Below are 57671 nucleotides of genomic sequence, written 5' to 3' on the forward strand. Positions count from 1 at the left end.
TGGGTGTTCTTTAGGTCATTTTTAGTCAACGTAATTTGAGCTCGGTAACAACCGGTTGGGTTTTCTGCCGGTACAAACGGTGGGTTCACTTCAAATGGGTATTTTACGTTGGCGTAGATAGGTTTATCGTAGCCTTGCATTTGCCAGTTGGATGGTACGGTAATCTCGTCCCATTGTGAGTCATTGAAACTTGTTTCGATAAATTCACCGTCAACTTGTTCAGGTGCATCAAAGTATTTGAACTTCCATTGCCCATTAAGAGATTTGCGTTGTGACTCAATGCCGTCTCGAGCGTGCTCAAGGCTGCGGTAGCTTGATAATGGGCTGTGCGCATTAAGGCAGTGGATATTCACAGACTGTGGGTTTTCCCAATCGCGTCTTTGGATGATGTTTGAAAATGCCTTCATGGTATTCCTACTCTTAAAGTGTTCAATATTGGTAATAATTCTATTGGGTCATCGGTTTTTTTTTGCAGTGACATCTAATATTGTTGCTAGTGTCTGGCTTTATGAAGTGTCTCTATTTTTTACCGGTGGATACTTTTCTGTTTGAGTCCTAACTCGAGTGAGAGTGTAAATAAACAATGGAAACGTTTTCATGATGGGGTTGGCATTTTTGCGCTATTGATGGGTTTGTGATTATTTTGTGTGATTTTGATCTGGTTATTGAGCTTGTAGTGGCGGTTTTATAGAGATTTCTGTGGGTTTTTAATGGGAGCGTTTTCTATTTTGGGGGGGAGGAAGGCGATCGTGCGCTAGAATTGAAGTTGCTCGTTGTGTTCGAACATAGGTAATAGTGATGCGAGGCTAGAACTCGCAAGGGCTTGGAGCTTTTGTTGAGGGGAAAAGTAGCCCAGTCAATGAGAACTGGGCATGTGAGACAAGGAAGCAAGCATTAAATTCAATGCCGAAGCTAGGCTACAGGCATTGCGTTCTGTACCGTCAAGCTGGAATGTAAAAGTTAGGACCCAGAGAGACACTTCATAGTTGTACTCTAAAGGTTAAGAATACGAGTGTGGTGTGGTGAGTTCAAGAGGAAATGCGTTTGAGCAAATTTTCAAATTACAGATCCACCATAACGTAATGAGTTCTATGGCTTTAATTGTTGTTAAGTTATTGTTTTTTATTAAAATTTTATAGCTCTTTGTTTAATGTGGAATATCCGTATTTTTGGGGATTAGGAGCATATGCATTGAGGTGGTGGTTGGTATAAATATTTGAGTTAGGAGGTATTGTTTGAATCTATTAATCTCAAAATATTTAATGGAAACGCTTTCATGATTTTGGGTTTGATCACAGAAACTCTCAACTCAATAATTATGATGCGGGGTAATTAAACGCGTTAAGGTTAAATAAAATGACGAATAAATCCCTAGTAGAAATTACGGGTAAAGACTCGCAACTGATCGTTGAACTTGGTGATTTCGCCGAAATACTGCATTGGGGAGTTCCAGTTCGTGGCGATCTAGCGAACTTTCGTGTTTCTCTTCAAAGGCCTGTTCCTTACGGTCGCCTTGATAATGATGTTGCTATGTCGTTGAGTCCAGAGCTCGGGCGCGGTGTTTTCAGCAGTCCGGCATTGGAAGGACACCGAGATGGGTTGGACTGGGCGCCTGTTTTCTCTATTACGGATATTCAACAAACATCATCTAGCCTACTCATTGAGAGTGAAGATGTACGTGCAGGCTTACGTTTAACAACCGAGTTATGCCTTGATAAACATGATGTTGTGAAATCTCGTCACACCTTAACCAACGTTAAAACCGGCCTTTATCAGGTGAGCCGTCTAGCCAATACTTTGCCATTACCAGCAAGAGCTAATGAGTTGATGACGTACTACGGCCGCTGGGTACACGAGTTCCAAACGGTGCGTCAACCCTTACAGCAAGGGGGCTATCAACAAGAAAATCGTCGCGGACGAACGTCTCATGAACATTATCCAGCGATGGTTGTTGGTACCGCTAACTTCAATGAAATGGCAGGTGATGTGTGGGGTATTCACTTCGCTTGGAGTGGTAACCACAGACTGCGCGCTGATGTAAAAGCAGACGGTCGTCGCTACGTGCAAGCGGAAGTTATTTATCTACCGGGCGAGATTGCATTGGATGAAGGTGAAAGCTTAACCACACCTTGGTTGTATGCAAGTTTCAGTTCTGAAGGCCTAAATGGAATGAGTCACCAGTTCCACTCTCATGTGCGCGGTTCCATCTTGCCAGAGTCTTTCGCACAAAAGCCTCGACCGATCCACCTTAATACATGGGAAGGCATCTATTTTGACCATGATCCTGATTATATTATGTCGATGGCTAGCCAAGCCGCGGATATGGGAGTAGAGCGCTTTATCATTGACGATGGTTGGTTCAAAGGGCGCTGTGGAGACAAGACTGCGCTGGGGGATTGGTTCTTAGATGAAGAAAAGTACCCAAATGGTTTAAAGCCGATCGTTGAACACGTGAATCAACTAGGTATGGAGTTTGGCCTGTGGTTTGAGCCAGAGATGATCAACAAAGATTCAGACTTGTATCGAGCTCATCCTGATTGGTTGCTGGCGGTGGGCGGCTATGATCAGCCGACAGGGCGAAATCAATATGTTATCGATCTACAGAATCAACAGGTATTCGACTTCTTATTTGAGCGTCTTGACCATTTTTTGAGCCAATACAATATCGCTTACATCAAATGGGATATGAACCGAGAAGTTGTACAACCTGCACACTTAGGCAGAGCGGCAGCTCACCAACAAACGGCTCGCTATTATGAGTTAGTCGACAAGGTGCGAGCGAAGCATCCAGCGGTCGATATCGAATCTTGTGCAGCGGGTGGTGGACGCATTGATTTTGAAGTCCTTAAGCGTACGCAACGTTTTTGGGCATCTGATAACAATGACGCTCTGGAAAGACAAAAAATTCAGCGTGGAATGAGTTACTTTTTTCCGCCAGAGGTGATGGGAAGCCATATCGGAGCAAGCCACTGCCACAGTACTCGTCGTCGCCATAGCATTGAATTTCGTGGGCTCACGGCGCTTTTTGGTCACATGGGTATTGAATTAGATCCTGTTAAAGAAGTCGAAGAAGAGAAACAGGGTTTTGAACGCTATATTCGCTTACATAAGATGTTGCGTCCATTGCTGCATAGCGGGAGAACTTGGCGAGTTCCAACGGACGATAGTGCCCATCAAATCCATGCGGTCGTCTCCGAAGATGTGTCAGAAGCTGTTGTGATGATTGCACAGTTGGCGATGCCAACCAATTCGTTGAGTGGTCATTTACGCATACCTGGGCTCGATCCACAAAGCTTATACAAGGTCTCTGTGATTGATAAACCGTCAAACTACGATGATATTGTGAATTATCAACCGCCATGGACAGAGTTTGGCTGTGAATTATCAGGAGCTTGGTGTGCCGAGGTAGGGCTAACGATGCCGATACTCGATGCAGAAACAGCGATGCTGATTAAGTTTGAGCGTATAGAGTAGGTTTTAGCATAGGCTTTATATTTAACGAACCGCGTAGGAGAAATTACGCGGTTTTTTATTGACTTTAATAAGCCTTCATGAACTATCCAATAGGTTTGATGTGCCTTTATAGATTGGAGAGCTGTAGGTATTCCCACCGTGATACTGAACTATGTAATCGTTCTCATGCGCCACTTCACATCACGAACTGTTTTGAGCACTCTAATTAGCGATATTCTCTATCAATCCGAGTGTTTTATTGTTCGATCTCTCATTTTAGATATTTCACTGAAAACGTTTCCATTGGGTGGTTGTTGATCACAGTATCTGTTCGTTGGAATAGTTACATTAGCGTCGGACTTGATACTTGAGTGTTTTAAGAAGCGACCACAGAGTGGCTCTAAAACAGAACTGAGTGGATAAATTATTATAAATAAAAGGTAAGCGTTTCAACGTCTGTTAGGAGATGAAGTTACGCGCCTGAAGGAAATACTATGTCTGATCAAATTACTCTACAAACCAAATTATCGTATGGACTTGGGGCTTTAGGTAAAGACTTTGCCTGTGCTCCGATCTACATCTTCTTGATGTTCTATTTTACGGACGTTGCTGGGCTTTCAGCTGCGTTCGTGGGTACCATCTTTTTAGCCGCTCGTATTGTTGATGCGGTAACCGATCCAATGATGGGGGTGATTGTTGATAATACCCGCTCTAAGTTTGGTAAATTCCGACCTTGGATTGTGATTGGTACTCTATTAAATGCGGTAGTGCTCGTTGGTCTTTTCAGTACGCACATGTTCGAAGGCACTACGTTATACATTTATGCAGCTGCTGCCTATATCCTATGGGGTCTTACGTACACTATTATGGATATTCCATACTGGTCTATGATTCCTGCACTATCGAGCTCTCGTCAAGAACGTGAAAAGCTTGTTGTCTGGCCACGATTGTTTGCTAGCTTGGCTTGGTTTATTACGGGTACTTACGGGTTACACATTGTCGGTAAACTAGGTGATGGTGACCAAGGACAAGGTTTCTTCAACGTTGCTATATTGATTGCTGTTCTATTCGTGATGAGTGCATTCTTGATTGCTCGCAACGTAAAAGAAAAATCTGCACCAGCAAATGCGAAACCAGCTGAGCGTTTCAGCTTTAAAGATGTGCTGGTTATCATTGGTAAGAATGACCAACTAAAAGCACTTATTGGTACCGTATTGTCGTTCCAAATAGCAAACTTGCTGGTTGGTGGCTTTGCGATTTACTACTTCTCGTACGCTTTAGGCAATGCTGATTTGTTCCCCGTTTATATGATGGTGGCAGGTATCGCTGAAGTTGCAGGCGTATTCTTGTTCCCTCGTATTGCATCAGTGTTACCACGTAAGCATTTATGGGTTATGGCTTGTGGCTTCCCAGTGCTGTCTTGCATCACTCTACTTATCATGGGCTTTATCGCTCCAGGTAACGCGATTCTAATCGGTATCGCAGGTGCTGCAATCAAGTTTGGTGTGGGTGTCGCTAACGCACTGCAAACCGTAATGCTTGCTGATGTTGTTGATTACGGTGAACACAAAACAGGTCGTCGCAGTGAGAGTGTTATCTTCTCTGTTCAAACGATGCTTGTGAAGTTTGCAGGCGCGGCTGGTGGTTTTATTGTTGGTATGGGCTTGTCTGTGGTCGGTTATGTACCAAACGTGGAACAGTCTGACAGCACTATCATGGGGCTGCAGTTTATGATGGTAGGTTTACCAGCGATTCTAATGGCGGTAAGTGCTCTGGTTTATAAGCGCTACTACCACCTGCATGAAGGGTTTGATAAAGACCAAGCGGGTAAAGAGACTCAGACGAATGTTGTTACAGCAGAAGCATAACCGCTAAAACGATGTCTAATCTAGAATAACGCTCAGTTTAGTCACTAAGCCCAAACGCCTCCTTGTGAGGCGTTTTTTATGGATGTTAGCTAATCAAAGCTGTGTGTGTAGAGTTTTTGTTTCGACTAAAACGCAAAAAGCCGCATCGAGTGATGCGGCTTCTTTAAATTTTGCCCACTTGTCGAGACTTGAACGCGGGCGGGTAGGGCGGTCCGACGATTCAGGTGTGACAATAACTTGGAACAAGTTAGTCGCAGTTATATACGAAAAAAGCCCAATCTTTCGATTGAGCTTTTTCCTAGAATTTGGCTCCCCCTGCGGGACTCGAACCTGCGACATACGGATTAACAGTCCGCCGTTCTACCAACTGAACTAAGGGGGAGTTGCTTGTTAGCCATGCGAATTTTAATAATTGTCAGAATTTCTGTCAATGAAAAATAGCAGAAAAAAATAAGATAAAAAACTTTACTTTCTTGAACACCTTATTGGATTTAGCTTTGCTTTACTTATCCACCAAAATTGTGGATAAGTGTGTGTGCGAAACTTTAACAACAATAATTAGGGTAGACCTGAAAATGTAAAAATTATAGCTAAGATGATGTATTTAAAGGAATGGTGCCAAAAAATCAAGATTGTATAACTTTTGTAGATTATAAAGCGAACAGTAAAATAAGCGATATTTTTAGATTTTTTGGGGAAAAGTAGTGGATTAAAAATCGAGTAATTTAGCTAAAGATATCTTGCAGGGGCACGCATGATAGCAAGTTCTAAGAATAAAAGCTAGAGCTGAAATCTAATCTTAAGATTCATTATTTCTAGATAATAGTTGCAACGACACTCCACCTAGAGTGACAATGACCTGATTAAAAAACCAGTATGGAAATGGCGACCTATGAGCAAACTCTTTGACTTGGTATCGGACTATAGCCCGTCCGGTGACCAGCCGACGGCGATAACCAAATTACTAGATGGGCTAGATTCTGGTTTGGCACATCAAACTCTATTAGGGGTAACGGGCTCTGGTAAAACCTTTACCCTTGCCAACGTCATTTCCCAATCTCAAAGACCTGCAATTTTATTAGCGCCGAATAAGACGTTGGCTGCTCAACTCTATGGTGAAATGAAGTCTTTCTTCCCAAATAACGCTGTCGAGTATTTCGTTTCTTACTATGACTATTACCAGCCGGAAGCTTATGTTCCAACCACGGATACATTTATTGAGAAAGATGCTTCTGTAAACGCTCATATTGAACAAATGAGGCTCTCTGCGACCAAAGCCCTATTAGAAAGAAAAGACGCCATAATCGTTGCGTCCGTTTCTGCTATCTATGGTCTGGGTGATCCTAAGTCTTATTTGAAAATGATGCTTCACTTGAGCCGTGGAGAGATCATGGATCAGCGCGATATCTTGCGTCGTTTGGCCGAACTTCAATATTCTAGAAACGATGTAGCATTTGAGCGTGGTCAGTTCCGTGTTCGTGGTGAAGTGATTGATATATTCCCTGCTGAATCTGACCAAGACGCAGTACGAATCGAGATGTTTGATGATGAAGTCGACTGTATCAGCATCTTCGACCCGCTAACTGGCGCAATTAAACAAAGAGATTTGCCACGCTTTACGGTATATCCAAAGACTCACTACGTGACACCGAGAGAAAAAATCCTTGAGGCGATTGAGAACATCAAGGATGAACTGCGCGATCGTGCTCAATACTTAAAAGACAACAACAAGCTTTTGGAAGAGCAACGTATTTCTCAGAGAACTCAATTTGATATCGAGATGATGACGGAGCTTGGTTTCTGTTCTGGTATCGAAAACTATTCACGATACTTGAGTGGCCGTGCGGAAGGGGAAGCGCCTCCAACGTTATTTGACTACCTGCCTGACGATGGTCTGCTGATCATCGATGAGTCACACGTGACTGTGCCGCAAATCGGTGCGATGTATAAAGGTGACCGTTCTCGTAAAGAAACATTGGTTGAGTTTGGTTTCAGGCTACCTTCGGCATTGGATAATCGTCCAATGAAGTTTGAAGAATTTGAGTCTATAGCCCCGCAAACGATTTTTGTGTCGGCAACGCCAGGCAATTACGAAATCGAAAAATCAGACGGTGATATTGCTGATCAAGTGGTGCGTCCTACTGGTCTGTTAGATCCAATTATTGAAGTAAGACCCGTCGCGACTCAGGTTGATGACTTGCTGTCTGAGATCAGAATCCGTTCAGTGAAAGAAGAGCGCGTGTTGGTCACAACATTGACTAAGAGAATGGCGGAAGACTTAACCGAATATCTAAGTGAGCACGGCATTAAAGTGCGTTACTTGCACTCGGATATTGATACCGTTGAGCGTGTCGAGATCATACGAGACCTACGTTTGGGCGAGTTCGACGTGTTAGTGGGTATTAACTTACTTCGCGAAGGCTTGGATATGCCGGAAGTGTCGCTGGTGGCGATTCTTGATGCAGACAAAGAGGGCTTCTTGCGTTCTGAGCGCTCTCTGATCCAAACCATTGGTCGTGCCGCGCGTAACCTTGAAGGTAAAGCGATCTTATATGGTGACTCGATTACTAAGTCGATGAGAAAGGCGATTGATGAAACGGATCGTCGTCGTCAGAGACAGCAGGCCTACAACGAAGAGCAATGCATCACGCCGCAAGCTTTGAAACGTAATATCAAAGACATTATGGAACTGGGTGATATCACCAAGTCGAAACAGCAGCGTCAATCTAAGCAAGTCCCATTATCTAAGGTGGCTGAGTCTTCAGAAAGTTATGCCGTGCTTACGCCACAACAGCTTGATAAAGAGATCAGTAAGCTAGAAGCAGCGATGTATCAGCATGCTCAGAACCTGGAATTTGAATTAGCGGCACAGAAACGTAATGAAATTGAGCAGCTAAGAAAGCAATTTATTACTAATAGCTAATCTCACGTTTTACTCAAGAATTTGATTCCCTCAAGACAAAAACTGAGAGTGTTCCAGACAGAAAAACAGCCAGTAGTAAATTTTCTACTGGCTTACGTTTGTGAACACTCTATTCACTAACAACGTCAGTTGGCTAGGTGACCCGAAGGCCGTTTAAACTTCTGCATCGTTCGTGCCATATAGATAAAGCATTGATTGTTTGAAGTAAGTAAAAAAACACACTACAAATATGGTGGCTAATTTGCATAATGCAAAGCGGAATGCGACTATAATAATAAATGCAAATTATAAATGGCTAGGATATGCAATCAAAAACGCTAGATAACAAATCGAAGTATTTGTTGATGGTAGAGGATACCGCTTCGGTAGCAGCTTTATATCGCTCGTATCTTACACCGCTCGAAATTGATATCAACATTGTTGGCACTGGCCGCGATGCAATCGAGAGTTTGAATCATCGAATCCCAGACCTTATTTTATTAGATCTACGTCTGCCTGATATGACGGGTATGGACGTGCTATTTGCTGTAAAACAAAAGTACCCTGAAGTTCCGGTTATCTTCATGACGGCTCACGGCTCTATAGATACCGCCGTAGAGGCGATGCGTCATGGTTCTCAAGATTTCCTTATCAAACCGTGTGAAGCCGACCGACTCCGTATTACGGTGAATAATGCGATCCGCAAAGCCACCAAGCTTAAAAACAGCTCGGAACACCCGGGAAACCAGAATTACCAAGGTTTCATCGGCAGTAGCCAAACTATGCAGCAGGTGTATCGAACTATTGATTCTGCCGCATCAAGTAAAGCGAGTATTTTCATTACGGGTGAAAGTGGCACCGGTAAAGAGGTGTGTGCAGAAGCTATTCACGCCGCGAGTAAGCGTGGTGATAAGCCGTTTATCGCTATTAACTGTGCTGCGATTCCCAAGGACTTGATTGAAAGTGAACTGTTTGGTCACGTGAAAGGGGCATTTACAGGGGCGGCAACAGATCGTCAAGGCGCTGCTGAACTGGCTGATGGAGGCACGTTGTTCCTTGATGAGCTCTGTGAAATGGACCTTGAGTTGCAAACCAAGCTTTTGCGCTTTATCCAGACAGGTACCTTCCAAAAAGTTGGTTCGTCTAAGATGAAGAGCGTAGATGTTCGCTTTGTTTGTGCGACCAACCGTGACCCATGGAAAGAAGTACAAGAAGGGCGCTTTAGAGAAGATTTATACTATCGTTTGTATGTAATTCCTCTGCACTTGCCGCCATTGCGTGAGCGTGGTGAAGATGTTATTGAGATTGCTTACTCGTTACTAGGCTATATGTCGGTTGAGGAGGGGAAGGCGTTTGTTCGTTTTGCTCAGGAAGTACTTGATCGCTTTAATCAATATGAGTGGCCTGGGAATGTGCGTCAACTACAAAACGTATTACGGAACGTGGTGGTATTGAATAATGGCAAAGAGATTACTCTTAACATGCTTCCGCCACCATTGAACCAGCCGATTGAAAACAGTCTGCGCTTGAAAGAGAAGCAGAACGAAGACATCACGGTAAAAGATATTTTCCCATTGTGGATCACTGAGAAGACGGCTATCGAACAGGCCATTAAAGCGTGTGACGGCAACATTCCGCGAGCAGCAGGTTTCTTAGATGTGAGTCCTTCGACTATATACCGCAAGTTACAAACGTGGAATGCGAAGCAGTAATCACTCAACAATAAGAAAATCATAATGACGAAAGTACTAAATCAGAAAAAAGTGGATGAGCTTGCCGGCGAAATTGGGCAAGAGAATGTCCCGGTTTTATTAGAGATTTTTTTAGGTGAGTTGAAAGGCTACTATGAACATCTAGAGACAAATAAAGAATCGGATACATCTAAGTATTTGGCCGATATCAGTCATGCACTCAAGAGCAGCGCAGCGAGCTTTGGTGCAGATTCACTGTGTAGTTTTGCGATTGGCTTAGACGCAAAAGTGAAGCAAGCCTTACCCGTGACAGAGGTTGATTTTCAAGATATGCAAGAATTACTGTTATCAACGTACACTGAATATCAGCGGTTGATGACGGATCTCTAAACGGCGAGCTATTACTGAGATTAAAAAGGAGCGTGGTGCTCCTTTTTTGTTTTCTGTGGTTTTAAGTTATGGCTTAAGCCAACTGAGCTTCAATGGCCTGCTGAAGCTTCACACGGTCGTGTCGCCAATCTCGATTCGCAGACGCAAGAGTCGTGGTGACACAGTTCCATAGTCCTTCAAGCTCGGGATGTGGCTCATTACCAAGAACAATGTCTATCTTGCGTGCTTTGCAGGTACGTTCACACCACTCAAGTTGCTCCTCAAGTGTCATTTTCCCCGCTGGGCCATGTTCTGGTGATAAGTTTTCGACGAAGATCAGCTTAGCATGGGTATTTTCGGAAATCGCTTTACCAATTTCTGGCAGTAGAAGTGGTGGCATCACACTGGTCAAAAAGCTGCCTGGCCCAAGCACGATGCAGTCCGCTTGTTCTACAGCAGCCACCGCTTCTTTTGTTGCAGGTACTTCTGGCGACAGATCCATCATGCGTAGTTTCTCTGTCATGTCATCGACATTGGTTTCGCCGGTTACCCAGTGCCCATCCATCGATAACGCGGTAAGGTCTGACGGGTGCTCAGTCATTGGGACGATATTGACATCGACCTTCAACATATTGCGAATTAGGTTGATTGCTTCTAATGGGCGAACGGAAAGGTTGTCTAACGCGGTTAGCATTAGGTTGCCCAAGTTATGACCATCGAGTTCGCCTTGTCCACGAAAACGATATTCAAACATCATAGAGCTGATTGAGGGCTCTGTGATCAACTGATTGATACAATTTCGGGTATCACCCCATGCAATGCCGCCTTGGCAATCTCGAATGCGTCCGGTGGAACCACCGTTATCTGTTGTAGCAACAATGCCGGTTGCGTTACTGCCAAAATCTTTTAATGCCGCCAGCATACGACCTAAGCCATGGCCACCACCGATTGCGACCACTTTCTTTGACGTGTAAATGTTCATTTTTTATTCTTGTTAGAGGATTACCAACTATAATTTAGGTTAAATGCTTCTCGCCAGATACTCAACAAGAGTTATTTTGAGTGTTTGACACGTTTTTTTTGCCGATGTGACTCGTTTTTTGTCATCAGAGCTAGATTCACGTACAAATATTAAGTATTTTATTACTCAGCTACTGCGCGCTCGAATATAACGTGCAGTTGCCATAACTCCGAGCTCTCGCATGCTAAGTCGCACAGTGGTATTTGCTGTACCGATACGCATTAAGAGCCAGTGACATGTTGTCACAAGGGCTTAATTGGAAATGATTATGCCTCCCGTGTTTGGAAAGGTGTTCCGTGGCGCAACAATTCGAAGATAGATTCCATCGCAAGTTTTATTACTTGCGCTTGTCGGTTACAGACGTCTGTAACTTTAAATGTACTTACTGCTTGCCGGATGGTTATAAACCGTCAGGGCAAAAAAACTCGTCTTTTTTGAGTGTTCCTGAGATCAAACGTGTCGTTAAAGCGTTTGCAGATTGTGGCACCTCAAAGATCCGTATTACAGGCGGAGAGCCGAGCCTGCGTAAAGACTTCCCCGAAATTATTCAAACCGTTGCCAACACTCCCGGTATCAAAAAAGTTGCTACGACAACTAACGGTTACCGCATGGAGAAACAAGTAGGGCAGTGGCGTGATGCTGGTTTAACCCACATTAATGTAAGCGTCGATAGCTTAGATCCGCGCATGTTCCATCAGATCACTGGTGAGAATAAGTTTACTGAGGTAATGCGAGGCATTGATAAAGCGTTTGAGGTTGGCTTTGAACAAGTCAAAGTAAACGTAGTATTGATGAAAGACCTCAATAGCCAAGAGTTACCTGCCTTCCTTACTTGGATCAAAGACAAACCGATTCAACTGCGTTTTATCGAACTGATGAAAACCGGCGAAATGGATGAGTTGTTTGATAAGCATCATGTGTCAGGCGTTGCGATTCGTAACCAGCTTATTGCTAACGGTTGGTTACTAAAAGTGAGAGCTGTCAATGATGGTCCTGCACAAGTGTTTGTTCACCCAGATTATAAGGGTGAAATTGGTTTGATCATGCCTTACGAGAAAGACTTTTGTGAGAGCTGTAACCGACTGCGCGTTTCTGCGACCGGTAAGCTTCACCTATGTCTGTTTGGTGATCACGGTGTTGAACTGAGAGATTTGATTCAAGAAGATCAACAAGAGCAAGAGCTCATCGATCGAATACAGGCTCAGCTACAAACCAAGTCCGTTAGCCACTTCTTACATGATGGCAACAGCGGTATGACTCCAAACTTGGCGTCAATCGGCGGTTAACCCGCACACACTCAAACGTATTTTATCGCTCAGCTTGTTTAAGCTGGGCCAATAAGTCTAATCATTGAAAAATTTATAGGTGAACAAATGGGTCACGCAGAAAGCAAATTTCAAGCAGCAAACATTGCAGTACTAACGGTTTCAGATACACGTACAGAAGAAAACGATACGTCAGGTGGTTACTTAGTTGAACATGCTAAAGAAGCAGGCCACAACGTAATTGATAAACAAATCGTTATCGATGACATGTACAAGATCCGCGCGATCGTATCTAAATGGATTGCTGACGAAAGCGTACAAGCGATCATGATCACTGGCGGTACTGGTTTCACTTCTCGTGACAGTACTCCTGAAGCGCTTAAGCCACTATTCGACAAAGAAGTAGAAGGCTTTGGTGAGCTATTCCGTCAAGTGTCTTACGAAGAGATCGGCACCTCAACAATTCAATCTCGCGCAATTGCGGGCTTTGCGAACCACACGGTTATCTTTGCAATGCCGGGCTCTACAGGCGCTTGTCGCACGGGTTGGACTAAGATCATTAAGCAACAGATGGATGCTAGCCACCGCCCTTGTAATTTCATGCCACACCTTTCTGTATAAGGTGGTTTTAGCATGAGCCAATTTACACACATTAACGCGTCTGGCGAAGCGAACATGGTCGATGTATCGGCTAAGGCTGAAACGGTACGTGAAGCAAGAGCTGAAGCATTTGTTCAAATGTCGGCAGAAACGCTGCAACTGATAGTCTCTGGTAGCCACCACAAGGGCGATGTTTTCGCTACGGCACGTATTGCGGGCATTCAAGCGGCTAAGAAGACGTGGGATCTGATTCCACTTTGTCACCCTCTACTATTAACGAAAGTAGAAGTGCAGCTTGAAGCTATCGAGTCTGAAAGCAAAGTTCGTATTGAATCTGTTTGTAAGCTTGCTGGTAAGACGGGCGTAGAAATGGAAGCGCTAACGGCTGCTGCTGCTGCTGCGTTGACCATTTACGATATGTGTAAAGCTGTACAGAAAGACATTGTTATCGAGAATGTACGCCTGCTAGAGAAGACAGGCGGTAAATCAGGTCACTTTAAGGTGGAATCATGATTACAGTACTTTTCTTTGCGCAAACACGTGAACTTGTTGGCGTGGACAGCGTTGAAGTGGATGCACAGTTTAAGACGATTGATGCGATTCGTAGCCACCTTGTTACACAAGAAGGCAAATGGGATATCGCATTGGAAGAGGGCAAGCTTTTGGCTGCTCTTAACCAGTCAATCGTACCTCTGACGACCGAAGTGAAAGACGGTGACGAAGTTGCGTTCTTCCCACCTGTAACTGGAGGTTAGTCATGGATTCAAGAGTATTAGTGACTTCTGAGGACTTCTCTGTTGCTGATGAGTATGCGTTTCTCTCTGAAGGAACCTCTGCAGGTGCTGTAGTAACCTTTGTTGGTAAAGTTCGCGACATGAACCTTGGCGACAATGTGATTGGTTTGTCTTTGGAGCACTATCCAGGCATGACAGAAAAATCGCTGAGCGAGATCTGTGACCAAGCTGAAGCGCGTTGGCCTATCCAGAAGATGCGAGTTATCCACCGTGTCGGTGACCTAGATATTGGCGACCAGATTGTTTATGTTGGTGTCTCTAGTGCACACCGTGGTGCAGCATTTGAAGCCTGTGAGTTCGTTATGGACTTCCTGAAAACCAAAGCGCCGTTTTGGAAAAAAGAACGTACCACCGAGGCGACTCGTTGGGTCGATTCTCGCGATTCAGATACAAAAGCAGCAGAGCGCTGGGAAAAGTAAGCTATCCCATATAGTGTCTAGTCCTTAACGTGAAAAGGCATTTCAGGCTGGGACATGAATAATAAGAAAGCCGACGTGGACGTCGGCTTTTTTGTGTGTGCTACAAAGTGATTTATAAATAAATACTAAATTTAACAAATGGTTAAGCGTTCAAAGTGCATATAAATTCTAGGTGGATTTTGTCTGGTTTGGTGTAGTGTTGAATGTGTTTTGGCGCAGCGCATTATGCGGTTTTGTATAAAGTGATAATTATCACAAATAGCGCAGTATATTTAGGGGATATGTGATGTTCAATTAGATTTCACGTTGCATTAATGTTAATTTACAGGCAGTGTTCCAGAATAAGATACTAAAAAAGTATTAATACAGATATATCAACACTAAAGGCTGTTTTTTGATAAATCCTTATGAGTAAATCACTACTCATTGGGTTTTTATTAGGGATTTACACTTTGATCTTGAATTATTCGGAGAATTATCCGATTTTTTGCGACTCGTTTGTGGCAAATTACTTCAATGGTTGATAGTGTGTGCCTCAATCTTTGTAAGGTTTTAGGTTTTTGTGCTTAAGTTTTGAGCTAAATAAATCTAAATCACTGCCGTTCAGTGAACCAAGCAAAGAAGTCATGGATGCAATACATAAAACTTGGAGTTTAATGCATGTACAAGAATAAAATCACACAAGCCCTACTTCTAGGTGCTGGTTTGGCAGTGGCTGCCACTTCTACTACTACACTTGCAGCAGATGTTCCTGCTGGCACTCAACTAGCTAAAATTCAAGAACTGGTCCGTGGTAACGGTACGGAAGTTGCGTCTCTTGATCCGCACAAAGTTGAAGGTGTTCCAGAGTCACACGTTCTACGTGACCTGATGGAAGGGCTGGTGATTCAAGACGGTCCAGGTAACACAATCCCTGGTGCTGCTGAGTCTTGGACTACAGAAGACAACCAAACTTTCACTTTCAAGATCCGTAAAGACGCAAAATGGTCTAACGGTGACCCAGTAACTGCTTACGACTTTGAATACAGCTTCAAACGTGCTGCAGATCCAGCAACAGCTTCTCCTTACGCTTGGTACATCGAATACACCAAGATGAAGAACGCTAAAGACATCATTGCTGGCAAAAAAGACGTAAGTGAGCTTGGTGTTAAAGCTGTTGACGATCACACACTCGTTCTAGAAACAGAAGTACCGCTACCTTACTTTGTTAAGATGATGGCACACACTACGATGTACCCAGTTCACAAAGCTACAGTAGAGAAATTCGGTAGCAACTGGACTAAACCAGGTAACTTCGTGGGTAACGGTGCATACGTACTATCTGACTGGGTTGTGAACGAAAAGATTGTTCTTGAGCGCAACACAAATTACTGGGATAACAAAGATACAGTAATTGATAAGGTAACTTTCCTACCTATCGAAAACCAAAATGCGGAAATGAACCGTTTCCTATCTGGTGAAATTCACCTAACATACGAAGTGCCAAACGAGCAGTTCCGTCGTCTGTCTAAAGATTACTCAGAAAACGTAGTGGTTTCTCCAAACCTATGTACTTACTACTACGGCTTCAACACTCAACGTCCTCCATTCGATGATGTTCGTGTACGTAAGGCTCTTTCTTACACAATCGACCGTGACATCATTACTAAAGCAATTCTTGGTCAAGGCCAGATACCTGCTTTCGCTCTAACTCACAGCGGTATTACTGGTTTTGCACCAGAAGCTCCTGAGTATGCAGACCTATCTCAAAAAGACCGTATTGCTAAAGCGAAAGAACTGCTAGAAGAAGCAGGCTTTGGTCAAGGCAAACCTCTAGACTTCACTCTTCTTTACAACACATCTGAGAACCACAAGAAGATCGCTGTAGCGGTACAGTCAATGTGGAAGAAATCTCTGGGTGGTTTTGTAAACGTTAAGCTCGAAAACCAAGAGTGGAAAACGTACCTAGACAGCAGTAAGCAAGGCAACTTTGATGTTCGTCGTGCAGGTTGGTGTGCGGACTACAACGAAGCATCTACATTCCTAGCAATTGCTATGACTGAGAACGGTTCGAACGATCAGAAATACTCAAGCGACGTATTTGATAAAGCAATGAACGATGCTGTTAACGTAGCTAAGACAGAAGGCGAGCGTAACAAGTTCTACGCAATCGCTGAAGCTCAGCTTGCGCAAGACATGCCAATCGCTCCGATTTACCAGTACGTTCAGCCACGCCTAGTGAGCACAGCAGTAGGCGGCTATCCTGATCAAAACCCTCAGGACAATATCTACTCAAAAGATATGTTCATCAAAAGCAAATAGTAAATTGAAGTAGATTTGAGTGCGCCCGTAGCTCGCGCTATGGGCGCACTTTTTTAGATGTGAGATGCATTATGTTGAAGTTAATTTTTACTCGTATTGTGGAAGCAATTCCTACCTTACTTGTCCTAATAACCGTTTCGTTTTTCCTTATGCGTTTTGCTCCAGGTAACCCTTTTTCATCTGAAAAAACTTTGCCACCTGAAGTAATGCAGAACATCAACGAGAAGTATGGCCTGGATAAGCCCCTTTTTGAACAATACACCACCTATTTAGGCAATATTTTACAAGGTGATTTTGGCCCATCATTCAAGTACAAAGACTACACAGTAAATGAGTTAGTCGCTGAAGCATTACCGGTTTCAGCAAAAGTGGGCTTCTATGCGTTTATTTTTACCGTAATCGTCGGTGTAGCGGTTGGTACGCTAGCTGCGCTAAAACAGAATACCTGGCTTGACTATTCGGTCATGTCAACGTCCATGATAGGGGTGGTGTTGCCCTCCTTCGTGTTCTCGCCCGTTCTGATCTATATCTTCTCAATTGGTTTAGGTTGGTTCCCGGCCGGCGGTTGGAACGGCGGTGCAATCGAGTACATGGTTCTGCCTGTTCTGGGTATGTCATTCCTGTACATCGCTACCTTTGCACGTATTACACGTGGTTCAATGATCGAAACGTTGAACAGTAACTTTATCCGTACAGCGCGAGCAAAAGGCTTGAGCTACCGTTACATTATTCTTAAGCATGCTCTTAAGCCAGCAATGCTGCCTGTTGTTTCATACATGGGACCTGCATTCGTAGGCATCATTACTGGCTCTGTTGTAATCGAAACAATTTTTGGCCTGCCAGGCATTGGTAAGCTATTCGTAAACGCAGCATTTAACCGTGACTACTCGCTAGTAATGGGTGTAACCATTTTGATTGGTTTCCTATTTATCTTGTTCAACGCAATTGTTGATATTTTGCTAGCGCTGATTGACCCGAAAATTCGCTACTAACAGGGACTGGTTATGTTGAAGAAAAAAGAAAATTTAGAAGCGATCGAAAAGTTCTCTGAGAGTTTAGAGATCGAAGGTCGTAGTTTATGGCAGGATGCTCGTATTCGTTTCATGCGAAACAAAGCCGCGATGGTCAGCCTGTTCATTCTAACGTTAATGGTACTGGCGGTTATCTTCCTACCGATGCTGGCTCAGTACACTTACGACGATACCGACTGGTATGCAATGCACGTAGGTCCTAATGCTGATCACTGGTTCGGTACTGATAGCTTAGGCCGTGATTTGTACGTTCGTACTCTTATCGGTGGCCGCATCTCATTGATGGTTGGTGTGATGGGTGCCTTCGTAGCAGTATTGATTGGTACACTTTACGGTGCGGCATCTGGCTTCATTGGCGGTAAAGTAGACCGTCTGATGATGCGTATCCTAGAGATCCTATACGCGGTTCCATTTATGTTCCTGGTTATCGTACTGGTAACTTTCTTTGGCCGTAACATCATCCTTATCTTCGTAGCGATTGGTGCGATTGCTTGGCTTGATATGGCGCGTATTGTACGTGGTCAGACTCTAAGCTTACGTAGCAAAGAATTCATCGAAGCGGCTCACGTATGTGGTGTAAGTAAGTGGAAGATCATTACTCGTCACATCGTACCGAACGTTCTGGGTATCGTAGCGGTTTACTCAACGCTGCTAATCCCAAGCATGATTCTGACGGAATCATTCTTATCATTCCTTGGTCTTGGCGTTCAAGAGCCTATGACAAGTTGGGGCGCACTGCTTCAAGAAGGGTCACAAACAATGGAAATTGCTATCTGGCAACTGGCATTCCCCGCTGCATTCATGGTAGTGACTCTGTTCTGCTTCAACTATGTAGGTGATGGCCTGCGCGACGCGCTTGACCCGAAAGACCGCTAATTAAAAATATAAAGATTAAGGAAGCAATGATGAGTCTATTAGATGTCAAAGATCTGCGCGTCGAATTTACCACGCAAGATGGTATCGTAACCGCAGTAAATGACTTGAACTTCTCACTTAACCAAGGCGAAACGCTGGGTATTGTAGGTGAGTCAGGTTCAGGTAAATCACAGACTGTTTTTTCTATCATGGGACTGCTGGCGAAAAACGGCATCATCTCTGGTAGCGCAAAATTCGAAGGTAAAGAGATTCTTAACCTTCCAGAAAAAGAACTGAATAAAGTTCGTGCTGAACAGATCGCGATGATCTTCCAAGATCCAATGACATCACTGAACCCTTACATGAAAGTAAGTGATCAGCTGATGGAAGTACTTATGCTGCACAAAGGCATGGGTAAAGCGGAAGCATTCGAAGAATCGGTACGCATGCTTGAAGCGGTTAAAATCCCTGAAGCACGCAAGCGTATCACCATGTACCCACACGAATTCTCTGGCGGTATGCGTCAGCGTGTAATGATTGCAATGGCACTGCTTTGTCGTCCAAAACTGCTTATTGCAGATGAACCAACTACCGCGCTGGATGTAACTATTCAAGCACAAATCATGGAACTGCTGAACGAACTGAAAGATGAGTTCAACACGGCAATCATCATGATTACTCACGATTTGGGTGTTGTTGCGGGTTCTTGTGACAAAGTACTCGTGATGTACGCAGGTCGTACAATGGAATACGGTACAGTAGATGAAATCTTCTATAACCCAAGCCACCCATATGCAGAAGGTCTGTTGAAAGCAATCCCTCGTCTTGATACTGAAGGTGAGATTCTTCCGACTATTCCAGGCAACCCGCCAAACTTACTTCGTCTACCGCCAGGCTGTCCGTACCAAGACCGCTGTCACCGCGTGATGGACCGTTGTAAGCAAGAAGCACCGATTCTGACGCCATTCGGAAATGACCGTCAGCGTGCATGTTTTTCTGATTGGGAGGCTTGGAAAAAATGAGTGTAGATAAGCAGTTACTATTAGACATTAAAGATCTTAAGGTTCACTTTAGCATCGCGGCTAAGTCAGCATGGCCTTGGGCTAAGCCTTCTAACCTGAAAGCGGTTGACGGCGTTGATGTTCACCTTTACGAAGGTGAAACACTGGGTGTAGTAGGTGAATCTGGTTGTGGTAAGTCAACATTCGCTCGCGCAATCATCGGTTTGGTGGAAGCAACAGACGGTGAAGTGATGTGGTTAGGCCAAGACCTCACGAAAATGGAAGAGATTCAACGTCGTGAAACTCGTAAAGAGATTCAGATGATTTTCCAAGATCCACTAGCATCACTTAACCCACGTATGTCGGTTGGAGACATTATTGCTGAGCCGCTAGAGACTTTCTACCCAGAGCTTTCTAAGCAGGAAGTGAAGGATCGCGTTAAAGAGATGATGGCGAAAGTAGGTCTACTACCAAACGTAATCAACCGTTACCCACATGAATTCTCTGGAGGTCAGTGTCAGCGTATTGGTATTGCACGTGCACTTATCTTGAAGCCTAAGATGATCATCTGTGACGAACCCGTTTCCGCACTGGATGTATCCATCCAAGCTCAAGTAGTTAACCTTCTGAAAGAGCTACAAAAAGAGTTAGGTCTTTCGTTGGTATTTATCGCGCACGACTTGTCAGTGGTAAAACACATCTCTGACCGTGTATTGGTAATGTACCTCGGTAATGCGGTTGAGCTAGGTGAATCGGATGCGCTGTTCTCTGATCCTAAGCACCCGTACACCAAGGCGTTGATGTCTGCGGTTCCTATTCCAGATCCTCGCTTAGAGCGCAGTAAAACAATCCAGATGCTGGAGGGCGATCTACCATCGCCAATCAATCCACCATCAGGTTGTGTTTTCCGTACTCGTTGCCCACAAGCGACAGAAGCGTGTGCGCAAACTAAGCCTACAATTCAAGGCGATAACGTTCATGCAGTATCTTGCTTGCACGTACAAGTCTAGAGCCAATTTAAAACGGTTCAGCCTGTGACAGGCTTAAGCGCGACTAGTTTTTAGAGTCGCGCTTTTTTTGTACTGCAGGTCTAGTTCCAATGTTTTGCTCAACAGCTTCATCAAATAATTCGAACAACTAAGCCAACTTCTTCTAGTTTTGAAAAAGTTGGCTTTTTTTATACTAGAGAAAAGTTTGGATGAAAGAGGTTTGGATATGGGCAAATTAGTTGAAGGTGTTTGGCACGATGTGTGGTACGACACCAAAGAGAACGGTGGTAAGTTTATCCGAGAGGATGCAGGCTTTCGTAGCTGGGTAGAGAACCGCGCAGACGCACCGTTTCAACCCGAAAGTGGACGTTACCATCTGTATGTTTCACTGGCTTGCCCTTGGGCGCATCGCACACTGATCTTTCGTGAACTGAAAGACCTAACCGATCATATTGATGTGACGGTGGTTTGCCCCGACATGATGAGTGAAGGTTGGCAAATGGGCTTGCCTGAGCCTCTGTTCGGTCACACTCGCATGTACCAAATCTACACCCAAGCCAAACCAGACTATTCAGGTCGAGTCACGGTTCCTGTATTGTGGGATAAGAAAACCAGCACCATAGTCAGTAACGAATCTTCTGAAATTATTCGCATGTTTAACTCAGAATTTAATCATATTACGGGTAATACTGATGATTATTACCCGTGGGAACTGGCGAGCAAAATTGATGAGTGGAACGACTATATCTACCCAAACATCAACAATGGCGTTTATCGTACTGGCTTTGCGACGACACAAGAAGCTTATGAAGAGGCGTATGACGCGCTATTCAAGGCATTAGACAAAGTGGATGCACACCTTAGCGAGAACCGTTATTTAGCGGGAGAGCAGATTACTGAAGCGGATTGGCGGTTGTTCACGACCTTAGTTCGATTCGATGTTGTGTATGTTGGTCACTTCAAGTGTAACAAGCAACGAATTACGGATTACAAACATATCCAAGGTTATTTAAAAGAGCTCTATCAAATAGAGGGCATTAAAGAGACGACGGACTTCTACCACATCAAGCGCCACTACTATTACAGCCACACGGGTATCAACCCGACTCAAGTGGTACCCAAAGGGCCTGATTTGGATTTAGAGTCGCCACATGGGCGAGGTTAGAATCTTAAAGTAACCTGCTTTGTTGCAGACATAAAAAAACCCTAGATAACAATCTAGGGTTTTTTGCTTTCAACAAAAGAAAAATTAGTTAATAACTTTTTCTTCAGCTTGAGCTGCTTGGTCTGCTTGGATAGCCGTTAGAGCTACTGTGTAAACGATGTCGTCTACTAGAGCGCCACGAGACAAGTCATTTACTGGCTTGCGCATACCTTGAAGCATTGGACCGATAGATACTAGATCTGCTGAACGTTGTACCGCTTTGTAAGTCGTGTTACCCGTGTTTAGGTCTGGGAATACGAATACAGTCGCTTTACCAGCTACTGGAGAGTTTGGTGCTTTAGAAGCAGCAACGTTTTCCATGATAGCAGCATCGTACTGTAGAGGACCGTCGATCACTAGATCAGGACGTTTCTCTTGAGCAATCTTAGTCGCTTCACGTACTTTATCTACGTCTGCACCCTTACCAGATTCACCAGTAGAGTATGAGATCATAGCAACGCGTGGGTCGATACCGAATGCCGCAGCAGAATCTGCAGATTGGATAGCGATTTCAGCAAGCTGTTCAGCTGTTGGATCTGGGTTGATCGCACAGTCACCGTATACAAGAACTTGATCAGGCAGAAGCATGAAGAAGATTGAAGATACGATAGAAGCATCAGGAGCCGTCTTGATGATCTGGAACGGAGGAACGATAGTGTTCGCCGTTGTGTGAACAGCACCAGAAACTAGACCGTCAACTTCACCAGCTTCAAGCATCATAGTACCTAGGAATACTGAATCTTCTAGCTTCTCACGAGCTACAACTTCAGTCATACCTTTAGCGCCACGAAGTTCTACTAGACGAGCTACGTAGTTTTCGCGAACAGATGCAGAATCGATGATCTCAACGCCAGCACCTAGTTCAACACCTTGCTGTGCAGCAACACGACGGATCTCTTCTGGGTTACCAAGAAGCACACAAGTTGCGATACCGCGTTCAGCACAGATAGAAGCTGCTTTAACAGTACGTGGCTCATCACCTTCAGGAAGAACGATGCGCTTAGCCGCTTTACGAGCAAATTCAGTTAACTGGTAACGGAATGCTGGTGGGCTTAGACGACGAATGCCTTGAGTACCTTCAGATAGAGAATCAATCCAAGGGCCATCGATATGGCTTGCAACGTGATCGTTAACGAATTCGATACGCTCTTTGTCGTCTGCAGGAACTTCTAGGTTGAAGCTCTGTAGGTTTAGAGACGTCTGCCAAGTGTTACCTTGCGCTTTGAAGATCGGTAGACCTGAAGCGAATGCTGGTGCACAAAGGTTAGCAATGCTTTCTGGGATGTCGTAACCGCCAGTAAGCAGGATTGCGCCAATCTCAACGCCGTTTTTCGCAGCAAGAGCCGCAGCAACGATAACGTCAGGACGGTCTGCAGAAGTTACTAGCAGTGAACCTGGCTTAAAGTGTTCAATCATGTGCGGTAGAGAACGTGCACAGAAAGTGATGCTCTTAATACGACGAGTCGCGATTTCACCTTCGTTGATAATTTCAGCGTTAAGGTGCTTAGCCATATCAACCGCACGAGTTGCGATTAGATCGATGCTCCATGGCACACAGCCAAGAACACGGATAGGGCTAGAGTTGAAGATTTGCATTACTTCAAGGTTCGCTTGCTGAGCTGTATCTGCATCGTCAAAGATTTCAGATAGGTCAGGGCGAGTACGGCCAGCTTCATCAACAGGAGCGTTAAGCTTGTTGATGATTACGCCTTTGATGTTCTTGTTCTTAGTACCGCCGAAGTTAGAACATGCTACTTCGATACGCTCTTTAAGTTGCGTAGGGTTATCAGTACCAGGAGTCGCAACGAATACGATCTCCGCGCCAAGTGTTTTTGCGATTTCCGCGTTCACTTGGTTGGCAAATGGGTGCTTACGAGTAGGTACTAGACCTTCGATTAGCGTTACTTCTGCGTCTTTGTTGATCTTGTTGTATTGCTCAACAACAGACTCAAGAAGTACGTCCATTTTTTCGCTACCGATCAAAGCTTCAGCTTTAGTCATTGCGATTGGCTCACCAATCTTAATGTCGCTGTTTGCACTGATGATAGTAGACGTTAGATCAGGTTGATCACCACCGCTACGAGGTTGAGCGATTGGCTTGTAGAAAGAAACACTTACGCCCTTACGCTCCATAGCGCGAAGAACACCCATGCTAACACTAGTAAGACCAACACCAGCGCTTGTAGGGATAAGCATAATAGTACGTGACATTGACGAACACCTTTGACTATTGGAAATAAAAAAAGCTCAACTGCTATTCCCACCGATATTTAAATTGGGGTAGGAATAGAAGTTGAGCCCCATTTTCTTAATATGAAAAACTGACTAGCTTCGAGTGAAGCTAGTCAGGAAAATCAATTAAAGACCTGCTAGTTTCGCAGTGTCTTCAGCAATTACTAGCTCTTCGTTAGTAGAGATAACCATTGCAGGGATACGGCTGTTAGCTGTAGTGATAGTACCTTCGCCGCCGAAACGAGCTTTAAGGTTCGCTTCACCGTCAACTTCGATGCCGAAGATGCCTAGGCGGTTAAGAACCATTTCACGGATTGGGCCAGAGTTCTCGCCGATGCCGCCAGTGAAAGTGATTGCGTCTAGACGACCTTCAAGAGTTGCAGTGTAGCCAGCAACGTACTTAGCTAGACGGTGGCAGAACACGTCCATTGCACGAGTTGCTTCTTCTTTCTCACCGTAGTTGTCTTCAACGAAACGACAGTCAGAAGTTACTTCAGTTAGACCAGCAAGACCAGACTCTTTAGTTAGCATGTTGTTGATTTCTTCAACAGAGTAACCAAGAGCGTCGTGTAGGTGGAAGATGATCGCAGGATCTAGGTCACCACAACGAGTACCCATTACTAGACCTTCAAGAGGAGTAAGACCCATAGAAGTATCTACAGATTGACCGTTCTTGATTGCACATACAGAAGCGCCGTTACCTAGGTGACAGTTGATGATGTTAACTTCTTCAACTGGCTTGTTTAGAAGGCCTGCAACTTCACGAGTGATGAATAGGTGAGAAGTACCGTGCATGCCGTAACGACGGATGCCGTGCTCTTTGTACAGGTTGTACGGTAGAGCATATAGGTAAGACTCAGAAGGCATTGTTTGATGGAATGCAGTGTCAAATACAGCAACGTTTTTAAGCTCAGGGAAGTTGTGCTTAGCAGCTTCGATACCAATGATGTGAGCTGGGTTGTGAAGAGGCGCGAAAGTCGCAGCGTCGTGAATACCCTTAAGAACTTCGTCAGTGATTAGTGCAGATTGAGTGAACAGCTCGCCACCGTGAACGATACGGTGACCGATCGCGCCAAGGTTTTCTTTAAGCTCAGGCTTAGAAGCAAGAATAGTTTCTACCATAAACGCTAGTGCTTCTTCGTGAGCTGCGCCATCGCCTAGTTGAGCTTCGTGTTTACCATCAAGTTTCCACTTGATACGAGCTTCGGGAAGGTGAAGACATTCTGCTAGACCTGTTAGGTGCTCAGCACCTGTTTCTGCGTCAACAACAGCGAATTTAAGAGAAGAACTACCACAGTTTAAAACTAAAACTAGCTTAGACATTAATGACTACCTGTTTATTTTTCTGATCGAAATCAGTTAAGGATGAAAATTAATCTCAAGAATAGTCGAAACACATAGGATTACGTACTAACCTTGGTCAAAAAAACGTTAATTTCCGTATAAAGTGAAAGCGCTCTTTATCAAAAAAGAGGCTTGTGCATTCCTTGCAGAAGTCTTCTCAAAGTTGCTTAAATTGTAAATAAGGGCAACAATGAGATTGAGGTCTGAAGATAATAGCGATATTGTGCAAATATAACAAAAAAATTTGAAAGAATATTATTTTTCGTCAAATTTTTGTGTTTTTAGTTGATGATTTCAACTTTTTTTTAATGGGAGACTCATATGAGCAATAGAGTTGGTTTAGCTAACAGTTTAAAAGATGGCCAAAAGTACATGGATCTCTGGCCTGTTCGAAAAGAGTTAAACGCTATTTTCCCTGAGCAACGAATCATTAAAGCGACGCGCTTTGGTGTGAAGGTGATGCCAGCGATTGCTGCTATCAGCGTTCTTACGCAAATGGTCTTTAATAATTACCAAGCGATGCCACAAGCTGTGGTTATGGCTTTGTTTGCAATCAGCTTGCCGCTTCAAGGCATGTGGTGGTTGGGCAATCGCTCAAATACACAACTTCCGCCAGCACTCGTATCGTGGTATCGCGAGCTGCATGAGAAGATTACTGAAACGGGTTTTGCGTTAGAGCCTATGAAGTCACGCCCTCGCTATAAAGAATTGGCAATCATTTTGAATCGTGCATTTCGCCAGTTAGATAAGTCCTCAATTGAGCGTTGGTTTTAAAGGAATCCTCAGCTTTCTTTTTTGAATGTGAACCGTTTGTACACGACCATTCGGCTGTTCACTGGTTAGTATGTTCGTCTTGCTTTTTAGCATATCCTGAAATTATCCTTAATTTTCCTCTCTTAATTCGATCGATGTTGTATTTTTTGTTCATTAAATATCCAGGCTTTTTGCTAGTGTTAAAGTTGTCATTAGGGGGTTGTTTTGCTCTCTTTGTTGAATAATAACTAGATCTTGATTTAGGGTATGATTATGAATTTTTTAAGAAAGTTATTGGTGGTTAGCCTTGTTTTTTTGTTGTCGGCTGGCCATGCTTTAGCGGCGATTTCCAAGGTGTCAGTTGCACAAATTATAGATAACGATGATTTGAATGCTGTGCGTTCGGGGCTTTTAGATGGTCTAGAGGCAAAAGGGTATGAACCTGGAAAAAACTTGGAATTTACTTATGCTCTAGCTGATGGGAAGCCTGCAAAAGCAGCAAAAATTGCAAGAAAACTTGCGAGTGACAACCCTCATGTTTTGGTCGGCATCGCCACGCCAACAGCTCAAGCTTTGGTCTCTGCAACTCGATCAATCCCAATTGTTTTCACTGCGGTCACTGATCCGATTAGCGCTCGTTTAGTGAAACAATTGGATAAGCCCAGACAAAATGTTACTGGTCTGTCTGATTTATCACCGGTAGCTCAACACGTTTCGTTAATTAGAGAAATACTACCTGACACAAACACTATAGGCGTCGTTTATAACCCTGCCGAGGCCAATGCTGTTGCCATTATCAAATTGTTGCGAACAGTGACCAAGAGTTTTGGAATTACCTTACGCGAAGAAACCGTGCTTAGTGCCTCAGATGTTGAGAGAAAGACAAAAATTTTGGCCAAACAATCAGATGTCATTTATGGATTAACAGACAACACTGTTGGGAGTGGAGTAGATGGTCTAATGCGAGCTGCAAACAAAGCCGGTACGCCTGTTGTAGCGGGTGCCTTGTTTTATGTAGACAAAGGCGCGATCGCGGGTATTGTACTTGATTACTATAATGTGGGTGTTCAAACCGCTGAATATGTAGCTGCAATTTTGGATGGGCAGGAGCCTAGGGAGTTAAGTGTAAAAACTGCGCAAAGTTCTCAGTTGGTGGTGAATCTAGATGCTGCTCGCGAACTTGGCGTGACAGTGCCTCAGTCTGTGATTGATCGTGCAATCGTTAGCCGGTGAATTGAGTTCAGTGTTAGATAAGCTAATAGGCCATAAGTCATATTACTAACAGCATTGGAATGGGCTCAGATAAACAGAACTAACCTGCTCTATATGTTGGCGCCTCTCTATTTTATTCATTTGTAAGCGGTTATTTGACTGTTAGCTGCGTGTGGAATATCAATTTACATTATTTTACGTCGAGCGAATAGGTGATCAATGTCATAATATTAACGGGGTAAATGAAAATAGTTGAGAGCTAAGAGCACATTATATGAAAGTAAACAGGCATTTTAGCCTTACCTTTGTCTTCGGGTTTCCAGCCGTGATCGCGGCAATGTTGCTTGGCTTAATAGGAAAGAACCATTTTGACTCGGTTAAAAAAGACATCGACAGCGAGTTTCATCGCATTGAGGATGTTTTTAAACGAACCACTAAAGTAGTGACTGCGCTAGACTATAGCTTCTCTAACTATTACAAATCAGGAAACCCTCTATTTCTTGATCACAACAAGCAAGTGGTAAACGGGCTCTGCCAAATCTGGCCGATTGATGTGTTACTGCTCGCAGATGGCAAAACCTCAGACATTCCTTCTGTCGACATCGACTACATGATAGTTGGTGAAGAATCCCTTTGCTCCGAAACCAGCAGTAGCTATAAAAGTGCATCAGAAAAGATTGCTCTCGCCCCGATTCTGTCGTTTCTATCTCAGCTTGATGAGTACCATGACAGTGTTCATTTCATTGATACGCGCGGTTATGTGATTTCTTCGCCGGAAGATTTCGCTAAGAGAATAAGTAAAGAGCTGCTTTCAACGATAAAGAGCCGCCCTTATTGGCAGAAAACGGCAAACAATCCTGACCAATTGACGCTCTCAGGCCCGGGCTTTCGTTTTGAATCACTCAATCGAACGATCAGTATGACCATTCCGGTATTCCATAAGGGCGTTCACCAGGGAATGCTGTCAGTTGATATTAATACCAGTAGATTGCTTGCAAACTCCAATGAGCACTTGGCTGGCCGGATTGACATCATAGACACTACACGCACCATGCCGGTTGATAATGCAGCTTTCTATCATGAGGTTAATCTCTACGGTGTTGCGTCCCACCACGCGATGTATTACGAGCTGGATTTAGCAAAAGAGATAGAGCACTTTTTCGTTTATGAGAAAGATAGCCTTATTGTCGCGATTATTGTGTATCTTTTCTCTGTAACCATTTTCTTTTATGTCAATTCCAACATCGAGCGCGGCTACTTTAAAGATCTTGCAGCGAAAGACCCAATGACAGGGTTGCTGAATCGACGCGGGCTAGAGGCGTTTTGGCGACGAGTTGAACATGATCAGCTGTTTGCTTTAACGGTTTTTGATATTGATGATTTCAAGTCCATTAACGATACCTACGGTCATGATAAAGGTGATGATGTGATTCGTTACATGTCACGCCAGATCAACAGCAGTATTCGCAGCAGTGATGTTGCCGCTCGGTTTGGCGGAGAAGAGTTTGTGGTCTACCTGAAAGGGGATGACCGTGAGACTTTGATGCGGACACTCGAGCGTGTAAAAACAGCGATTTGCGTCAATTCAACAGATATAATTCCGAATGGATTCACAGTATCTGGCGGTGTGTGCATTGTAGAGACAGAGCAGAGCAAGCTTCACTTTGAAGAGATATTTAAGTTTGCTGATGAGAAGCTTTACGTGGCTAAAACGACCGGTAAAGCTCGTATCGAATTCTAGCCACGTTGTTCAGTCTACATGCTTTAATAGACAGTTCGATAGCGGAGATCTATGCAGGCTGATTGTACAGCTCTTGGTAGCGTTTGATCTGCTCGACGATAGGCGCGGCTTTTTTGTAGGTTCTGATTTCTCGGAACAGCTCTTCCGCTTCTGGGTACTCTTTGCGCAGATACACAAACCACTGTTTTACACGGTTTGGATAGTAAAGACCTTTATCGCCCTCAATTTCGAACTCTGAATAGCGTAACAGCAGAGCAATCACCTCTATCCATGGCATTGGTTGGTGGTTGTGCTTCACCACGTTACCAAGATTTGGAACGTTGAATGCGCCACGGCATACCATGAGTGAATCGACACCTGTTGTTTTAATGCAATCTTGACCGTCTTGATAATTCCAAATCTCACCATTCGCGATCAAAGGCAACGATGTCTTCTGGCGGATCTGATTAATGTAATCCCACTTTATTTCACTTGCCTTATAGCCACCGGTTTTGGTTCTTGCATGGACTGTTAGTTCGTTAGCTTTGGCTTGTTCAATCGCGTCAACAATCTCAAAGCACTCATCTGGGTGTTCCCAGCCTAAACGAATTTTAGCGGAAACAGGAATGTACTCAGGGACAGCTTCTCGGGTCGCTTTAACAACTTGGTAGATAAGCTCAGGTTCTTTCAGTAAAGATGCGCCACCGTTACTCTTGTTTACCGCTTTTGCTGGGCAACCGAAGTTTAGATCGATACCTTTGGCACCAAGGTTCGCAGCTTGAATCGCATTCTCTGCCATCCATTTCGGGTGTTGACCGAGTAACTGCACATGGACAGGAACGCCCGCCATAGTTTGAGAGCCTTGATGGAGCTCAGGACACAAGCGATGGAATACATGTGGTGGTAATAGTTGATCAGTAACACGGACGAATTCGGTTACGCAGAGATCGTAATCATTGAGCTCTGTGAGAATTTCACGCATTAGGTGGTCTAGAACGCCCTCCATAGGGCCAAGTATTACTCGCATGCTGATCTACCGAAACATCTCTGTCCTGAAAATAAAAGAGGCGTGATTGTACGGCTTGCCTACATGATTGTCACTATGAGTCTGGCTTTACCCACAGTCGAGACTGGCTCTATGGGTTAAAGGCGACATATCGCACGTGATAGCGTTATAATAGTGAAAACGCCCCAATATCCAGAGCTTTCATGACATATCAATTATTAAGCCTACCAGAATCAAATAAAGACATTACCCCGCAGTTTCTTGAAGGGGCAATTCTTGCTTCTAACCTAGCCACTAAGCCGTTAGAGCCTGAAGCGTGGCTTGCGATCATTGCTCCAGAAGCAGGTGAAGCGCTTGTGGCAATCGTGACAGAACAGATCAATCGCCAACATAATCTCATTCAGCGTAGTGAATACTTACTGACAGATGTATTTTCTGAAGGTGACTTTACCGAGCAGTTCGCTGATTTCGCAGAAGGCTTCATGATGGTGTGGCCGACTGTTGAAGAACAATGGCAAACCGCGAGTGTCGCTGATGGTACACTACGCATGCTACAAGCTTTACTGACGACATTGATGCTTGCGATTGACGAAGAGCAGACTCAGCAGCAAATGGTTGCGGCTGGACTAGAGAACCCGCCAGCACTCGCTGATCTTGTTGGTCAAGTTGATTTAATGATTTCTGAAGTCGCATTGGCTGCTGATGAAGCCATGCTAGGTAATAAGTCTCAGAGCGTGAATCCATTTAAAGATATCGGTCGTAACGATGCTTGTCCGTGTGAAAGCGGTAAAAAATTCAAGCAATGCTGTGGTAAGAACAGTTAATCGTTTTCTGCGCTCTAAAGCGTAAGAAAGATCAGATAACAAAAAGTCGACCCTAAGGTCGACTTTTTAGTTTATGTAAAGCGTGAGTGACTAGTCGTTTTTGGATTTAACGAATTGAGAAATTACCACGAAACCGAACGCTACTAAGTTGCCCGCAAAGATAATGACAAGCCATTGCGGCATAGAAAGTGACAAGAACTGCCACACTACCTTGCTGCAGTCGCCGTAGGCTTCAAACATCCACGGAGCCCATTGGTTTAACGGTGCCCAACTAGGGAAGGTCACGAATAAGTCACAGGTCGCAAATGGAGACGGGTTGAACTGGTAATCAACGTGCTCCAAAGCCAACCTTAAACCTTTGTATGCGCCAAATCCCCAGCCAGCAAGGCCAAGCCAGCGCGATACAGGGTTGTTAGGGGTAATGGCACCTATGATTGCAGCGATACCAATAGCAAGCATTGCGACGCGCTCATAGATACACATGACACAAGGGCCAAGCATCATGACATGCTGGAAAAAAAGGGCGCAGGCCTCAAAAAATACAACAAAAGCCAGCAGTAAAAGCCAAGATAAACGTCCCTTAGAGAAGTCTTTGAGCATTACAAAAAAATTCACGAATTAAATCCCGTCTAAAAAATAAAAAAGCCCTGAATACTCAGAGCTTTTTATCTTGGATAAGTTTCCTAATCAACTAATATTTTTGATTAGTTAATTCGTAGTTTGCGACACAGTGTGCAGCTTAGTGGCCACCGGAGATAACTGGAGTAACCGCTTCACCTGTACGTTGAATGATCCAACCTGCGTCATAGAACCATGCTGTCATCGGTTCCACGAAGTAAACGATGCCTGCAAGACCAACTAATGCCAGCACGATAGTGTATGGCAGTGCCATGATTACCATACGGCTGTAAGACAGTCGAATTAACGGAGCAAGTGCTGACGTCAATAGGAATAGGAACGCAGCTTGTCCGTTTGGTGTTGCAACTGAAGGTAGGTTAGTACCAGTGTTGATAGCAACAGCTAGTAGGTCGAATTGGTCACGAGTGATAATGCCTTCAACCAATGCAGTTTTCACTTCGTTGATGTAAACCGTACCTACGAACACGTTATCTGAAACCATCGATAGAATACCGTTGGCTACATAGAATAGGGCAAGTTGTGCGCCTTTATCTTCAACGTGAAGAACCGCATCGATTACTGGCTTAAATAGTGCTTGGTCGATGATTACTGCAACGACAGCGAAGAACACAGCAAGAAGCGCGGTAAACGGCAGTGCCTCTTCAAACGCTTTACCCATAGAGTGCTCTTCGATTACACCAGTAAACGCAGTAGCTAAAATGATAACTGATAGACCAATCAAACCAACTTCAGCAACGTGAAGTGCCAAGCCAACAATTAGCCATACTGCGATAGCACTTTGAACCCAAAGTTTTGCTACGTCTTGCTTGGTACGGCTCGCTTTTTGTGTGTTATCGAACTCGACAAGGATCTGACGAACGTTGTTTGGTAGTTTTGCGCCGTAACCAAATACTTTGAATTTCTCTACAAGAGCACAGGTTAGAATGCCGCAGAAGAAAACAGGCAATGTTACTGGAAGCATACGGATAATAAACTCACCGAATTCCCAGCCTGCTTGTTTAGCAATAACTAAGTTCTGTGGTTCACCTACCATGGTCATTACACCACCTAGAGCGGTACCTACACCAGCGTGCATTAGTAGTGAACGTAAGAAAGCACGGTAGTCTTCCAAGTCTTCACGAGTTAGCTCAGAGATTTCTTCATCGTGAGTGTGGTCGTGTGCAGAGTTAGAGACTTTGCCAGATGCTACTTTGTGATAAATCGAGTAGAAGCCCACTGCTACGCTGATCACAACTGCGATTACAGTCAATGCATCTAGGAAAGCAGATAGGAATGCTGCTGCGACACAGAACGCAACAGAAAGCATGATCTTAGAACGAATGCCGAGCAGTATCTTCGTGAAAATGAACAGGAGAAGTTCTTTCATGAAGTAAATGCCAGCAACCATGAATACTAATAAGAGTAATACAGGAAGGTTTGCTTGTAGCTCGTGATAAACCATTTCAGGTTTGGTCATGCCAATTGCAACGGCTTGAATTGCCAATAAACCACCCGGTTGAAGAGGGTAGCATTTGAGAGCCATAGCTAGGGTGAAAATAAACTCAACCACTAATAGCCAGCCCGCTACAAATGGGTCAACTAGGAAGAAAACAAACGGGTTGATGATTAAAAAGGAAATGATGGCAAGTTTATACCAATCAGGAGCTTTACCAAGGAAATTCTTGATAAAAGCGTTTCCGAGAGACATCGGCATGTTAATACTCTTTTATGTTGATTATGAATAGACAAGCAATACAACATTTTGAGAATCGAGCTATAGAAAGTGTTAAAAACTATAATTAACAGTGACTTAGAAAAACTACATTCCATGTAACGTTCTGTGGTCTTGCCAAGTCACTCCCTTAGAAACTCAAGCACTGCTTATTTTTGAGCGCAACTCTACTCTTAGATAACATTTAGTCAACAGGAAAAGCCCTGTAGCACCTAAAATACCTCTTTTTTGTGTGAGAAACGCGATCAAAGTAGCGGAAGCATACCACTTAAAATGTGATAAAAACCGGCTAGAGTCAATATTTCAGCGAAATGATTAAAATTTACAGAATAAAGACGGTTTATATATGATTATTACAACGTAATATTGCAATTTTATGGCTTTGAAAATATGACTAATGTTCTTGATTTTAAAGTGAATTTATTGTCTTAAAAAGTTGTTTAAATAGTGATTTATAGAGGCTTGCTTTGCAAATCTTAGGTGGAAACATGAGGCGAACTTTAGAGCTTTAACTCTATTGGTGTTTTGGGGGAGTAAAATTTTTGAGGGTGTTTCCGCTCGCCTTTACTAGTGGTATGATGAGTAAATTAGAAGAAAATAATTTAATTGGATTGAAGTGTAGATGGTCATTAAGGCGAAGAGCCCGGCAGGATTTGCAGAGAAGTATATCATTGAAAGTATTTGGAATGGCCGTTTCCCTCCAGGTTCTATCTTGCCAGCAGAGCGTGAGCTTTCTGAACTAATTGGTGTTACACGTACTACGCTTCGAGAAGTACTGCAGCGTCTTGCTCGTGATGGTTGGTTAACTATCCAGCACGGTAAACCAACCAAAGTTAACCAGTTTATGGAAACCTCGGGTCTTCATATTCTTGATACGTTAATGACGTTGGACGTAGATAACGCAAGCAAAATGGTAGAAGACCTACTAGCTGCTCGTACTAACATCAGCCCTATTTTTATGCGTTACGCATTTAAAGCAAATAAAGAAGCTTCAGAGCGCACAATCAGTAATGTGATTGAATCGTGTGAAGCGCTACTTGCGGCACATACATGGGATGATTTCCTAGAATCGTCTCCGTATGCAGACAAGATCAAGCAAGCAGTTAGAGAAGACACAGAGAAAGACGAAGCAAAACGTCAGACGATCTTAATTGCTAAGACGTTTAACTTTTATGACTACATGCTGTTCCAACGCTTAGCGTTCCATTCTGGTAACCAAATTTACGGTCTGATCTTTAACGGCGTACGTAAGCTCTACGATCGTATCGGTAGCTACTACTTCTCTAACCCAGAAGCGCGTCGCCTAGCGATGGAGTTCTATAAAGAGTTGTTTGTTATCTGTGAGAGCGGTCAACGTGAAAACTTGCCTTTGGTTATTCGGAATTACGGTATTGCAAGTGCACAGATCTGGAACGAAATGAAAACGACGTTACCAACGAACTTTACGGAAGACGACAGCTAACCTTTTTGGTTAACTTAGTTAGTCACTAAAGTAAGAACAAAGAAAAGCGGCGAGATAATTTAATTATCTCGCCGCTTTTTATGTATCAAGAGTCTGGCTAATTTGCTAGTCGCTCGTTGTTTAACCTGCGAACTCTTCTGAGTCCGGGCGGTTAGTAAACTGAACACCATTTAGGAAATCACAAAGCAATTGGTCTTCACATACTTTGTAGTTTTTGTTTTCAGGCTTGCGGAAGTAGGCACCAATTTCGTATTTGCTTAGGCTGATACCCACCACTTCTAATACATCGAGCACGTCTTCTGCTTTCATGTTCAATGCAATACGTAGCTTCATGAAAATCATGTTGTTGGTAAGTGCAACCTCAGGCTTTGGCTGAGCCCCTTCTTTTTTACCGCGTTTAAGGTTGATGAGACCATTTAGGAATACCGCTAACTCTTTGTCTTTCATCTTAGAGCATGACTTATCGTTATCCGCTTTTAGCCAGTTAATCACTTGATCGTGGGCAACAGTCACATCCGCTTGTTCAATAGCTTTGATGATTTGTGCGTTCTTAAGGTTTAGTGCGTGTTGAATACGACGCAAGATTTCGTTGTTAGTCACAGAGGTGTCCTAAAAAGGTTTAGAGCGTAAAGTGGCTTCATACGGCGTATTGCTGTCGTTAACCTTATGATACTTTACTTAGCATAGTTGACGGCGACTCTAACAGAGAACGCCGGTTTTCGGTAGATATAAAAAATCCCCGACGCTTATTAACTCTTTCAAGTTAAGTTACATCAGGGATTTGTCAGTGAATGCTTTATCTGACAGAGGTCAGAATTACATTACACGCATACCAGGTTGAGCACCTTCGTGTGGTTCAAGAATCCATAGGTCGCTGCCACCAGGGCCCGCAGCTAGGATCATGCCTTCAGACATACCAAACTTCATCTTACGAGGTTTTAGGTTTGCAACCATAACAGTTAGCTTGCCTTCTAGCTCTTCAGGTTTGTATGCTGACTTGATGCCAGAGAATACTTGGCGAGTCTCACCACCGATGTCCAGTTGGAACTTCAGTAGCTTGTTCGCTTTTGGCACTTCTTCACAAGAGATGATACGAGCAATACGCATATCAACGGCTGCGAACGCGTCAAATTCAATCTCTTCCGCGATTGGTTCTTTATCTAGCTCAGTTTGGCTTGCTTTTTCTTTCTCAGCTTCCGCTTTCTCTTTAGCTGCCATTTCTGCTGCTGCATCTCCTTTAGAAGACTCAATCATCGCTTCCACTTTCTTAGGATCAATACGGCTAAATAGCGCTTTGAACTTAGTGATCTCGTGATCAGTTAGTGGAGTAGCAACGCCTTCCCACGTTAGCTCTTCGTTTAGGAAAGCTTCCGTACGAGCTGCAAGCTCTGGCATTACTGGTTTCAGGTAAGCCATTAGTACGCGGAATAGGTTGATACCTACAGAAGAAACTTCTTGAAGCTCTTTCTCTTTACCTTCTGCTTTTGCAAGAACCCAAGGTGCTTTTTCGTCGATGTACTGGTTCGCTTTATCTGCTAGTGCAGTGATCTCACGGATAGCACGGCTGAATTCACGCGTTTCGTATAGCTCCCCTATACGCTCAGCAGCAGCAACGAATTCTTTGTAAAGCTCTGGCTCTGCAAATTCAGCAGATAGCTTGCCTTCGAAGCGCTTAGTGATGAAACCTGCGTTGCGAGAAGCTAGGTTAACAATCTTGTTTACTACGTCAGCGTTTACACGTTGAGTGAAGTCTTCAAGGTTAAGGTCAAGGTCATCGATACGGCTGTTTAGTTTCGCAGCGTAGTAGTAACGTAGACATTCTGGATCTAGGTGGTCTAGATAAGTACTTGCTTTGATGAATGTGCCTTTAGACTTCGACATCTTAGCGCCGTTTACTGTTACGTAGCCGTGTACGAATACGTTGTTTGGCTTACGGAAACCAGAACCTTCTAGCATTGCTGGCCAGAATAGGCTGTGGAAGTAAACGATGTCTTTGCCGATGAAGTGGTAAAGCTCAGCGGTGCTGTCTTTCTTCCAGTACTCGTTAAAGTCTAGATCGTCGCGCTTGTCACATAGGTTCTTGAAAGAGCCCATGTAGCCGATTGGTGCATCTAGCCATACGTAGAAGAACTTATCTTTTTCGCCTGGGATCTCGAAGCCGAAGTATGGTGCATCACGAGAGATGTCCCACTGTTGTAGACCAGACTCGAACCACTCTTGCATTTTGTTTGCTGTTTCAGCTTGCAGTGAGCCAGAACGTGTCCACTCTTTTAGCATGCTTTCGAACTGAGGCAGGTCGAAGAAGAAGTGCTCAGAGTCTTTCATTACTGGAGTTGCGCCAGAAACCGCAGACTTAGGATCGATCAGCTCAGTTGGGCTGTATGTCTCACCACAGTTATCACAGTTATCACCGTACTGGTCTTCTGACTTACACTTAGGGCAAGTACCTTTTACGAAACGGTCCGGTAGGAACATCTCTTTCTCAGGGTCGAAAAGCTGAGAAATAGTGCGGCTTGAAATGAAGCCGTTCTTTTTAAGTTCTAGGTAGATGTGAGAAGCCAGTTCACGGTTCTCTTCGCTGTGCGTGCTGTGGTAGTTATCAAAGCTGATATCAAAGCCAGCGAAGTCTTTTTGGTGCTCTTCACTAACAGCAGCGATCATCTCTTCTGGCGTGATACCCATCTGTTGAGCTTTAAGCATAATTGGCGTGCCGTGAGCATCGTCAGCACAGATGAAGTTTACAGTGTTGCCACGCAGACGCTGGTATCGAACCCAGATATCAGCTTGGATATGCTCAAGCATATGGCCAAGGTGAATAGAGCCGTTAGCGTACGGAAGCGCACAAGTTACCAAAAGTTGTCTTGGATCAGTTGCCATACTTAATAATTCGCTTTTTTGATAGGTATAAATTTGATTGGTAATACTACTTTATAACGTGTGATACGCCAAGTTATCAGACAAAGGATTCCCCTAGTTTTTTAGGGGTTCAGTCTTCATCTCGCGGGTGATAGCATAAATAAAAAAAGGAGCCCCAATGCGTAACTTTACTTCGAAGCAAGATTTCTGTTCATGGTTGAATGAGTTTGAGTCACCAATCCTCATCCCAGAGTGGGCGCTACACCAAAATATTGTCTCTGTTGATCCCCGTGGATCGTTTGTTATTACTTTGCCTTTCGCTGCGAATCAGCTTGCTGTTGATCTTGAAAATTGGATTAACGCTCAGATTGAACAAAAGCTTGTGAATGCTTTTCAATTTGAAGTGAAGGTCAAGCCGTCGGCACTTGAAACGACGGTATCAACGCCACTCAAAGGCGTGAAGAATATTATTGCCGTCACTTCTGCCAAGGGCGGGGTGGGTAAATCAACGACCTCAGTTAACCTTGCTCTGGCTTTATCGAAGTCAGGCTCAAAAGTCGGTTTATTGGATGCGGACATCTACGGCCCATCGGTTCCTATGATGCTAGGGCAGTTAGATGCGAAGCCAGAAGTGCAAAACAATAAGTGGATGATGCCGATCGAAGCACACGGTATTTTCACTCATTCAATTGGTTACCTTGTATCAAAAGATGACGCTGCTATTTGGCGCGGCCCTATGGCGGCAAAAGCACTGGGTCAGCTTGTGAATGAAACCGTATGGCCAGAGCTGGATTACCTTGTGATCGATATGCCACCGGGCACGGGTGATATCCAATTAACTCTATCTCAACAAATCCCAGTAACCGGTGCAGTTGTTGTGACGACTCCTCAAGATCTAGCATTAGCAGACGCACGCAAAGGTGTCGCGATGTTCGATAAAGTGAGTGTGCCTGTAGCAGGCTTAGTTGAAAACATGAGCTACCATATATGTAGTCACTGTGGTGGGAAAGAGCATATCTTTGGCGCTGGTGGTGCAGAGGTTATGTCTGAAGAGTTCTACCTCGATATCTTAGCGCAAATCCCACTACACATTGATGTTCGCGAAGACATCGATGCGGGCTGCCCGACGGTAGTGCGCCGCCCAGACAGCGAGCACACACACCATTACCTAGAGCTCGCTGAAAATGTCGCGGCTAAAATGTTTTGGACCGGTAAAGCGCGACCAGAAGCGATCAACTTTTCTATGGTCGAATAGTAAGCGCGAATCTCAACGCGGTATAAATAATGAGTGGTTTAGATAAACAGCCCGTGGTTTTTGCACAACTATCGTTTTTTGGTTAGGTCGTTAGCAAGCCTGTGCAAATAGTTGGAGGCAAGTTATTTGAAAGCAAACGATTGTCTTAAGTAAATCTATTGAGATCATCAATTTGACTGCAATTTACTAAAATGGCGACTAGAATCTATGTGCTTTAGCCCCTATAATCAGGCGGTTTATCTATTCCCAACATCAAACCATATCGGGTGCAAATTAATGTCTGATAATAATCAATGTGTCATCGTAGGTATCGCTGGCGCTTCAGCTTCAGGAAAAAGTCTGATTGCTAGTACGATTTATAATGAGCTGCGCGAAAAAGTAGGCGACCATCAAATTGGTGTTATCACTGAAGATTGCTATTATAGCGACCAAAGCCACTTGAGTATGGAAGAGCGAGTTAAAACTAACTACGATCACCCAAATGCACTAGATCATGACCTTTTATGTGAACATCTACAGCAGTTAATGAGTGGCAACGCCGTCGAAGTTCCTGAATACAGCTACACAGAACACACACGTACTTCTGAAACGACTACACTTACTCCAAAGAAAGTGATCATTTTAGAGGGTATTCTGCTTCTAACAGACCCGCGTCTTCGTAAACTAATGCACGCAAGTGTGTTTATGGATACACCATTAGACATCTGTCTACTACGCCGTGTTAAGCGTGATGTAGAAGAGCGCGGTCGTACAATGGACACTGTACTTAAGCAATACCAAGAAACAGTACGTCCAATGTTTATGCAGTTTATCGAGCCTTCAAAACAACATGCAGACATCATTGTTCCTCGTGGTGGTAAAAACCGTATTGCGATTGATGTGCTAAAAGCGCACATTGCGAAGTTGTTGAAGTCATAATCGAATAAAATTTTGCTTAAGTGATTCACTTAGCTTTATTTTTTACCGAATCAGTGGCACTTTTATAGTGCCACTTTCTTTTGGAATCTAAGCAAGGAATATGCGGATGAAGAAACTACTCATTTTCATAGCTGTACCAGTGTTTGTTGTCGTTGCAGCAATTTTGGCACTAGTGCTGTTAGTGAATCCCAATCAATTTAAGCCATTAATTGTCGAACAAGCCCAAAAACACACTGGCCTAAAGCTCGTGATTGAGGGTGATATCAGCTGGCAATTCTTCCCATCCATTGGCTTTGAACTTGGACAAACTGAATTACGTAATCCAGAAGGGTTCACCCAACCAAATCTATTCAAGGTCGATACGGTTGGTGTTGATGTTTCGGTTACTCCGCTATTTAGCAACCAACTAGAGATTGGCAACATTACTCTAGATGGTGCAGAATTCTATTTAGAAACGCTTAAAGATGGTCGCAAGAACATTGATGTACTAACGCAAGCGTCTGCGCCTCAAGAATCTGAGCCTGCAGCAGACACAAGCTCTGAATCCGCGCCTGCACCTCAAGAGCAAACTACCACAGATACATCGGGTTGGACGATCAACCTTGCAGGTGTCACTGTATCAAATGCATTGTTTGAAATGGACGACAAGCAAGCGGGTTCATTCACTAAGCTCTACGATGTGTCTTTGAACCTTTCTGAGTTTGCCGTTGATACATGGACAACCGCGACATTTGCGGCTTCTGGTGAAAACAACCAACAGAAGTTTTCAGCGGAGGGCAGTGCCGAATTCAAATTAGCTGAAGGCTTTGCAAGTTACGCACTTCGTAACATTGATTTAAACGCTAAGTTTAATGACCCTGCGACGTCAATTGACTCGGCAAAGGTTGGTTTAGATACGTTTGAGTTCGATAAGGTTAACCAACTGACTTACGCTGTGGTTGGTAAAGCTGCTGGTCTAGATTTAGACCTGAAAGGTGGCGGTGAGTTGACGGTTGATAAAGCCATTTCAAAAGTGACACTGAACAAATTAACGTTAGTCTCAACATTCAAAGGAGACACGCTTCCTCAGTCTCCAATGAAAGTCGATATGCTGTCTGATTTAAGCTTCGATCTTAACAAGAGCCACCTGAGCTTTGTGTTAGAGAAGCTACAAGCTAGCGCTATTGCATTAGACGGTAAAGCAGACGTAACCCTATCTGAAATACCAAAGGTTCGTTTCTCTCTTCATAGTCCGAATATTGATTTAGACGAGTTCCTAGGCTTAGGCAATACAACAGAAATAGCGAGCACAGCTCCTTCTGGTTCTGCTGGTGGCTCAACGTCAAACTCCGGTAGTTCAACTTCTGCTAAAGAAATAGAACCTGATCTGTCGGCTCTTAAAACGTTAGACGTGAAAGGTGACATCACGATTGATAAGTTCAAGGCGAACAACGCGAAGATGCAGAATGTTAAAACGGCATTTTCGGTTAACCGTGGTATCGCAGAACTAACCTCATTCACATCGAATCTTTACCAAGGTTCTATTTCTGCTACTGCTAAGCTAGACGCTCGTAAAACACCAGCGACTTACTCAGCTAAGAAGAAAATCAAAGGTGTGAAAGTACAACCGTTACTGGTTGATGTTGCGAACAATGATATGCTGGAAGGTACGGGTAATATTGATGTTAACGTGAAAGGTAAGAGCCTAACTCCAACAGGTATTAAGAAAAACTTGGTCGGTACTATCGCGATTAACTTTGAAGATGGTGCAGTTAACGGCATCAACGTAGCTCAACTGATTCGTGAGAATTACGCGAAGATCAAAGGCGAAAAAGTTGAAAATACAAATGAAGCTCAAAAAACGGACTTCAGTGCAATGAAAGCGACGCTGAAGATCGACAAAGGTTGGGTTTCAACAAACGACTTATCTGCACAGTCACCACTGTTACGTGTGACAGGTCAAGGTAAAGCAAACTTCATCAATGAAACGGTCGATTTCCTTGTGCGTACATCAATTGTGGGTTCACTTGAAGGTCAGGGCGGTAAGAGCATTGATGACCTGAAAGATGTGACTATCCCAATTAAGGTAACTGGCCAGTGGGCTGACCCGAAATTTGCACTTGTTTTTGATGATGTGTTGAAACAGAAAGCACAGAAAGAAATTGATCGTGGTGTGAACAAGCTAACGGACAAGATCAAAGATGAGAAAACCAAAGAAGCCGTTGATGGTTTATTGAAAGGTTTCTTTAACTAAACGTTTTTAACTCGTATATAAAAGAAGCGCCATTCCTGTTGTAGGAGTGGCGCTTTTTGTTTGGGTGTAATTTTCAGTTTACTGAGGAGAGAGCTAACCGTTCTTACCAATCCACGCCTTGAAGCGCTTTTACACCAGACTCGAAAGCGTGTTTAACGTTACGAACTTCAGACACGGTATCGGCCATGTCCGTTAAAGTGCGGTGTGCTCCACGGCCAGTAATGATCACGGATTGCATTTTCGGACGGTTATTCAGCGCTTCTACCACTTCATCCAGTTCAATGTAGCCGTAACTCACCATGTAAGTCAGTTCATCAAACAGAATCACATCAATCGACTCATCGGCTAGCATGCGTTGGCACTCTTTCCACACGCGCTGTGCAGCTTCGATATCTTGAGCCTTGTTTTGAGTTTCCCAAGTAAAGCCAGTACCCATCACTTGGAACTCTACATCGAGCTTTTGGAGAACGTTCTTTTCGCCGTTATCCCAAGTTCCTTTTACAAACTGAGCAACGGCACACTTCTTACCATGGCCGACTGCACGTGTAATCGTACCAAAACCGGATGTTGATTTTCCTTTACCGTTACCAGTGATGACCAGCAATAGACCCTTTACTTCTTGTGCTGCAGCGACACGAGCATCGACTTGTTCTTTTACTTTCTGTTGTCTTGCTTTGTGGCGTTGTTCTTTGTTGTCTTCAGTCGACATGACAAATCCTTTTAAGTTGTGATTGCGCCTATCATAGCCTAACTTAACGATAGCAAAAACCATCGGAAGAACAGGTGATTAGGGATGAAAAAGATACTCGTAGTTTGTATGGGGAATATTTGCCGTTCGCCAACAGGTGAAGCGGTGCTAAGGAAGAAAGCGCAACAACTGGATATTGACGTTGTGGTTGACTCTGCAGGGACGATTGGTTTTCATCAAGGCAACCTGCCAGACTCTCGTTCGAAATCTGCAGGAGAGAAGCGAGGCTACAGCTTTAAGGGGATTACTTCTCGTAAAGTGGTTGATAATGATTTCGAAGAATTTGACCTGATACTTGCGGCCGATAGGGCTAATTTAGACGACTTAATGATCCTGTGTCCAACGCACTTACAATATAAACTTGCATTGTTCTTGAGTTTTGGAGAGTCGCAGTACGAAGAGATTCCTGACCCATATTACGGAGGGGGCAACGGATTTGAGTTGGTACTGGACTTAATCGAAGAGTCTAGCGAAGCGATATTGCGTTCATTGTAGTGTGTAATCACGCTGAGTACGCTTAACGTAGGTAGTATTTGAAGTAGTCATAATTCGTCCTCAATGTGTAAACACATTTTAGGACGGGACATGGATATAAAAAAAGGCCGACATTGAATGTCGGCCTTTCTAAATCTAACTTAAAGCTACAGCTAAGATTACTTAGACATTACTTTGTAGATTGGATCTTCTGCTACGTTTGCTTCAACTAAGCTACCTGCTTTGTGCAGCATAGCAACACAGTCTTGGCTCAGGTGACGAAGGTGCAGCGTTTTACCTTGTGCAGCGTAACGCTCAGCAATGGTATCAATTGCTTCAATAGCAGAATGGTCGGTTACGCGAGAGTTCGCGAAATCAACGATAACATCTTGTGGATCTTCATGAGCGTCAAACAACTCAAGGAAGTTTGCTGTTGAACCGAAGAAGATTGGACCGTTTACTTTATACTCTTTTGAACCGGCTTCGTTGATGCAAGTATCAGCGTAGATGTGCTTAGCATGTTGCCATGCAAACATCAGTGCAGATGCAATTACACCTACAAAAACCGCTACCGCTAGGTCAGTCATTACTGTTACAACCGTAACAAGAACGATAACGAAGAAGTCTTGCTTAGGTACACGACGTGCAAGCTTGAAGGTTGCCCACTCGAATGTACCAATTACAACCATGAACATTACACCAACTAGCGCCGCTAGCGGGATCATTTCGATAAGTGCTGAACCGAATAGGATGAACATTAGCAATGCAACAGCAGCAACGATGCCCGATAGACGACCACGACCACCAGAGTTTACGTTGATCATTGATTGACCAATCATCGCACAACCACCCATCGCGCCAAATACTGAACACGTTACGTTAGCCATACCTTGACCAACACATTCACGGTTAGATTGACCACGAGTGTTTGTCATCTCGTCTAGTACTGTTAGCGTCAGTAGTGATTCGATTAGACCAATCGCTGCAAGGATCACTGCGTAAGGCAGAATGATGTATAGCGTTTCTAGGTTAAACGGCACTGCTGGAATAGAGAAGGTCGGTAGAGAGCCCGCTAGCGTTGCTGCTTCGTCGCCAGACATAGTGCGCAGGAAATCAACAACAGTACGAGTTTCAAGATCAAGACCTACAACCAATGCCGTTACAGTTACGATAGCAACCAATGAAGATGGTACTGCTGTTGTCAGTTTTGGTAGGAAGTGGATGATCGCCATAGTTAGTGCCACTAGGCCTAACATCAGAGTCATCTGGTCGCTTGGTAGCCAAGTTAATGCACCTGTTAGATCTGGTGCTTTGAATTGACCAAGTTGAGCTAGGAAAATAACGATAGCTAAACCGTTCACGAAACCAATCATTACTGGGTGTGGAACGATACGGATAAATTTACCTAGCTTGAAGACACCCGCTGCAATTTGCAGAAGACCAGCTAGCATAATTGCCGCGAATAGGTATTGAACACCGTGAGTTGCAACTAGGCTTACCATTACAACAGCCATTGCGCCAGTAGCACCAGAAATCATACCTGGACGACCGCCGAAGACAGAAGTGATTAAACCTACGATGAATGCTGCGTAAAGACCAACCATTGGGTCAACGCCAGCAACAAAGGCGAATGCTACGGCTTCAGGTACCAGAGCTAGGGCTACTGTAAGACCTGAAAGCACATCATTCTTTACAGAGTGCTTTGAAAATTGTGGGAATTCGAACATGTTTGCTCAGCTATGCTTAAGATGGATTTACCGACACGGGTGTATTGCGTAGCCAAACAGTGATGGAAAAGAGCGGCAATAGCGAAGTGTCGAAAAGATAAGTGCGCGAATGCTACCCAAAAATGTGATTAAGTTCAAGGTTGAACCTAACTTTGAGTAATATATCTGTTAATTTTTATTCGATTAGTAGATATAAAAAAGGCTGCTTTAATAAGCAGCCTTTGATTCTATTTACTGGTGATTATCTATCAATAACCATTAGTAGTTTGGCTTAGTCATGCCTGCGCCAGCTTTGTTAGACGCTGCCTGACTGCCTGCACCTTTAGATACAAAACGTTCAGTGCGGAACGGAGCTGCAATCACTTCAATCTCTTTGATCTCTTGAGGACCAGGAGCTTTAGTCATTGGTGAACCGGCTTGCTTCTTAGCAACAGTTGCTTTTGGCGTTTCTGCTTTTACAACAGGCGCTTCTTCAACTTTCACTTCAGCTTTCGGTGCTTCCACTACTTTTACAGGTTCAACGACAACCGCTTCCTCTGCTTTCACAGTCTCAACAGGTGCTTCAACTACTGTATTTTCTACTACAGGAGCATCAACTTTCGCTTCGGCAATCATTGGAGCTTCTTCAACAACAGCAGGAGCTTCAGCAACTGGAGCTTGAGTTACTGCAGTCTCTTCACGGCGGATAATCACTTTACCCATTGCCAGTTCAGGACATGCAAAACCGCCAGCCATTACAACGTTGCTTTGTGGTGCCGTCTCTAGAACAACATTCTGCTCTTGAACAGATGTTTGAGCTTCAGCTACTACTTGAACTTCAGCCACTTCAGATTTTGCCTGCTTGTGGTGAGGTTTTGGAATGAAGCGAGGCATCACTTTACCCATAGCCATTTCAGGAGAAGCTACACCACCTTTGCGCAGGCGGAATGGGTTAGGGCGACGATCACGACCGCGACGACGACGTTGACCACTTGCACGTAGGTGACGTGGAGAACGACGGTTACGACGTTGTTTCGGCTCTTCCTGTTCAGATTGCTCTACATTCGCTTGAGTTGCTTCTACTTGTTCCGCAACTTTTTGCTCTTGAGCTACTGACTGTTCTTTTGAAACAGATAGTTCTTTAGCAATCACTTGCTCTTTTGAAGCATTATCTTCAGCTTGAACTTGTTGGTCTTTAACACGAACTTGCTTGTTTAGTTTACGACGCTGACGACGCTCTTTAATCTTAGCTGCTTTCGCTTCAGGCTTAGCCTTAGGCGCTTCCGGTTTTCCAGCTTGTGCTTCTGCCGCTAGCTGTAGACCTTCTTCTGCTAATTTAGATGGTGCTTGCTCTTCGCGTTGCTTGTTGCGACGGTCTTGCTTAGGCTTACGAGGCTGACGATTTTGCTGTGGAGCTGCTTCTTTCTGCTCTTCAGGTTTCTCATCACGTGCAGGCTTACGACGACGCTTGTTGTCGCGGTTTTCGTTACGATTGTCTCCACGCTCACCACGTTGGTTACGACGACGGTTATCGTTACGATCACGGCGTTGACGGTTGCCGTTGTTGCGATTGTTCTTAGGTTTTTCTTCTTGCTTCTCTTCTTCTTTCTTCTCTTCTTGAGTTGAAGACCCAAATAAGAAGCTACCGATAGCTTTGAAGAAACGACCAATTAGGCCTGATTCTTGAGTTGCTGATGGTTCAGCTTTTTTCTCTTCTACAGCTTTAGGTGCTGGAGCGGGAGTCGGTGCTGATTGAGCTGGAGCAGCGAAGCCTTTCAGAGCTGGCTCTTCGATCTTCTTAGGACGAATTGCTTGTTCTGCAGGTTCTTTGCTTTCTGCTTCTTTCAGAGCATCTAGCTTCTTAGGGAGTAGGTAAGAAAGTAGATCAAACTCTTCGCCTTCACGAACACGGATAACCTCAAAGTGCGGTGTTTCCATGTCAGAGTTAGGTACAACAGTGATCTTAACTTCTTGGTTCTTCTCGATGTGGTTTACTGAGCGACGTTTTTCGTTCAGAAGGTAAGAAGCGATTGGAACAGGTACAACAGCAAGTACTTGTGCTGTGTTGTCTTTTAGAGCTTCTTCTTCAATCAAACGTAGAACAGAAAGTGCTAGAGATTCGTTATCACGAACAACACCAGTACCTGTACAACGAGGACAAATGTGGTGGCTTGCTTCTGCTAGTGATGGGCTCAAACGTTGACGAGACATCTCTAGAAGACCAAAGCGAGAAATACGCCCAATCTGAACACGTGCGCGATCTAAACGAACGGCATCACGTAGACGGCTTTCTACTTCGCGTTGGTGGCGAACCGGAGTCATATCGATAAAGTCGATTACAACAAGGCCACCTAGGTCACGTAGACGTAATTGACGTGCAATTTCATCGGCAGCTTCTAGGTTAGTGTTAAGTGCTGTTTCTTCAATATCGCCGCCTTTTGTTGCACGAGCAGAGTTGATATCGATAGAAGTCAGTGCTTCTGTTGGGTCGATTACGATAGAACCACCAGATGGAAGACGAACTTCACGTTGGAAAGCAGATTCAATCTGGCTTTCAATCTGGTAATGGCTGAATAGTGGCACTTCACCATCGTATTTCTTAACGCGATTCATGAAATCTGGGCGTATTAATTGAATGTGCGCTTGTGCACGTTCAAAAATAGTATTGCTGTCGATTAGAATCTCACCAATATCACGACGTAGGTAGTCACGAATCGCACGAACGATAACGTTACTTTCTTGGTGAATTAGGAAAGGAGCTGCATTTGAATCAGAAGCTTGCTTGATAGCGCCCCAGTGATTCAGTAGTACGTTTAGGTCCCACTCTAGCTCTTCTGCACTTTTACCAACACCCGCTGTACGCACGATTAGGCCCATACCTTGAGGAAGCTCAAGAGTGCTTAATGCTGCTTTCAGTTGAGTGCGTTCATCACCTTCGATACGACGAGAAATACCGCCTGCACGAGGGTTATTAGGCATAAGAACTAAGTAACTACCAGCCAAAGAGATGAAAGTTGTCAGTGCAGCACCTTTGCTACCACGTTCTTCTTTCTCTACTTGTACGATTACTTCTTGGCCTTCTTTTAGCGCTTCTTTAATGCTAGGACGGCCTTGGTATGTATAACCTTCAGGGAAGTATTCGCGGGCAATTTCTTTAAGAGGGAGGAAACCGTGACGTTCTGCGCCGTAATCAACGAATGCCGCTTCTAGGCTTGGTTCAATACGGGTAATACGTCCTTTGTAGATATTCGCTTTCTTTGACTCGTGACCTGGACTTTCGATATCTAGATCGAATAGTCGCTGGCCGTCAACCAAAGCGACACGCAACTCTTCTTTTTGAGTTGCGTTAATTAACATTCTTTTCATTTAGAAATACTCGTTGTCTTTTCTTATTTTCATCATTGTTCTTATCGCTTTATTTCGTTTCTCATGGTGCCAGATCCCATGGCTTTATCGGTGCAGCCTCCCGGCTGGAGAGGGATGCTCTGGGGCACGTCAGTCATCATAGGGAGTTAGCCTATGATCCGCGATGTGGCGGTGAATACTCAACATGAGCGTACGTGAGTAGAGCGATAAGGGACTCAGTTGACTGTGTCTTACGCCAATTGCAGCACTGTCTAATCTGAGGTATCTACTCATTTACTTGCTTATGAACGATTGTCTGTTTAAATTTTAGTCAAATCGTTGATAGCAGCTGTGAACTATAGCAGTGGTCGGTAAACACAGCAATCTGCTTTGTCGGAATGCTGTAAAAAAAACAGTTTTTGTTTGTGTTTTGATAGCTCTAACTCACTGTCTATAAATAATTTATCAATTGATATTTTAATTTGCAGGAATCTTGGTGCTTTTTTGTTCGAAGAATCAAAGAAATATAGAACTTCAGCGACCATTTGGTGGTAGATGATCAAGAATTAAGAGTAAATTAGTTCAGAATAGACCTAAGAAAATCTCAATTATCAAAAGTGACAGTGATACAATAGTGCAATGAGCGAAATTAGAACCCAAGTCCAATTTGTCGATATTGACGAAGATATGGCTGGTCAGCGTATTGATAACTTCTTACGCAACCAATTAAAAAACATCCCGAAAAGCATGATTTACCGAATCGTGCGTAAAGGCGAAGTCCGCGTAAACAAAAAACGCATCAAGGCTGAGTACAAACTAAAAGCTGGTGATTTAGTTCGTATCCCGCCAGTTACCATTGAAGAGAAAGTTGAAGAGAACGTGCCAAGCACGAAACTCAACAAGGTTTCAGAATTGGAACAGTGCATCATTTATGAAGATGATCACATGCTTATTCTAAATAAACCATCGGGCACTGCCGTTCATGGTGGTAGTGGACTTAAGTTTGGCGCAATTGAAGCATTGCGTGCACTGCGTCCTGAAGCTCGCTTTCTTGAGTTAGTGCACCGTATCGATAGAGATACGTCTGGGATATTGCTTGTTGCTAAGAAGCGTTCGGCGCTAAGACATCTTCAAGCACAGTTCCGTGAAAAAACGGTTCAAAAATACTACTTCGCTTTAGTGATGGGCGAGTGGAAGAACAGCTGTAAGGTGGTGAATGCGCCTCTGCTGAAAAATGAAGTAAACAGCATTGTTCGTGTTAACCCGAATGGTAAAGCTTCTGAAACTCGCTTTAAGGTTTTAGAGAAGTTCAAAGATGCGACACTGATTCAAGCAAGTCCTATTACTGGCCGTACTCACCAAATCCGTGTACACACTCAATATACTGGCCACCCAATTGCATGGGATGACCGTTATGGTGATCGTCGTTTTGATGCTTACACTGGAAAGGTCGGTTTGGATCGTTTGTTCCTACATGCAGCAAACATCAAGTTCACGCACCCAGGTAGCGAAGAGAAGATGGATATCTCGGCACCAATGGAAGCGAGACTAGAAAAAGCACTGACTGGTTTACGTCAGCTTTAAGAAGATACGAGATACGAAGGTATAGAGTGCCTCTAAATTTGTTCTTCAGTATCCATAATTGAGAAAGGTTGACGAATTTCGTCAACCTTTTTTGTTTGTGTATATTGCAAGAGATCCCCAACTCGCTCGTCCCTCACTCTTGGGGATGACGATAAAGTATCTGTTAAAGCACACTCATACCTTGCGTATCTAGCATATCGACTAGGTCGATAAGCGGCAGACCAATAAGCGTGTTCGGATCTTTCCCTTCCATCTGCTTGAACAGAGCGATACCGAGCCCTTCACACTTGAAGCTACCTGCGCACCAGTAAGGTTCTTCTTTTTCAACGTAAGAGATGATCTGTTGCTCAGTTAAATCACGGAAGTGAACAATAAAGGTATCGAGACGCGTGTCAGCTTGTTGGGTTTCGCTATCCCATACAGTGATGCCTGTATAGAAGGTGATGCTCTTGCCACTTTGACGAGACAACTGCTCTATCGCTTTTCCACGAGTGTGAGGCTTACCTATGATTTCGCCGTCAATTACGCAGACCTGATCAGAGCCAATCACCAAACTTGGCTGCTCAACGACACAAGATTTAGCTTTGGTTTCAGCAAGGCGCATGACCAACTGTTGTGGAGTCTCCCCTGAAATCGGTGTTTCGTCACAGTCAGGCTTTGCTGTAATGAAGCTAATTTGTAGCTTTTTGAGGATCTCTTGCCTAAATGGTGAGGTAGAGGCTAAAACTAGTTGGTAATTTTTCATTTTAATTTACAATTCATAGAAGCATTTACAGTAGGATATAGGAAGTTATCCCGCTATTCATAATGCTCTGTATGGGAAAGGTAAAAAAGTGTACTTTTTTTGCCATTTCCTTTGACTAAACTCGATTTGGAAGATAAGATTCGCGCCCTATGCAAAAGGTAAAAATACCGCGTACAGTTGATCCGGCAAGAACGGCTCAGAAACGACTAGATTTAGATGGCATCATCCAAACCAGTCTTTTTAAGCGTTTAGCTGACGCAACTGAAGGCGTAAAACGTGACGCGCAAGTCTCATTGTCATTTGGGCTTGATGAACAACGATTAGTCGTTATCTCTGGTAAAGCTAACGTCGAAGTCGATTTAGAGTGTCAGCGTTGTAATGAGGTTTTCGCACATGAGTGCGATGTCCAATTCACTTATACTCCTTATTATAATGAGAAAAGTGAAGAGGAAGCACCGGAAGAGTACGATTTGGTAGATCTGAACGAGTACGGTGAGTTAGACCTGATTCAATTAGTTGAAGACGAGTTCATCCTTGGATTGCCACAGATAGCAATGCACGATAATGCGAAATGTAGCGTTAACTCAAATAACTTGGTGTTTGGTGAACTTCCTGAAGAAATTGAGGAAGACAAGAAGCCGAATCCATTTGATGTTTTAAAAAGCTTGAAGAAGTAACTGCTTCTTTAAGAATTTACATAGGAGTAGGGTCAATGGCCGTACAAAAGAGCAAGAAATCACGTTCAATGCGTGGCATGCGTCGTTCACACGATGCGCTAACTACAGCTGCACTTTCTGTAGACGCAACTTCAGGTGAAACTCACCTACGTCACAACGTGACTGCGGAAGGTTTTTACCGCGGCAAAAAGGTTATCAACAAGTAAGGTTGACCTTTGCAAAATCTAACCGTTGCGCTTGATGCAATGGGCGGGGACTTCGGTCCTCGTGTAACAGTGCCTGCCGCCGTGCAGGCACTGTCGTATTTCCCAGAGCTAAAAGTCATTCTAATAGGTGATCGAAACGTGATCACATCTCAATTATCTTCATTAGGTCGAATGCCTGACTCTCGTTTGAGTATTCAGCATTGTGATCGAGTTATTTCCAATTCTGAAAAACCTTCACTAGCCTTGCGTAACAGTCAGGGTAGCTCCATGCGTGCTGCGATTGATCTGGTCGCCGACTCTCAAGCCGATGCTTGTGTGAGTGGTGGCAACACCGGCGCATTGATGGCTCTGTCCCGTTTTCGACTTAAGCTCCTCCCTGGCATTGATAGGCCCGCATTGGTTTCAGCTTTGCCTACTGCTTCAGGGAATCGTACTTGGATGCTTGATTTAGGGGCAAATGTTTCTAGTGATGCAGATTCGCTTTTCCAATTCGCTGTAATGGGCAGTGCGTTAGCGGAACAACATTTAGGTCGCGCTCCACGTGTCGCTATTTTAAATATCGGTGCCGAAGAAATTAAAGGTAATGACCTTGTAAAACGATGCGCTGAAATGTTGTCGAATACTCAGTCTGTGAACTTCATAGGCTATATTGAAGGTAACCAAATCCTTCAAGATGCTGCTGATGTCGTCGTGTGTGATGGTTTTGTGGGCAATGTCTGCTTAAAAACGTGCGAAGGTACGGCTCAGCTCTTTATTGATAAGCTAAAAACGCGCATGATGGCCTCAACTATAAAGGGTTGGATAGCCAGAATGTTGTTTTCTGAGCTATTTACTGAATTAAAAACCTTGAACCCCGACCAGTATAACGGCGCAAGTTTGTTAGGATTGCGCGGCATTGTCATTAAAAGTCATGGAAGTGCTGATGTATCTGCAGTTGTCAACGCGATTGGCGAGGCAGTACACGAGGTCAAACGACAAGTCCCCAGCCGCATTAGCGATCGTTTGGAAGCGGTTTTACTCGAGAGGCATTATTAGTCTTCATGTATAGCAAAATTTTAGGTACTGGCAGCTACTTGCCATCTCAGGTGCGTACTAACGCAGACTTAGAGAAAATGGTAGAGACTAGTGACGAGTGGATCGTTGCTAGAACAGGTATTAAAGAGCGTCGTATTTCAGCGGAAAACGAAACCGTCGCAGATATGGCGTTTTACGCTGCTGAAAATGCCATTGAAATGGCGGGTATCGACAAAGAAGAGATTGATTTAATCATCGTTGCGACCACCAGTAGTAGCCACACATTCCCGTCTTCGGCGTGTCAGGTACAAGGTAAGCTTGGTATCAAAGGCTGCCCTGCGTTTGATTTGGCTGCAGCATGTTCTGGTTTTGTCTATGCTTTGTCTGTTGCAGATCAGCACATCAAATCAGGCATGTGTAAGAATGTTTTGGTGATTGGCGCCGATGCACTGTCAAAAACCTGTGATCCGACTGACCGCTCTACGATCATCCTATTTGGTGATGCAGCAGGCGCGGTGGTTGTAGGCGCAAGCGAAGAGCCAGGTATTTTGTCGACTCACATTTACTCTGATGGTAAATACGGTGAGCTTCTAAGCCTTGAAGTACCGGAGCGTGGCGGTGATGCGGACAAATGGCTGCACATGGCAGGCAACGAAGTATTCAAAGTGGCGGTAACTCAGCTATCTAAGCTGGTTAAAGACACATTAGCTGCAAATAACATGGATAAGTCAGAGCTTGACTGGTTAGTCCCACACCAAGCGAATTACCGTATTATTTCGGCAACGGCGAAAAAACTGACAATGTCACTTGATCAAGTGGTGGTTACCCTTGATAAACACGGCAACACGTCAGCAGCTACCGTACCAACAGCATTAGATGAAGCTGTTCGTGACGGACGAATTAAACGCGGTCAAACACTTCTATTGGAAGCATTTGGCGGCGGCTTTACTTGGGGTTCTGCGTTAGTTAAATTCTAACCCTAAGCGAAAACCTACAAACAAGGCACATAACTTATGTGCCTTATTCAATTTTTTGCTTTGCTTTGCTTAAAGGAAAATTATAATGAGCAAGTTTGCTATCGTATTCCCAGGCCAAGGCTCTCAAGCTATCGGTATGCTTGCAGACCTAGGCGAACAGTATGATGTTGTTAAACGAACATTTGCTGAAGCTTCAGAAGCACTTGGTTACGATCTATGGGCATTAGTTCAAGATGGCCCAGTAGAAAATCTAAATGAAACTTTCCGCACTCAACCGGCTCTATTAACAGCGTCTGTTGCAATTTGGCGTGTATGGCAAGAGCTTGGCCTAGAGCAACCTGCAAACTTAGCGGGTCACAGTTTAGGTGAATACTCTGCACTAGTGTGTGCTGGCGTTATCGACTTTAAAGAAGCGATTAAGCTAGTTGAACTACGTGGTCAACTAATGCAAGAAGCGGTTCCTGCTGGTGTTGGTGCAATGTACGCAATCATCGGTCTAGACGATGAAGCGATTGCTAAAGCGTGCGAAGAAGCTGCGCAAGACGAAGTTGTGTCTCCAGTTAACTTTAACTCTCCTGGCCAAGTTGTTATCGCGGGTAACAAAGCGGCAGTAGAGCGTGCTGGTGCATTTTGTAAAGAAGCGGGCGCTAAGCGTGCACTTCCGTTACCTGTTTCTGTGCCGTCTCACTGTGCACTGATGAAGCCAGCAGCAGACAAGCTAGCGGTTGCTCTAGAAGCTCTAGAGTTCAACACGCCAGCACTGCCTGTTATCAATAACGTTGATGTTATTGCTGAAACAGACCCTGCAAAAATCAAAGACGCACTTGTTCGTCAGCTATACAGCCCAGTTCGTTGGACTGAAGGTGTACAAGCGATGAACGAGCAAGGCGTTGAGAAGTTACTTGAATTAGGCCCTGGTAAAGTTCTTACTGGTCTAACAAAACGAATCGTAAAAACTATGACAGCTGCTGCAGTTAATGACACTGCATCACTAGAAGCTGCTAAGTAATAACCACTTAATAGAGAAGTTATGATGAATTTAGAAGGCAAAGTTGCACTAGTTACAGGCGCAAGCCGTGGCATCGGTCGTGCAATCGCTGAACTTTTAGTTGAGCGTGGTGCTAAAGTTATCGGTACTGCTACATCTGAAGGCGGCGCTGCTGCAATCAGCGAGTACCTTGGTGAGAACGGTAAAGGTCTTGCTCTTAATGTAACTGATACTGACTCAATTGCTGCTACACTGAAAACCATCAACGATGAATTCGGTGCGATTGACATTCTAGTTAACAACGCAGGTATCACTCGTGATAACCTACTTATGCGTATGAAAGACGACGAGTGGAATGACATCATCGATACTAACCTAACGCCTATCTTCCGCATGTCTAAAGCTGTATTGCGTGGCATGATGAAGAAGCGTCAAGGTCGTATCGTAAACGTTGGTTCTGTAGTAGGTACTATGGGTAACGCTGGTCAAGCTAACTACGCAGCTGCAAAAGCAGGCGTAATTGGTTTTACTAAATCAATGGCTCGTGAAGTTGCGTCTCGTGGCGTTACAGTGAACACTGTAGCTCCTGGTTTCATCGAAACTGACATGACTAAAGCGCTAAATGATGACCAACGTGCAGCAACTTTGGCGAATGTACCAGCAGGTCGACTAGGTGACCCTCGCGAAATCGCTGAAGCTGTGGTATTTTTGGCGTCGCCTGCGGCAGCTTATATCACAGGTGAAACACTTCACGTCAATGGCGGTATGTACATGGTTTAAATTATGTGCAACATTTGTGCATGATTTAAGTCAAGATCATACGTAATTTCGGTTAAAATCGTGAAAATTGTGGTTTGACCAGAAAAGTTGACCTTGCAACTTTCAATAGATTGAATAAACTACGGAAAACATCGCATAAAGCGAACTCTGTAAAGGAAAAGAAAAAATGAGCAACCTCGAAGAACGCGTAAAGAAAATCATTGTTGAACAGCTAGGTGTAGACGAAGCTGAAGTTAAAAACGAAGCTTCTTTCGTTGATGACCTAGGTGCAGATTCTCTAGACACAGTTGAGCTAGTAATGGCTCTAGAAGAAGAATTCGACACTGAAATCCCAGATGAAGAAGCTGAGAAAATTACTACTGTTCAAGCAGCTATCGATTACGTAACTAGCGCTCAGTAATAATCTCTCCCAGGCGGTCACCTCGACCGCCTGTGTTTTCTCTAACTCATCTATCCTCATCTTATCTCCGGAGTGTAAAATCGTGTCCAAGCGTCGTGTAGTTGTCACTGGCATGGGTATGTTGTCACCGGTAGGCAACACTGTAGAATCTTCTTGGAAAGCCCTGCTAGCTGGTCAAAGTGGTATCGTGAATATCGAGCATTTTGATGCAACCAATTTCTCAACTCGTTTTGCAGGTCTAGTTAAAGACTTTAACTGCGAAGAGTACATGTCTAAAAAAGATGCTCGTAAAATGGATCTATTCATCCAGTACGGCGTCGCAGCAGGTGTTCAGGCACTTGATGATTCTGGTCTAACTGTTACTGATGAGAATGCACCACGTATTGGTGTGGCTATCGGTTCTGGTATCGGTGGTCTTGGTTTGATCGAAGCTGGTCACCAAGCGCTTACTGAAAAAGGCCCTCGTAAAATTAGCCCATTCTTTGTTCCGTCAACGATCGTCAACATGATTGCTGGTCACATGTCTATCATGCGTGGTCTACGCGGTCCTAACATCGCTATTTCTACTGCATGTACAACTGGCCTACATAACATTGGTCACGCGGCACGTATGATTGCATACGGCGATGCTGACGCAATGCTAGCGGGTGGTGCTGAAAAAGCATCTACACCACTAGGTATGGGTGGTTTTGGTGCAGCTAAAGCACTATCTACTCGAAACGACGAGCCTCAAAAAGCATCTCGTCCATGGGACAAAGGCCGTGATGGCTTCGTTCTTGGTGACGGTGCGGGCATGATGGTTCTAGAAGAGTACGAACATGCGAAAGCTCGTGGTGCTAAGATTTACTGTGAGCTAGTTGGCTTCGGTATGTCGGGTGACGCTTACCACATGACCTCTCCAAGTGAAGATGGCTCTGGTGGCGCACTAGCAATGGAAGCGGCTATGCGTGATGCAGGCATTACTGGTGAACAAATCGGTTATGTGAATGCACACGGTACATCGACTCCTGCAGGCGACATAGCAGAAGTTAAGGGCATCAAACGTGCTCTTGGCGAAGCTGGCAGCAAGCAAGTATTGGTTTCTTCGACGAAATCAATGACAGGTCACCTTCTAGGTGCCGCTGGTTCTGCTGAAGCTATCATCACGGCTATGTCTCTGGTTGACCAAATTGTTCCACCAACAATCAACCTAGATGATCCTGAAGAAGGCATAGACATTGACTTAGTACCTCACACCGCACGTAAAGTTAGCAACATGGAATATGCTGCATGTAACTCTTTCGGTTTCGGTGGTACAAACGGCTGTTTGATCTTCAAAAAGATTTAATCATCTTATAAAAGACCTAAACGTCGTAGATAGTCATAATTAGACTTGTTTTTAAACGGCTTGATGCTTAGCATTGAGCCGTTTCTTTTTATGGGGAAAAACATGTTTTGGGTTGACGGAGAAAGCCAGCAAACTATCGACATCTTGGATCGCTCGTTTCAATATGGAGACGGCTGTTTTACGACTATGCTTGTCCAAAATGGTGAGATCCAGCACTTTCACGACCATCAGTATCGTGTCGATGAATGTCTAAAAGCGTTACGTATTTCTGCATTAGATTGGAATGTGGTTAACGCGTGGCTCGATAGTGCAATTCAACACATCCAAAACTGCCACCACGAAAGTGAAAACAAGTCTCATAGTAGAAAAGTCGGAATAAAGCTGCATGTTAGCCGTGGTGCTGGTGGGAGAGGCTACAGCACCAAGAACATTGCTAAGCCAACGATTACCATTAGTACGTTTGATTACCCAAGTCATTATAAAGCATGGCAAGACAACGGAGTTGAGCTCGGAGTTTGTCGTCAAGCACTCGGTTTGAGTCCATTGCTTGCAGGTCACAAACATAATAATCGTTTAGAGCAAGTATTGATGAAGGATGAAATGGACCAGGCTGGTGAAGTCGACGGTTTGGTTCTTGATATCTCAGGCAATGTGATTGAAACCACCATGGCCAATCTATTTTGGCGTCAAGGTGAGGTCATTTATACTCCGCAGCTTACCCAAAGTGGTGTTGCAGGCGTTATGCGTAAGCAAGTGTTAACGACGCTGAATC

The 57671-nt window shown here is 44.1% G+C and carries 48 protein-coding genes, 1 tRNA gene and 1 riboswitch (2 of these 50 cut by a window edge); of the genes, 35 read left to right on the forward strand and 14 right to left on the reverse strand.

Translation table 11 applies throughout. The features are described from left to right. A protein-coding gene (locus tag L1D11_RS00505; protein WP_239834169.1) for a beta-galactosidase crosses the window boundary here: on the reverse strand, nucleotides 1–407 show its beginning. The gene continues 2695 nt to the left of window position 1, outside the view; 407 of the gene's 3102 nt are visible here — the first part of the coding sequence; it begins with the start codon at nucleotides 405–407; its stop codon lies off the left edge, out of view. Between the two features lie 949 nt (nucleotides 408–1356). Between L1D11_RS00505 and L1D11_RS00510 the strand changes: the two genes are divergently transcribed. After that, nucleotides 1357–3474 (forward strand): alpha-galactosidase, encoded by a 2118-nt coding sequence (locus L1D11_RS00510; RefSeq protein WP_239834734.1) that lies wholly within the window; start codon nucleotides 1357–1359, stop codon nucleotides 3472–3474. A 473-nt stretch (nucleotides 3475–3947) separates the two neighbouring features. Beyond that, nucleotides 3948–5321, forward strand: coding sequence for a melibiose:sodium transporter MelB (melB, locus tag L1D11_RS00515; RefSeq protein WP_239834735.1), 1374 nt, complete (start codon nucleotides 3948–3950; stop codon nucleotides 5319–5321). Between the two features lie 306 nt (nucleotides 5322–5627). Here melB and L1D11_RS00520 read toward each other — a convergent pair. After that, nucleotides 5628–5703 (reverse strand) — tRNA-Asn (locus tag L1D11_RS00520). A gap of 510 nt (nucleotides 5704–6213) precedes the next feature. On the opposite strand from L1D11_RS00520, the gene uvrB reads away from it, so the two are divergent. From uvrB to luxU, 3 genes are all read left to right on the forward strand, one after another. After that, the gene (gene uvrB, locus L1D11_RS00525) at nucleotides 6214–8244 is read left to right on the forward strand and encodes an excinuclease ABC subunit UvrB (RefSeq protein ID WP_239834517.1); all 2031 of its coding nucleotides are present in this window, start codon (nucleotides 6214–6216) and stop codon (nucleotides 8242–8244) included. Nucleotides 8245–8546: 302 nt separating this feature from the next. Next, complete coding sequence (gene luxO / locus L1D11_RS00530; RefSeq protein ID WP_004734031.1) at nucleotides 8547–9935, forward strand: quorum-sensing sigma-54 dependent transcriptional regulator LuxO; 1389 nt, start codon at nucleotides 8547–8549, stop codon at nucleotides 9933–9935. Between the two features lie 24 nt (nucleotides 9936–9959). Then, on the forward strand, nucleotides 9960–10304 hold the full coding sequence (gene luxU, locus L1D11_RS00535; RefSeq protein WP_239834515.1) for a quorum-sensing phosphorelay protein LuxU: 345 nt from the start codon (nucleotides 9960–9962) through the stop codon (nucleotides 10302–10304). A gap of 73 nt (nucleotides 10305–10377) precedes the next feature. On the opposite strand, the gene L1D11_RS00540 is transcribed toward luxU, so the two are convergent. After that, nucleotides 10378–11265 carry a YvcK family protein gene (locus tag L1D11_RS00540; protein ID WP_239834514.1) on the reverse strand — a complete coding sequence of 296 codons (888 nt, stop codon included), beginning with the start codon at nucleotides 11263–11265 and terminating at the stop codon, nucleotides 10378–10380. Between the two features lie 194 nt (nucleotides 11266–11459). Further along, nucleotides 11460–11612: riboswitch (molybdenum cofactor riboswitch) on the forward strand. On the opposite strand from L1D11_RS00540, the gene moaA reads away from it, so the two are divergent. From moaA to L1D11_RS00595, 11 genes are all read left to right on the forward strand, one after another. Then, nucleotides 11601–12590 (forward strand): GTP 3',8-cyclase MoaA, encoded by a 990-nt coding sequence (gene moaA / locus L1D11_RS00545; protein WP_239834512.1) that lies wholly within the window; start codon nucleotides 11601–11603, stop codon nucleotides 12588–12590. Its footprint overlaps the riboswitch before it by 12 nt. An 87-nt stretch (nucleotides 12591–12677) precedes the next feature. After that, nucleotides 12678–13190, forward strand: a complete 513-nt coding sequence (gene moaB, locus L1D11_RS00550) for a molybdenum cofactor biosynthesis protein B (RefSeq protein ID WP_239834511.1) — start codon at nucleotides 12678–12680, stop codon at nucleotides 13188–13190. A gap of 12 nt (nucleotides 13191–13202) precedes the next feature. Continuing rightward, nucleotides 13203–13682, forward strand: a complete 480-nt coding sequence (moaC, locus tag L1D11_RS00555; protein WP_239834509.1) for a cyclic pyranopterin monophosphate synthase MoaC — start codon at nucleotides 13203–13205, stop codon at nucleotides 13680–13682. Then, a complete protein-coding gene (moaD, locus tag L1D11_RS00560) occupies nucleotides 13679–13924 on the forward strand; it encodes a molybdopterin synthase sulfur carrier subunit (RefSeq protein WP_239834507.1) in 246 nt (81 codons plus the stop codon). The genes moaC and moaD overlap by 4 nt, the downstream gene beginning before the upstream one ends. Nucleotides 13925–13926: 2 nt before the next feature. Next, on the forward strand, nucleotides 13927–14382 hold the full coding sequence (moaE, locus tag L1D11_RS00565) for a molybdopterin synthase catalytic subunit MoaE (RefSeq protein WP_239834505.1): 456 nt from the start codon (nucleotides 13927–13929) through the stop codon (nucleotides 14380–14382). 660 nt (nucleotides 14383–15042) lie between these two features. Beyond that, the gene (locus tag L1D11_RS00570) at nucleotides 15043–16683 is read left to right on the forward strand and encodes an ABC transporter substrate-binding protein (RefSeq protein WP_239834289.1); all 1641 of its coding nucleotides are present in this window, start codon (nucleotides 15043–15045) and stop codon (nucleotides 16681–16683) included. Between the two features lie 71 nt (nucleotides 16684–16754). Next, complete coding sequence (oppB, locus tag L1D11_RS00575; RefSeq protein ID WP_239834290.1) at nucleotides 16755–17675, forward strand: oligopeptide ABC transporter permease OppB; 921 nt, start codon at nucleotides 16755–16757, stop codon at nucleotides 17673–17675. Nucleotides 17676–17687: 12 nt separating this feature from the next. After that, nucleotides 17688–18590, forward strand: coding sequence for an oligopeptide ABC transporter permease OppC (gene oppC, locus L1D11_RS00580; RefSeq protein ID WP_239834291.1), 903 nt, complete (start codon nucleotides 17688–17690; stop codon nucleotides 18588–18590). Nucleotides 18591–18619: 29 nt separating this feature from the next. Continuing rightward, on the forward strand, nucleotides 18620–19591 hold the full coding sequence (locus L1D11_RS00585) for an ABC transporter ATP-binding protein (protein WP_032552010.1): 972 nt from the start codon (nucleotides 18620–18622) through the stop codon (nucleotides 19589–19591). After that, nucleotides 19588–20580 (forward strand): murein tripeptide/oligopeptide ABC transporter ATP binding protein OppF, encoded by a 993-nt coding sequence (gene oppF / locus L1D11_RS00590; protein WP_275665987.1) that lies wholly within the window; start codon nucleotides 19588–19590, stop codon nucleotides 20578–20580. The genes L1D11_RS00585 and oppF overlap by 4 nt, the downstream gene beginning before the upstream one ends. Nucleotides 20581–20785: 205 nt before the next feature. Beyond that, nucleotides 20786–21724 carry a glutathione S-transferase family protein gene (locus tag L1D11_RS00595; protein ID WP_239834293.1) on the forward strand — a complete coding sequence of 313 codons (939 nt, stop codon included), beginning with the start codon at nucleotides 20786–20788 and terminating at the stop codon, nucleotides 21722–21724. Nucleotides 21725–21808: 84 nt separating this feature from the next. Here L1D11_RS00595 and pta read toward each other — a convergent pair whose 3' ends face one another. Together pta and L1D11_RS00605 are read right to left on the reverse strand one after the other, a co-directional pair. Then, nucleotides 21809–23974 (reverse strand): phosphate acetyltransferase, encoded by a 2166-nt coding sequence (gene pta, locus L1D11_RS00600; protein ID WP_239834294.1) that lies wholly within the window; start codon nucleotides 23972–23974, stop codon nucleotides 21809–21811. 147 nt (nucleotides 23975–24121) lie between these two features. Next, nucleotides 24122–25318 (reverse strand): acetate kinase, encoded by a 1197-nt coding sequence (locus L1D11_RS00605; RefSeq protein ID WP_122055760.1) that lies wholly within the window; start codon nucleotides 25316–25318, stop codon nucleotides 24122–24124. 342 nt (nucleotides 25319–25660) lie between these two features. Here L1D11_RS00605 and yfbV point away from each other — a divergent pair, with 342 nt between their 5' ends. The 3 genes from yfbV (at nucleotide 25661) to L1D11_RS00620 (ending at nucleotide 29045) form a co-directional block, all read left to right on the forward strand. Continuing rightward, nucleotides 25661–26113: a terminus macrodomain insulation protein YfbV gene (gene yfbV / locus L1D11_RS00610; protein WP_239834572.1), complete on the forward strand. Its 453-nt coding sequence runs from the start codon at nucleotides 25661–25663 to the stop codon at nucleotides 26111–26113. Between the two features lie 252 nt (nucleotides 26114–26365). After that, nucleotides 26366–27325 carry an ABC transporter substrate-binding protein gene (locus L1D11_RS00615; protein WP_239834571.1) on the forward strand — a complete coding sequence of 320 codons (960 nt, stop codon included), beginning with the start codon at nucleotides 26366–26368 and terminating at the stop codon, nucleotides 27323–27325. A gap of 253 nt (nucleotides 27326–27578) precedes the next feature. Next, nucleotides 27579–29045, forward strand: coding sequence for a GGDEF domain-containing protein (locus L1D11_RS00620; RefSeq protein WP_239834570.1), 1467 nt, complete (start codon nucleotides 27579–27581; stop codon nucleotides 29043–29045). Between the two features lie 49 nt (nucleotides 29046–29094). Here L1D11_RS00620 and dusC read toward each other — a convergent pair whose 3' ends face one another. Next, nucleotides 29095–30051 carry a tRNA dihydrouridine(16) synthase DusC gene (gene dusC / locus L1D11_RS00625; protein ID WP_239834569.1) on the reverse strand — a complete coding sequence of 319 codons (957 nt, stop codon included), beginning with the start codon at nucleotides 30049–30051 and terminating at the stop codon, nucleotides 29095–29097. A gap of 182 nt (nucleotides 30052–30233) precedes the next feature. Here dusC and L1D11_RS00630 point away from each other — a divergent pair, with 182 nt between their 5' ends. Next, the gene (locus L1D11_RS00630; RefSeq protein ID WP_239834568.1) at nucleotides 30234–30854 is read left to right on the forward strand and encodes a YecA family protein; all 621 of its coding nucleotides are present in this window, start codon (nucleotides 30234–30236) and stop codon (nucleotides 30852–30854) included. A 90-nt stretch (nucleotides 30855–30944) separates the two neighbouring features. Here the strand turns inward: L1D11_RS00630 and dsbB are convergent, their stop codons facing one another. Continuing rightward, entirely contained in the window at nucleotides 30945–31454 is a 510-nt protein-coding gene (dsbB, locus tag L1D11_RS00635; protein WP_239834573.1) for a disulfide bond formation protein DsbB, read from the reverse strand. A gap of 139 nt (nucleotides 31455–31593) precedes the next feature. Then, nucleotides 31594–33186 (reverse strand): Na(+)/H(+) antiporter NhaB, encoded by a 1593-nt coding sequence (nhaB, locus tag L1D11_RS00640; RefSeq protein WP_239834567.1) that lies wholly within the window; start codon nucleotides 33184–33186, stop codon nucleotides 31594–31596. A gap of 640 nt (nucleotides 33187–33826) precedes the next feature. Between nhaB and fadR the strand changes: the two genes are divergently transcribed. Beyond that, entirely contained in the window at nucleotides 33827–34666 is an 840-nt protein-coding gene (gene fadR / locus L1D11_RS00645) for a fatty acid metabolism transcriptional regulator FadR (protein WP_239834274.1), read from the forward strand. A gap of 120 nt (nucleotides 34667–34786) precedes the next feature. Here fadR and L1D11_RS00650 read toward each other — a convergent pair whose 3' ends face one another. Beyond that, nucleotides 34787–35266 carry a DUF1456 family protein gene (locus tag L1D11_RS00650; RefSeq protein WP_239834273.1) on the reverse strand — a complete coding sequence of 160 codons (480 nt, stop codon included), beginning with the start codon at nucleotides 35264–35266 and terminating at the stop codon, nucleotides 34787–34789. A 216-nt stretch (nucleotides 35267–35482) separates the two neighbouring features. After that, nucleotides 35483–37543, reverse strand: a complete 2061-nt coding sequence (gene metG, locus L1D11_RS00655) for a methionine--tRNA ligase (protein WP_239834272.1) — start codon at nucleotides 37541–37543, stop codon at nucleotides 35483–35485. A 157-nt stretch (nucleotides 37544–37700) separates the two neighbouring features. Here metG and apbC point away from each other — a divergent pair, with 157 nt between their 5' ends. The 3 genes from apbC (at nucleotide 37701) to L1D11_RS00670 (ending at nucleotide 41928) form a co-directional block, all read left to right on the forward strand. Further along, entirely contained in the window at nucleotides 37701–38777 is a 1077-nt protein-coding gene (gene apbC / locus L1D11_RS00660) for an iron-sulfur cluster carrier protein ApbC (RefSeq protein ID WP_239834271.1), read from the forward strand. Between the two features lie 276 nt (nucleotides 38778–39053). After that, the gene (udk, locus tag L1D11_RS00665; RefSeq protein ID WP_004734002.1) at nucleotides 39054–39695 is read left to right on the forward strand and encodes a uridine kinase; all 642 of its coding nucleotides are present in this window, start codon (nucleotides 39054–39056) and stop codon (nucleotides 39693–39695) included. Between the two features lie 106 nt (nucleotides 39696–39801). Continuing rightward, nucleotides 39802–41928, forward strand: a complete 2127-nt coding sequence (locus tag L1D11_RS00670; RefSeq protein WP_239834270.1) for an AsmA family protein — start codon at nucleotides 39802–39804, stop codon at nucleotides 41926–41928. 103 nt (nucleotides 41929–42031) lie between these two features. Here L1D11_RS00670 and cobO read toward each other — a convergent pair whose 3' ends face one another. Further along, complete coding sequence (gene cobO, locus L1D11_RS00675) at nucleotides 42032–42637, reverse strand: cob(I)yrinic acid a,c-diamide adenosyltransferase (RefSeq protein WP_048610567.1); 606 nt, start codon at nucleotides 42635–42637, stop codon at nucleotides 42032–42034. Between the two features lie 84 nt (nucleotides 42638–42721). Here cobO and L1D11_RS00680 point away from each other — a divergent pair, with 84 nt between their 5' ends. Then, nucleotides 42722–43171 (forward strand): low molecular weight protein-tyrosine-phosphatase, encoded by a 450-nt coding sequence (locus L1D11_RS00680; RefSeq protein ID WP_239834269.1) that lies wholly within the window; start codon nucleotides 42722–42724, stop codon nucleotides 43169–43171. A 158-nt stretch (nucleotides 43172–43329) separates the two neighbouring features. On the opposite strand, the gene L1D11_RS00685 is transcribed toward L1D11_RS00680, so the two are convergent. Then, complete coding sequence (locus L1D11_RS00685; protein WP_239834268.1) at nucleotides 43330–44877, reverse strand: SulP family inorganic anion transporter; 1548 nt, start codon at nucleotides 44875–44877, stop codon at nucleotides 43330–43332. 258 nt (nucleotides 44878–45135) lie between these two features. Further along, on the reverse strand, nucleotides 45136–48222 hold the full coding sequence (gene rne / locus L1D11_RS00690; protein ID WP_239834767.1) for a ribonuclease E: 3087 nt from the start codon (nucleotides 48220–48222) through the stop codon (nucleotides 45136–45138). Nucleotides 48223–48840: 618 nt separating this feature from the next. On the opposite strand from rne, the gene rluC reads away from it, so the two are divergent. After that, a complete protein-coding gene (gene rluC, locus L1D11_RS00695; RefSeq protein ID WP_239834186.1) occupies nucleotides 48841–49785 on the forward strand; it encodes a 23S rRNA pseudouridine(955/2504/2580) synthase RluC in 945 nt (314 codons plus the stop codon). Between the two features lie 163 nt (nucleotides 49786–49948). Here rluC and L1D11_RS00700 read toward each other — a convergent pair whose 3' ends face one another. Beyond that, nucleotides 49949–50530 (reverse strand): nucleoside triphosphate pyrophosphatase, encoded by a 582-nt coding sequence (locus L1D11_RS00700; protein ID WP_239834185.1) that lies wholly within the window; start codon nucleotides 50528–50530, stop codon nucleotides 49949–49951. A gap of 149 nt (nucleotides 50531–50679) precedes the next feature. Between L1D11_RS00700 and yceD the strand changes: the two genes are divergently transcribed. The 9 genes from yceD to pabC form a co-directional block, all read left to right on the forward strand. Then, complete coding sequence (gene yceD, locus L1D11_RS00705; RefSeq protein WP_004737375.1) at nucleotides 50680–51207, forward strand: 23S rRNA accumulation protein YceD; 528 nt, start codon at nucleotides 50680–50682, stop codon at nucleotides 51205–51207. Between the two features lie 35 nt (nucleotides 51208–51242). Continuing rightward, nucleotides 51243–51413, forward strand: a complete 171-nt coding sequence (rpmF, locus tag L1D11_RS00710) for a 50S ribosomal protein L32 (protein WP_004737376.1) — start codon at nucleotides 51243–51245, stop codon at nucleotides 51411–51413. Between the two features lie 9 nt (nucleotides 51414–51422). Further along, nucleotides 51423–52448, forward strand: a complete 1026-nt coding sequence (gene plsX, locus L1D11_RS00715; protein ID WP_239834184.1) for a phosphate acyltransferase PlsX — start codon at nucleotides 51423–51425, stop codon at nucleotides 52446–52448. A gap of 5 nt (nucleotides 52449–52453) precedes the next feature. After that, the gene (locus L1D11_RS00720) at nucleotides 52454–53404 is read left to right on the forward strand and encodes a beta-ketoacyl-ACP synthase III (RefSeq protein WP_239834183.1); all 951 of its coding nucleotides are present in this window, start codon (nucleotides 52454–52456) and stop codon (nucleotides 53402–53404) included. An 85-nt stretch (nucleotides 53405–53489) separates the two neighbouring features. Then, complete coding sequence (gene fabD, locus L1D11_RS00725) at nucleotides 53490–54413, forward strand: ACP S-malonyltransferase (protein WP_239834182.1); 924 nt, start codon at nucleotides 53490–53492, stop codon at nucleotides 54411–54413. A 24-nt stretch (nucleotides 54414–54437) separates the two neighbouring features. Beyond that, nucleotides 54438–55172, forward strand: coding sequence for a 3-oxoacyl-ACP reductase FabG (gene fabG / locus L1D11_RS00730; protein ID WP_029235138.1), 735 nt, complete (start codon nucleotides 54438–54440; stop codon nucleotides 55170–55172). A 166-nt stretch (nucleotides 55173–55338) separates the two neighbouring features. After that, entirely contained in the window at nucleotides 55339–55572 is a 234-nt protein-coding gene (gene acpP, locus L1D11_RS00735; protein ID WP_004737381.1) for an acyl carrier protein, read from the forward strand. Between the two features lie 82 nt (nucleotides 55573–55654). After that, the gene (gene fabF / locus L1D11_RS00740) at nucleotides 55655–56899 is read left to right on the forward strand and encodes a beta-ketoacyl-ACP synthase II (protein WP_239834181.1); all 1245 of its coding nucleotides are present in this window, start codon (nucleotides 55655–55657) and stop codon (nucleotides 56897–56899) included. A gap of 102 nt (nucleotides 56900–57001) precedes the next feature. After that, nucleotides 57002–57671, forward strand: partial view of an aminodeoxychorismate lyase gene (pabC, locus tag L1D11_RS00745; RefSeq protein WP_239834180.1) — the 5' portion only. 173 nt of this gene lie beyond the right edge of the window; 670 of the gene's 843 nt are visible here — the first part of the coding sequence; it begins with the start codon at nucleotides 57002–57004; its stop codon lies off the right edge, out of view.

The organism is Vibrio sp. Isolate32 (assembly GCF_022397955.1).
GTDB lineage: Bacteria > Pseudomonadota > Gammaproteobacteria > Enterobacterales > Vibrionaceae > Vibrio.

Bases quoted from the DNA above. Each gene is read 5' to 3' on its own strand.
- uvrB (WP_239834517.1), top strand. From the start codon at position 6,214: ATGAGCAAACTCTTTGACTTGGTATCGGACTATAGCCCGTCCGGTGAC.
- dusC (WP_239834569.1), bottom strand. From the start codon at position 30,051: ATGCGAGTAATACTTGGCCCTATGGAGGGCGTTCTAGACCACCTAATG.
- L1D11_RS00670 (WP_239834270.1), top strand. From the start codon at position 39,802: ATGAAGAAACTACTCATTTTCATAGCTGTACCAGTGTTTGTTGTCGTT.
- metG (WP_239834272.1), bottom strand. From the start codon at position 37,543: ATGGCAACTGATCCAAGACAACTTTTGGTAACTTGTGCGCTTCCGTAC.
- nhaB (WP_239834567.1), bottom strand. From the start codon at position 33,186: ATGCCGATGTCTCTCGGAAACGCTTTTATCAAGAATTTCCTTGGTAAA.
- fabD (WP_239834182.1), top strand. From the start codon at position 53,490: ATGAGCAAGTTTGCTATCGTATTCCCAGGCCAAGGCTCTCAAGCTATC.
- L1D11_RS00680 (WP_239834269.1), top strand. From the start codon at position 42,722: ATGAAAAAGATACTCGTAGTTTGTATGGGGAATATTTGCCGTTCGCCA.
- moaD (WP_239834507.1), top strand. From the start codon at position 13,679: ATGATTACAGTACTTTTCTTTGCGCAAACACGTGAACTTGTTGGCGTG.
- cobO (WP_048610567.1), bottom strand. From the start codon at position 42,637: ATGTCGACTGAAGACAACAAAGAACAACGCCACAAAGCAAGACAACAG.
- rpmF (WP_004737376.1), top strand. From the start codon at position 51,243: ATGGCCGTACAAAAGAGCAAGAAATCACGTTCAATGCGTGGCATGCGT.
- moaE (WP_239834505.1), top strand. From the start codon at position 13,927: ATGGATTCAAGAGTATTAGTGACTTCTGAGGACTTCTCTGTTGCTGAT.
- L1D11_RS00615 (WP_239834571.1), top strand. From the start codon at position 26,366: ATGAATTTTTTAAGAAAGTTATTGGTGGTTAGCCTTGTTTTTTTGTTG.
- yceD (WP_004737375.1), top strand. From the start codon at position 50,680: ATGCAAAAGGTAAAAATACCGCGTACAGTTGATCCGGCAAGAACGGCT.
- fabG (WP_029235138.1), top strand. From the start codon at position 54,438: ATGAATTTAGAAGGCAAAGTTGCACTAGTTACAGGCGCAAGCCGTGGC.
- pta (WP_239834294.1), bottom strand. From the start codon at position 23,974: ATGTCACGTACTATTATGCTTATCCCTACAAGCGCTGGTGTTGGTCTT.
- L1D11_RS00570 (WP_239834289.1), top strand. From the start codon at position 15,043: ATGTACAAGAATAAAATCACACAAGCCCTACTTCTAGGTGCTGGTTTG.
- oppF (WP_275665987.1), top strand. From the start codon at position 19,588: ATGAGTGTAGATAAGCAGTTACTATTAGACATTAAAGATCTTAAGGTT.
- L1D11_RS00510 (WP_239834734.1), top strand. From the start codon at position 1,357: ATGACGAATAAATCCCTAGTAGAAATTACGGGTAAAGACTCGCAACTG.
- L1D11_RS00595 (WP_239834293.1), top strand. From the start codon at position 20,786: ATGGGCAAATTAGTTGAAGGTGTTTGGCACGATGTGTGGTACGACACC.
- oppB (WP_239834290.1), top strand. From the start codon at position 16,755: ATGTTGAAGTTAATTTTTACTCGTATTGTGGAAGCAATTCCTACCTTA.
- moaC (WP_239834509.1), top strand. From the start codon at position 13,203: ATGAGCCAATTTACACACATTAACGCGTCTGGCGAAGCGAACATGGTC.
- apbC (WP_239834271.1), top strand. From the start codon at position 37,701: ATGCGTAACTTTACTTCGAAGCAAGATTTCTGTTCATGGTTGAATGAG.
- oppC (WP_239834291.1), top strand. From the start codon at position 17,688: ATGTTGAAGAAAAAAGAAAATTTAGAAGCGATCGAAAAGTTCTCTGAG.
- dsbB (WP_239834573.1), bottom strand. From the start codon at position 31,454: ATGCTCAAAGACTTCTCTAAGGGACGTTTATCTTGGCTTTTACTGCTG.
- L1D11_RS00585 (WP_032552010.1), top strand. From the start codon at position 18,620: ATGAGTCTATTAGATGTCAAAGATCTGCGCGTCGAATTTACCACGCAA.
- udk (WP_004734002.1), top strand. From the start codon at position 39,054: ATGTCTGATAATAATCAATGTGTCATCGTAGGTATCGCTGGCGCTTCA.
- L1D11_RS00700 (WP_239834185.1), bottom strand. From the start codon at position 50,530: ATGAAAAATTACCAACTAGTTTTAGCCTCTACCTCACCATTTAGGCAA.
- moaB (WP_239834511.1), top strand. From the start codon at position 12,678: ATGGGTCACGCAGAAAGCAAATTTCAAGCAGCAAACATTGCAGTACTA.
- luxU (WP_239834515.1), top strand. From the start codon at position 9,960: ATGACGAAAGTACTAAATCAGAAAAAAGTGGATGAGCTTGCCGGCGAA.
- L1D11_RS00620 (WP_239834570.1), top strand. From the start codon at position 27,579: ATGAAAGTAAACAGGCATTTTAGCCTTACCTTTGTCTTCGGGTTTCCA.
- L1D11_RS00685 (WP_239834268.1), bottom strand. From the start codon at position 44,877: ATGTTCGAATTCCCACAATTTTCAAAGCACTCTGTAAAGAATGATGTG.
- melB (WP_239834735.1), top strand. From the start codon at position 3,948: ATGTCTGATCAAATTACTCTACAAACCAAATTATCGTATGGACTTGGG.
- acpP (WP_004737381.1), top strand. From the start codon at position 55,339: ATGAGCAACCTCGAAGAACGCGTAAAGAAAATCATTGTTGAACAGCTA.
- L1D11_RS00630 (WP_239834568.1), top strand. From the start codon at position 30,234: ATGACATATCAATTATTAAGCCTACCAGAATCAAATAAAGACATTACC.
- L1D11_RS00605 (WP_122055760.1), bottom strand. From the start codon at position 25,318: ATGTCTAAGCTAGTTTTAGTTTTAAACTGTGGTAGTTCTTCTCTTAAA.
- luxO (WP_004734031.1), top strand. From the start codon at position 8,547: ATGCAATCAAAAACGCTAGATAACAAATCGAAGTATTTGTTGATGGTA.
- rluC (WP_239834186.1), top strand. From the start codon at position 48,841: ATGAGCGAAATTAGAACCCAAGTCCAATTTGTCGATATTGACGAAGAT.
- rne (WP_239834767.1), bottom strand. From the start codon at position 48,222: ATGAAAAGAATGTTAATTAACGCAACTCAAAAAGAAGAGTTGCGTGTC.
- L1D11_RS00720 (WP_239834183.1), top strand. From the start codon at position 52,454: ATGTATAGCAAAATTTTAGGTACTGGCAGCTACTTGCCATCTCAGGTG.
- L1D11_RS00540 (WP_239834514.1), bottom strand. From the start codon at position 11,265: ATGAACATTTACACGTCAAAGAAAGTGGTCGCAATCGGTGGTGGCCAT.
- fadR (WP_239834274.1), top strand. From the start codon at position 33,827: ATGGTCATTAAGGCGAAGAGCCCGGCAGGATTTGCAGAGAAGTATATC.
- yfbV (WP_239834572.1), top strand. From the start codon at position 25,661: ATGAGCAATAGAGTTGGTTTAGCTAACAGTTTAAAAGATGGCCAAAAG.